The following is a 56,552-nucleotide window of genomic DNA, read 5'->3' as shown; positions in this document are numbered from 1 at the left end:
GTTCGGCGCCATCGCGATGCTGCCCATGTACCTGCAGCTGGTCAAGGGCCTGACCCCCACCGAGGCCGGCCTCATGATGATCACCTTCACCGTGGGCATCCTCACCGGCTCCATCACAGCGGGCCGGACCATCTCGGCCTCGGGCACCTACCGGATCTTCCCGATCCTTGGCACCGCTACGCTGACGGTGGCCGCCGTCGTCATGGGCCTCTCCCTCGGCGTGGACACCCCACTGTGGGTCCCCGGCGCCATCGCCGTGTTCTTTGGCCTGGGACTCGGCTTCTGCATGCAGCCGCTGACGCTGGCCATGCAGGTCTCCGTGCCCTCGAAGGACATGGGCGTGGGCACTTCCTCCGCCGCGTTCTTCCGTTCCATGGGCGGCGCTGTTGGCACTGCCGTGTTCATCTCGATGCTTTTCAGCCTCGCGGCGGACAAGATCGCCACGGGCATGAAGGACGCCGCGCAGAATGCTGATTACCTCAAGGTGCTCAAGGATCCGGCCGTGGCCGCCGACCCGGCCAACGCTCAGCTCTACGACTTCTTCAAGAACGGCGCCAGCAACGACTCGCTGAACGACACCAGCTGGCTGCACACGGCCAACCCGACGCTCACCCGTCCCATCGTCGAGGGCTTCGCGCAGTCGATCGACGCCGTCATGCTCACGGCCGCCGTGCTCACCGGCATCGCCTTCCTGATCACGTTCGCCCTGCCGAACAAGAAGCTCACGGACCCGAAGGCGGTTGCCCGGGAGGGCGCCGTGGCCGCCGCCCACTAGGCGATCCCGAGGTCTGGAACACGACGACGGCCGGCAGTCTTTCTGGACTGCCGGCCGTCGTCGTCTGTCCTCAGCCGCAGCAGCGGCAAAGTGTATGTTTCGTCTCACTTTCCGGTGGTTGTGACAGGGGGCACGCCGGGTCGGGTGCAAGACTGGGTAGTTGCGGCGAAGGCCGTGGACCGCGAACTGCCAAGGGAGCCGTATGACCACCACCCATGACCAGACCGCCGCCAAGATCCCAAAAAGGGTCATTTGGCTGGCCGTAGCGGGCGCCGTCGGCGGCTTCCTCTTCGGCTTTGACTCCTCCGTCGTCAACGGCGCCGTCGACGCAATCAAGGACGAGTTCGCCCTCAGCGAGGCTGTGACCGGCTTCGCCGTCGCCGTGGCCCTCCTCGGCTGCGCGGCAGGGGCCTACCTGGCCGGCAAGATCGCCGACCGCTACGGCCGGATCCCGGCCATGAAGCTGGGCGCGCTGCTGTTCCTCGTCAGCGCCATCGGCACCGGGTTCGCGTTCGGCGTCTGGGACCTGATCTTCTGGCGCCTGGTGGGCGGGCTCGGCATCGGCCTGGCCTCGGTGATCGCGCCGGCCTACATTTCCGAAATTTCCCCCCGCCACGTCCGGGGCCGCCTGGCCTCGCTGCAGCAGCTGGCGATCACCACCGGCATCTTCGCCGCCCTGCTCTCCGACGCCGTGTTCGCGACGTCGGCCGGCGGCGCGGACCAGGCCCTGTGGCTTGGTTTGGAAGCCTGGCGCTGGATGTTCATGGCCGCCGCCGTCCCCGCGGTCGTCTACGGCTGGATCGCCTTCACCCTGCCCGAATCGCCGCGGTTCCTGGTGTTCCAGGGCAAGGACGAGGAGGCCCTCAGGGTCTTCAATTCGATCGCCCCGGACGATGACTCGGACCGGCACCTGCGCGACATCAAGAAGGCCATCGACGAGGACAAGCTCGCCGGCCAGAAGGGATCCCTGCGCGGCAAGGCCCTGGGCCTGCAGCCGGTGGTCTGGATCGGTATCATCCTGTCCGTGCTGCAGCAGTTCGTCGGCATCAACGTGATCTTCTACTACTCCACCACGCTGTGGAAGGCAGTGGGCTTCCAGGAAAAGGATTCGCTCACCATCTCCGTGGCCACCGCCGTCACCAACATCCTGGTCACGCTCGTGGCAATCGCCCTGGTGGACCGGATCGGTCGCCGTCCGATCATGCTGGCCGGCTCCATCGGCATGGCCCTCTCGCTGGGCACCATGGCGCTGGCCTTCGGCTCGGCCACCGGGTCCGGCGACGCGATCTCGCTGCCGGGTGCGTGGGGGCCAGCGGCGCTGGTCGCCGCCAACGTCTTCGTCATCAGCTTCGGCGCCTCCTGGGGCCCGCTGGTGTGGGTACTGCTGGGGGAGATCTTCCCGTCCCGGATCCGCGCCCGGGCCCTGGGCCTGGCCGCGGCCGCGCAGTGGATCGCCAACTTCGCCATCACCCTGAGCTTCCCGGTCATGGCCGCGGCCTCCCTGCCGCTGACGTACGCCATGTACGCGCTGTTCGCGGCGGCGTCTTTCTTCTTCGTCATGTTCAAGGTCCCGGAGACCAACGGCATGTCCCTGGAGCAGGCCGAAACCCTGTTCGTACCCAAGGGATCCGCAAAGGAAGCCGCCAAGGAATCCGCGAAAGAGTCCGCCAGGGCCTGAGCCGGCGCTTCTGTGAGGCCCGCCGCGCCTTCAGCGTTCCGACAAAGAACGCCCATGCTTCCTCGGAAGCATGGGCGTTCTTTGTGACCTCAGCGGGTTCTGCACAACACCGGGCGTTGCTACACCACGTGCGGCTCGTGCGCCGCCAGGTAGCGGCGTCCGCCGAAGACGACGGCAATGGCGGCCACCATGGCCAGCGCGCCGGCGAAGAAGGGCACCTGCGGACCGAAGTGCTCGCCCAGCTGCGCCGCGGCAAACGGTGCCAGGGCGCCGCCCATCCAGCGCACGAAGTTGTAGCCGGCCGAGGCCACCGGCCGCGGCGAGTCGGACACGCCCATGGCCAACTCCGTGTAGATGGTGTTGTTGATGCCCAGGAGCGCCCCGGAAATGACCACGAGGACGACGACGGCCGGCACCGAGTGCCCGGCGGCCAGGCCCAGTCCCACAAGGTCGAGCATCAGCAGGACCAGGGTGCCGGTGAGGACCTGGACCGCTMCGAAGCGGTTCTGCAGCACGGGGGCGGCAAACACTGAGAAGACCGCGACGGCCACACCCCAGCCGAAGAACACCCCGCCGATCCCGTAGGCGTCCATGCCGAGGATGAACGGCGTGAAGGCGAGGACGGTGAAGAAGCCGTAGTTGTAGAACAGGCCGCTGGCCGCAGTCGTCCGCAGCCCCTTGTGTCCGAGGGCCAGCAGCGGATCCCGGAGCCGGACTTTCCGCTCGGGCAGCGGCGTCTTGGGCAGCAGGGCAATCAGCGCGATGAATGCGGAGGCCATCAGCACAGCCGTGCCGAAGAACGGGGCGCGCCACTGCCAGCCGCCCAGCAGTGCGCCCAGGAGCGGGCCGAGGGAAATGCCCAGGCCGAGCGCGGCCTCGTAAAGGATGATCGCCGTGCCGGCGCCGCCACTTGCGACGCCGACAATCACGGCCAGCGCCGTGGCCACGAACAGGGCGTTGCCCAGCCCCCAGCCGGCGCGGAAGCCGATGAGCTCAGCCACGCTGCCCGACGTGCCGGACAGGGAGGCGAACACGACGATGACCGCCAGCCCGATCAGGAGCGTCCGCTTCCCGCCGATCCGGGAGGAGACGTAGCCGGTGATCAGCATGGCGACTGCGGTCACCAGGAAATAGCTTGTGAAGAGCAGCGACACCTGGCTCGGCGAGGCGTCCAGGTTCTTGGCGATCGCCGGCAGGATGGGGTCCACCAGCCCGATCCCCATGAAGGCGAACACTGCCGCGAGGGCCGTGGCCCACACCGCCTTGGGCTGTTTGAGCAGTGAGGCCTTCTCGGCCTCGAGGGTTACTTCCGCTGCCGGCAGGGTGTCGGCGGGCTGGCCGTGCATGGGGGCACTCCTAAGGGATTGGAATTGTTGGGTGAAGATCAGGCCAGGAGCGTCGCGTTGATCCTGCCGATGACCGGGAGGGCGGCCGCGAGGGCGGCGCGGTCTTCGCCCGAAAGGGACGAGAGGACGCCGGCCATGACGGTGTTGCGGCGCTCGTTGGCGGATGCGACGGCGGCGAGGCCGGCGTCCGTGAGGGTGACCCGGACGGCGCGGGAATCGTCGGGGTCCGGCTCGCGCCGGGCGAGGCCGGCGCGTTCGAGCTTGATGATCTGCTCGGTGGCACTGGGCACCTTGACGCCGAGGTTCCGGGCGATTTCGCCCACCCGCACACCGCCTGCGGCGGTCCCGGCGTCCAACAGCATCTTGAGCATGCTGAGCTGGGCGGCGCTGAGTTCGCCGTCGGCGTCCAGCCGGCGGACGAGGTAGATACTGTGGCGGAGGGCCTCGCGGAAGTCCTCGGCGAGAGCGAGGAGGCCGGGGTCAGCCGGTTGACTGGCGTTCATAGTTAGGTAGCCTAACAGTTAGGCAACCTAATGGTCAACATCCGTCCCTCCCTCACTTTTCGCGTCAAAAACACAGACCCTCCCTCACCAGAAGTGAGGGAGGGTCCGTGTATCGGACAATCATCTGAGGGAGCGTCGCCCAAAAACCCGCGCGATCTGAGGGAGCGTCGTTGGGCTGGAGCGGCTAGACGACCGCTTTGGCCTCCTCGATGAGGGAGGACACGGCGGCAAAGAGCGGGTGGTCCGCCGGCAGGCCAGTGATCTTCTCCGTGGCCTCGTCCGGCGTGGACGCGGAGAGGATTTTCGCCAGCTCCACGGCCTCGGCGTCGGCCGGATCACTGAAGCGCAGGGCCGCGGCGATGGCCCCGAGAAGCGCCTCGGGGACAATTCCGCGTTCGGCCAGCTCGGCAGCGGGACCGATGAAGCGCTCATGCCGGCTGAGTTTGCGCAGCGGGGCACGGCCCACCCGGGTGACGGTGTCCGGCAGGTGCGGGTTCGAGAAGCGGCCCAGGATTTTTTCCACGTACGCCTCCTGCTCGGCCCGGTTGAAGCCGTGCTTGGCCACCAGCAGCTCCTTGGTTTCGTCCAGGACGGCGCGCACATCGGCCGCGACGTCCTGGTCGGCCATGGCCTCGGAAATCTTGCCCAGGCCGGCCTCGAATCCGAAGTAGGCCGCCGCCGCATGCCCCGTGTTGACGGTGAACAGCTTCCGCTCGATATACGGTTCCAGATCGTCAACGAACGTCGCGCCCGGGACCACCGGCTCGTTCCCGGCGAACGGGGTACGGTCGATCACCCACTCATAGAACGTCTCCACCGTGACGTCCAGGCCCTGCCCGGCCTCCTGGTTCGGCACAATCCGGTCCACCGCCGTGTTGGCAAACACGGCGGCCGCGGCCAGGGCGCCCGCGGCCGGATCCCACTGGGCAACGACCTCGGACTTCAGGATGTCCGTCGCGTTGATCGCGTTCTCGCACGCCATCACCTGCAGCGGCGCCAGCCCGGCGGCACGGGCAGCAATCCCCTTGGCGATCACGGGCGCCACGAACTTCAGGATGTGCGGCCCCACGGCGGTGGTGACGATGTCCGCCGTCGCGATTTCCGCGACGACGTCGGCCTCCTGGGTGCCGGAGTTCAGCGCCCGGAAGTTGTTGACGGTACGGACTGCGGGGTTCTCTCCCACTTCGTGGACCTCGTAGCTGTCCGCGGCGGCCAGCTCGGTGATGAGGGCGTCCGCGACGTCGGCGAACACCACCTCGTACCCTGCGTCGTGCAGCAGCAGGCCCACGAAGCCGCGCCCGATGTTTCCGGCTCCGAAATGAACAGCCTTCACTAGGAGTTGACCTTTCCGAACAGGGCCAGCACTTCGTCAACCGTGGTGGCCGCCTCGAGCTGGGCCACCTGGGCCTTGTTGGTGAAGACCTTGGCGATTGAGGACAGGATGTGCAGGTGTTCGTTGTTGACGCCGGCCACACCGACGACGAACTTCACTTCCTTGCCGTTCCAGTCGATGCCGTTCGGGTAGCGGATAACGGAGACCGCCGACTTCATGATGTGGTCCTTCGCGGCATTGGTGCCGTGCGGGATGGCCAGGAAGCTGCCCATGTACGTGGAGACCGATTCCTCGCGTTCGTGCATGGCGTCCACGTAGCCGGAGTCGACGGCGCCGCGGTCCAGCAGAAGCTGCCCGGCCTCGTCGATCGCGGCGTCCCGCGTGGTCGCATGGCCGTTGAGGACGACGCTTTCGGCCACCAGGATGCCGGCGGGACCCTCCTCGGCTTCTGCCTCGGCGGCCGCGGGGGCGGTGCCGGCGGCGGCCGCGGCAGGGGCCGCGTCCGTGGTGCCGGCTTCCGTGTTGCTGGCCTCGACCAGTTCCACGATCTCGTCGTACCGCGGGCTGTTCATGAAGTTGTCCACAGAGACATGTACGGCGCTGGCGGTCGCGGGCTTGGCCCGTTCGGTCAGGTCCTGGTGGGTGATGACGACGTCGTACGTGTCGGTCAGGTTGGCGATCGCGGAGTTGGTGACCTTGACGTCCGTGAATCCGGCGGCCTTGATCTTGTTGCGGAGCACCGAGGCGCCCATCGCGCTGGAGCCCATGCCGGCGTCGCAGGCAAAGACGATGTTCTTGATCGGGGTGGCGAGGACGGCGACGCCGCTGGCGCCCACGCCCTCACCGATCAGGGCTGCGGACACCGAGCTCTTCTTGCCCTTCAGGGCCTCCATCCGGTGGGTGGCCTGATCGAGGTCGTCTTCGGCGGGCGCCTTGCTGGCTTTCAGGACCACCGAGGCGATCAGGAAGGACACGGTGGTGGCAAAGAGGACGGAGAGCGTCACGCCGACGTAGCTGTCGCGTGCCGTGGAGGCGTAGACCGCGATGATGCTGCCCGGGGCTGCCGGGGACCGGAGTCCGGCACCGGTGACCACGAGCGTAAAGATGCCGGTCATGCCGCCGCCGATTGCGGCGAAGATCGTCATCGGCTTCATCAGGACGTACGGGAAGTAGATCTCATGGATACCGCCGACGAACTGGATCACGGCTGCGCCCGGCGCGGACGCCTTGGCCAGGCCCTTGCCGAAGAAGGAAAAGGCGAGCAGGATGCCGAAGCCCGGACCGGGGTTGGCTTCAAGCAGGAACAGGATGGACTTGCCCTGCTCGAGCGCCTGCTGCGTGCCCAGCGGGGTGAGGATGCCGTGGTTAACGGCGTTGTTGAGGAACAGGACCTTTGCGGGCTCGATGAAGATGCTAGTGAAGGGCAGCAGGCCGTTGGTGACCAGGAATTCGACCACGGCGCTGGCGCCATTGCTGAAGGCCTTCACGATCGGGCCGACCACCAGCATGCCGACGACCGCCATGGCGGCGGCAACGATGCCTGCCGAGAAGTTGTCGATCAGCATTTCGAAGCCGGGCTTGACGCGGCCTTCCCAGATCTTGTCCAGCTTCATCATGATCCAGGCAGTGAGCGGGCCAAGGATCATGGCGCCGATGAACATGGGGATGTCGGTACCGACGATGACGCCCATGGTGGCCACCGCGCCCACCACGCCGCCGCGCACGCCGTAGACCATCCGGCCGCCGGTGTAGCCGATCAGCAGCGGGAGCATGTACGTGATCATGGGCCCGACAAGCTTGCCGAGCTCCGCATTGGGGAAGAAGCCGGCCGGGATGAAAAGCGCCGTGATGAAGCCCCAGGCGATGAAGGCGCCGATGTTGGGCATGATCATTCCGGACAGGAACGTCCCGAATTTCTGGACGTGTACGCGCATGCTGGTGCGTGGTTTCGCAACTGTCTCTGTTGCCATGTGAGTTCCTAACCGTCGTTCCCGCTGCATTGCAGGATGGTCCGATAATTTCGCCGAGCTAGCTGGTGGAGCTGTTGGAGATCCGGTGGAGCCATTCGAGGAAGAGTTTGAGTTCCGAGCTGGAGAGCTGGTCCGAGTGGGACGCCTGGAGGGCTGCGTTCAATGCGATGGCCGCCACAACCACTGAGGACTTTCCGCTGTCCACAGAACCGTTGTCCCGGGCCTGCTCGGTGGAAACCGCAAAGATCATGGCGTCGCGGGTCATGGCGGAGAGCTCGAGGTTCCGCTCCGGCACCTTTTCCGCGATCAGCATGAGGGTCATGCCCACATTGGCCGCCAGGATGGACCTGGCCGCCTCCTTGGGCGGGACGTTGAGCTGGCCGGAGACAGCCGCCTTGTTCAGCATTTCCTCCATGAGGGCCTCGGCATCGGCGACGATGGCCGGGCGGCTCTCAGGGCGGATATTGCCGAACATGACGAGGTACAGTTCCGGCTGTTTCAGCCCGAACTGGACATGGTTGTCCCACATCCTCCGGATGTCCTCCAGAGGCTGGCCAGAGGGCGCGAAGTCCCGTTCGCCCGCGACATATTCGTCGAAACCTGCTGCGACGACGGCGTCGAACAGCCCTTCTTTGTCACCAAAGTGGTGGTAGAGGGTCGGTGCCGTGACACCGGCCAGCTGCGTGATCTGGCGGGTCGAGACTGCGGATCCGCCGGAGTTGGCCAGCAGCTCGGCGGCCGCACGCAGCAGCCGGGCTTTGGGTGGTAGCTGGCCATCGATACTCATAACCGCTACCCTAGCACCTATAGCAACGCTATATGAACTGCATCACATACAATTTTTTCAGGTGCCGTGACCCGCCCGCTGCCGTAGCCGTCAGCCGCAGGCGCAAATGATCAGCAGGGTCGCTGCGGCACCTGGTTTACCGGCTTAGTGGCCACTGGCCTACGACAGAATATGAGGACCTTCAGTGCAGAACTTCCCAGGAGTAGGCGTTAGCCCCGGCCGCATCATCGGCACCGTCCGGCAGATGCCCAAACCGATCAGCGAACCGCCCGCCGGAGAGCAGCTTCCCGCCGGCGTCACGGCGGAGGACGCGACTGCGGCGCTGAAAGCCGCGGCGAAATCCGTCCACGACGAACTGAAGGCCCGCTCCGAGACCGTCTCGGGCGACGGCAAGGCCGTCCTCGAGGCCACGGCCCTCATGGCCACTGACACCATGCTGCTCAAATCCGCAACCAAACTGATCGGCCGCGGCACCTCCGGGCAGCGGGCAATCTGGGAAGCCGGCGCCTCGGTCTCGGAAATGCTGCACAACCTGGGCGGCTACATGGCCGAGCGCGCCACGGACGTCCTGGATGTCCGCTCCCGGATCGTGGCGGAACTGCGCGGAGTCCCCGCGCCGGGCATTCCCGTGTCCGCCACCCCGTTCATCCTCATCGCCGAGGACCTGGCCCCGGCCGATACCGCCACCCTGGATCCGGAAAAGGTCCTGGCCCTCGTCACCGCCGGCGGCGGACCGCAGTCCCACACCGCGATCATCGCCCGGTCACTGGGTCTGCCCGCCGTGGTCGCCGCAGTCGGGGTCGACGAACTCGCCGACGGCACCGAGGTGTACGTGGACGGCGCGGCCGGGCTCATCACCGCGAACCCGGACGAGTCCCAGCGCGCGGCCGCAGCTCACTGGGCCGCCACCGCCTCGCTGCTCGCCGCCTTTGACGGGACCGGCACGACGGCGGACGGCCACCTCGTGCCGCTCCTGGCCAACGTCGGCGGCGCCAAGGACGCCGTGGCCGCGGCAGGCCTGAACGCCCAGGGCGTGGGACTGTTCCGGACCGAGTTCTGCTTCCTGGAGCGGGACACCGAACCGACCGTGGAGGAGCAGGCCGCCGCCTACCAGGGCGTCTTCGACGCCTTCCCGGGCAAGAAAGTGGTGCTTCGCACGCTCGACGCCGGCGCGGACAAGCCGCTGCCGTTCCTGACGGACGCCACCGAGCCCAACCCCGCCCTGGGCGTCCGCGGCTACCGGACCGATTTCACCACGCCGGGGGTCCTGGAGCGCCAGCTGCAGGCCATTGCCCTGGCGGAGAAAGCATCCGAGGCCGATGTCTGGGTGATGGCCCCGATGATTTCCACCGCTGAGGAAGCGGCCCGCTTTGCCTCGCTGTGCAGTGCGGCAGGGATCAAGACGCCCGGCGTCATGGTGGAGGTCCCGTCGGCGGCGCTGACGGCCGAGGCCATCCTCCGCGAGGTTGGCTTCGCCAGCCTGGGCACCAATGACCTCACCCAGTACGCCATGGCAGCCGACCGCCAGCTCGGCCCGCTGGCCGCCCTGAACACCCCCTGGCAGCCGGCCGTACTGCGGCTCGTGGGCCTGACCGTGGAAGGTTCCGCGGCCGAGGGCCACAACAAGCCGGTGGGCGTGTGCGGTGAGGCCGCGGCGGACCCTGCCCTCGCCGTCGTCCTCACGGGGCTGGGCGTCACCACGCTGTCCATGACGGCGCGTTCCATCGCGGCCGTCGCCGCCGTGCTGAAGACCGTCACCCTGGCTGAAGCGCGGGAGCTGGCCAAGCTGGCCTTGTCCGCGCCGAGCGCTACGGAGGCCCGGGCCTGGGTGCGGGCAAAACTGCCGGTACTGGAGGACCTTGGGCTGTAGCGGCTGCCGCTAGGATGCACTCATGGCACTGATAGCCCCCCGGGTGACGGCCGGCCTCCCGGCCGAGGATGCGCAGAACCTCAGGTACGCCCTCGACGGCAGCCACGACATTACGGTGTTCGTGGACGGCACCGTCCACCGGCTGCCGCCCGCGGCGCGGGACGCCGTCGTCGATCTGCTGGGCCGCTTCAGCCGCGGCGAGGCCGTGACGGTCAGCAGCGTCGAGGAAATGCTGACGACGTCCCGGGCCGCGGAGCTTGCGGGAATCTCGCACACATATCTGCGGAACATGACCGACCGCGGCGAGATCCCGGTGGAGTACCGCGGAACGCACCGCCGGATCCGGCTGGCCGACATCATGGCGTGGCTCGAAACGCAGAAGAAGAATGGTGCGGGCGCCGGGACGCCGGCCGGCCAGGATGACGAGGCTGCCGGTGCTTCATGAAGCAGTGATAAGGATCAAGCAACGATCCCTGTCCGGCGCGGAAGCACTGATATCCCGCGGGATAAGCTTGGAATGTGGGTAAATTCAGAGGGTGGCACATCGTGGCAGGGATCGCCGCTATGCTGCTCGCTGGCATCTTCGGAACCGCGATGGGCCTGAACAACACCGCCACGTATTTGGCCAGCGGCGTCGCTTTCGTAGCGGTGTCGCTCTGGGTGGACAGCCGGATTTCCCGCCGCCGCAGTGCCGCCGGCATCGCCGGCCCCGGCCAGGACGCTGGCCACGATGCGAAGCCGGCCCTCGACGCCGACCCCTCCAAGCGCGAGGGCTAAGCGCGCCGCTAGATTCTGGGCCGGCCAGCCCAGCGCCGCGCCTTGAGCCCGGCATGCAGTTCCAGCCGCACCATTCCCTTCAACGGGTCCACGCCCAGCAGCTGGCGGATCCGGCCGAGCCGGTTGTAGATGCTGCTCCGGTGCAGGTGCAGTTTGGCCGCGACCTCCTGGACCGAGCCGTCGTTGTCGTAGAACAGCTCCAGCACGGGCAGCAGCTCGTGGTTGCGGTCATGGTCCTCGAGGAGGCGGAAATACACGGAACCCGCGTCTGCCCAGGCTCCCGCGCCGCCGCCCGCCGAGGCCAGGAGCTGGTAGACGCCGGTGGCCCGGCAGTCGACGAGCTCGCCCAGCTGGGGATCCACCGCCGCGGCCTGGGCCGCCTGCCGTGACTGCCGGTAGGCCTCGGCCAGTTCCCGCGGCTTGGCGAATCCCTCGGACGTGCCAAGGATGATCCGCCGGACCGTGCGCCCGGAGCGTTTGGCGAGTTCGAGCTGGTAGTGGACCAGCACCTGGGCGTGGTCGGCGCGTCCCGTGGATTCCTTGAAGAGCACCACCGCATGGGTCTCCGTGCCGGCGCTGAACAGTGCGGCGTCTACCCCGATGGTCGCCTGCAGCGCCGCGGAGCGGTGAATAAGCGTGTCGGCGATGGGATCCGAGCCCCCGGCCCAGCCATCCGCGTCCAGGACGGTCACCAGCTGCCATGGCCCCTTGCCTTGGACCTCTTTCCAGCCCGCGACGGCCGCCGCCGCGTTGGCCTCCCCGGCGCACGCGGCAAGGAACTCCTGCTCGCGCCGGCGCCGGAACTCGGACTCCGCCGTGTTGGAATCCAGCAGCAGGGAGGACAGCTGCTCCAGCTCCGGCGCCACGTCCGGCAGCTGGCCCAGGACGGTCGCGGCACTGGGCTCCTCGGCGTCGAGCTGGACCCACAGGTACCCCACCCGGAAGCCCCGCACCAGCAGCGGCACGCACACGCGCCCGAGCATGCCGAGGTCCGCGTTGGCCGGCACGACGACCGGCCGGACCGCCGTCGCGATCCCGTGGGAGAGCTGCCACGCGATGACATCCACGGGGACACGCTTGCTGAGCAGGAAGTTCACCCGGACGCGGTCCGCGTGGGATTGGTTGGAGCTGTAGGCGAGGAGCAGACCGTCAAGGTCCTCGAGGGAGAGGCCGCGGCCCAGTCGCTGCGCCACCTGCTCCACGAGCTGCTCCACGTCCTGCTGCTGCATCCTGCCAGACTACTGCCCCCGCCCGCCGCACTGCGAATGCATCCGGGACGGACACGAGCCGACACCTGACGTCCGCGCCCTCGACAAATGTCTATTCCCGGTTTTGAAAAACCCCGGAATGACGCGGCGGGCGCCCACCGCCCGGTGTCGGCACCTGTCGCGTGCCTCACAGCGGGATTTATTCTGGAAGTACGAATCCCCCGCTCATCCAGGCCCACCAGGCCACCAGCTACTGGAGCTAACAAATGATCATCGGCGTACCCAAAGAGATCAAGAACAACGAGTTCCGCGTCGCCATCACGGCGGCCGGCGTCCATGAATTCCGGACCCACGGCCACGAGGTCCTCGTCGAGCGCGGCGCGGGCCTGGGCTCCGGCATCACGGATGAGGAATACGCGATCGCCGGCGCCGAGATCGTCGCCGAAGCCGACGACGTCTGGGGCCGCGCGGACATGGTGCTGAAGGTCAAGGAACCGGTCAAGGCCGAATACCACCGCTTCCGCAAGGACCTGATCCTCTTCACCTACCTGCACCTGGCCGCCGAACCGGAACTGACCCAGGCCCTGATCAACTCCGGCGTCACCGCCATCGCCTACGAGACCGTCCAGGAGGGCAGGTCCCTGCCGCTGCTGGCACCGATGTCCGAGGTTGCCGGCCGGCTGTCCGTACAGGTCGGCGCCACCTCCCTGATGGCCCCGGCAGGCGGCAAGGGTGTGCTGCTCGGCGGCGTCCCGGGCGTCCGTCCGGCCAAGGTCGTTGTCCTCGGAGCCGGTGTTGCCGGCACGAACGCCGCCGCCATGGCCCTGGGCCTGGGTGCCGACGTCACCATCCTGGACATCAACATCAACCGCCTGCGCGAACTGGACGCCCAGTACCAGGGCCGCCTGAAGACAGTCGCGTCCAACTCCTACGAGATCGAGAAGTCCGTGGTCGACGCCGACCTCGTGATCGGTTCGGTCCTGATCCCCGGCGCCAAGGCCCCGAAGCTCGTCACCAACGAGCTCGTGTCCCGGATGAAGCCCGGCTCCGTGCTGGTGGACATCGCCGTGGACCAGGGCGGCTGCTTCGAGGACACGCACCCCACCACGCACCAGGAACCGACGTACAAGGTCCACAACACGATCTTCTACTGCGTCGCCAACATGCCCGGCGCCGTGCCGAACACCTCCACGTACGCGCTGACCAACGTCACCCTGCGCTACGCCGTCTCGCTGGCGAACCTGGGCGTCAAGGCTGCGTTTGAGCGCGACGCCGCCCTGGCCGCCGGCCTGAACATCGCCGGCGGCAAGGTTGCCCACCGCTCGGTCTCCGAGGCGCACAACCTGCCCCTCGTCGCCGACTGGCACGAGCTGGTCTCCGCGTAGCCGGCACCGTGTAACCAACACATCTCCGCGTAGCGGCACTTCATCGGCTGCTCCGTAACCGCCCTTTTGGACCCCCAGAACGGCAGTTACGGAGCAGTCGATGGCTGTTTAGGCCCGCACCGTGCCGAGAACCTAGGCCAGGGACCGGGCCTGCTCGATCAGCTGCAGCACCTGGAGCGGTCCGGCGGGGTCGACGGGGACTGGCAGCGCCGAGCCGGCGCCGCCGTCGGCGATCTTGGCGGCCAGGATCCGGTAGAACTCCGGATAGGCGCCGCGCTCGGTGGGCAGCCGGTCCAGGTGCCCGTCGCGCCCCAGCAGCCCGGCCCAGTCCGGATCTTCCACGCCGTAGTCGGCATCCAGCGGGCTTCCGCCGGCCAGGATGTACGGCTCCTGCGGGTCCACGCCGTGCTTGGTGAAACCGCCCTCGCTGCCCAGGATGCGGTAGCGCGGGCCCTGCTGGGCGCACAGCATGTTCATCCACAGGTGGCTGGTCACCCCGGAACTGTGCCGCAGGACCACGAAGACGTCGTCGTCCGCCTTGGCTCCGGGCCGCCGGGCCGCCAGTTCAGCGTGAATGAGCGTGGCCGGCCCAAAAAGCTGCACGGCCTGGTCCAGCAGGTGGGTGCCGAGGTCAAACAGCACCCCGCCGCCGTCGTCCGCCGTTGCGGCCGCCTTCCATGCTTTGGGGACGTCGGGCGACCACCGCTCGAAGCGGGACTCAAAGCGGCTCACGGTGCCGAAGGCTCCGGTGTCCATGAGCGCTTTAGCGGTGAGGAAGTCGCCGTCCCAGCGCCGGTTCTGGAACACCGTGAGCACCCGGCCCAGCCGCCCGGCCAGGTCGATGAGCTCCTGCCCCTCGGCGCTGCTGACAGCGAAGGGCTTGTCGACGACGACGTCGAGGCCGGCTTCCAGCGCCGCTTTCGCGAGTGGGTAGTGGGTGGCGGGCGGCGTGCCGAGCACCAGCAGGTCCAGTTCGCCGGCGAGCTCGAGGAGATCGGCCGGGGTGTCGACGATCCTGGCCGCCGGATAGCTGTGTGCGGCGGCAGATCTCCTGCCGGCGTCGGAGGTGGCAATGGCATCGAGCGAATAGGCCGGGTTTGCGGCGATGAACGGGGCGTGGAAGACGCTGCCCGAAAGGCCGAAACCGGCGACGGCGGTGCGGATGGGCCGGGTTGAATCGTTGCTCATGGTGCCAAGGCTACCGGCTGGGCATGCACCGGGCTCCTGTCCGGCAGGGCCTAAACGAACGAGGCCGGTGCCGCCCGGATGGTTCCGGGGGCACCGGCCTCGGCCGTGCTGCTTGTTAGTGCGTGGTGCTTGTCAGAGCTAGCTCTTCTGCCAGCCGACGACGCTCCAGTCCGGGGTCTGGAACAGGGCTGCACCGTAGTTGGCCAGGCCGGTGCGGGCGAAGTAGATCTGCGGGCCGTTCATGATGACGCCCATCGAGAAGTACTTCTCCATGTGCTTCTTCTCGACGTCCATGGCGGCCTTGTTGCGCTGGGCGTCATCCTGGATGGACGCGAGGTCCTTGATGGCCTTGTCCAGTTCGGCGTCGCCGAGTTCGTTCTCGTTGGTCTTGGAATCGTAGAACTGCTTCACGCCGGAGGTGGCGTCGGCGCCAACCGTGTAGCCGCTGATGGTGAGCTGGAAGTCGCGGCTGCCAACCACCTTGCCGAAGTCGGCGTCACCGCGCTGGTCGATGCCAACGTCCATGCCGGCCGCCTGAAGCTGCTTCTGCAGCGTCTGCACGGTGGCGAGGCCGGTGGGGTCGTCACCGAAGTTGGTGATCTTGAACGACGCCGGGACGCCGTCCTTTTCCATGATGCCCTTGGCGTTGGCCTTGTAGCCGGCCTCGGTCAGGACCTTCTTGGCCGCGTCGGCGCCGGTTTCCTTGACCGGGTAGTTGTCCTGGTAGTACTTCGAGAACGGCATCAGCATCATCGAGCCCGAGCTGTTCTCTTCCCAGTTCAGTCCGCCAAAGCGGACGGCGCGGATGGCGGGACGGTCCACGGCGGTGAAGATTGCCTTGCGGACTGCGACGTCGGTAAGCGGGGCCTTGAGGGCGTTGAGGTTCAGGCCGCCGGCGAAGAGGCGCTGACCGCGGCGGACCTCGGAGTTCTTCGTGCCTTCAAGCTGCTTGTACTTCGTCAGCGTGCGGCCGTCGGCCATGTCGATCTCGCCGTTCTTGAAGGCGGCGATCTCGGCGCTGGCCTCCAGCTGGCGGAAGATCACCTTGTCCAGGACCGGCTTCTCGCCCCACCACTTGTCATTCGGCACGAGGGAGACAGTCTTCGCGGCGGAGTCAAACTTGTCGACCTTGAACGGGCCTGCCATCCACTCGGGGTGCAGTTCGCCCGTGAAGCCGGTGTTGAAGATTTCGGGAGTGTTCACGGTCTGCGGGATGAAGCCGCCGAACATGTCGCTGAGCGGGTACACCGGCTGTGTGGTGGTGACAACGACTTCCTTGTCGCTGCTTCCCGCCTTGACGGAGTCGATGAACTCGTAGGCGCCGGAGCTGACGATGTCGATGTCCTTGCTCTGGCCATTGAGCATCTTCCACGTGTTCTCGAACGTGGCGGCGTTGATCGGGGTGCCGTCGTTGTAGGCGGCCTTCGGGTTGATCTTGATGGTGACGGTCTGCTTGCCGTCTTTGACCTCGCTCTTGAAGTCTTCGCAGAAGTTCTTGTTGAGGCTGGCGGTGCCGTCGAAGTCCAGCTTCCAGCAGCCCACGTAGCCGGCCTCGTCGATCGGGTAGTGCAGTTCAGTGTTGTCCGCTGAGTTGCCCGCGTTGGAGAAGCCGTTGAAGTCCGGTCCGATGTTGCCCAGGGGCAGCGTTACGGTACCGCCCTGCTGCAGGTCGGCGGCCTTCTTGGCGTTGACGCTGACCAGCTTGCTCAGGTCGCCGGAGGCATCCTGTGCCTTGGCGCTCTGGGCGGTGGTTGAGGCGCCACCGCTGCCGCAAGCGGTCAGCGCGAGGGCCGCCACGACGGCGGTGAGGCCGCCGATCCTGGTCCGATTTTTCATGTGATCCCCTTCATTTTTTCATGCGAGTGTGATGCGTGGGTTCTCGGGTGGTGTGTGCTGGTCCGGTGATTCAGTGGTTTTCGTGGACAACCAGCATGTCCGCGTCCAGTTCGCCGTCCGGGTAGAAGCAGGCGAACTGCTGGTCGGTGGCGGACGCTTCGAGGGCCGGCTCCAGGGTCAGGCACTTCTCCTGCCTGGCCGGCGGGAGGGCCGCGAACACGGGACAGCGGGTGGCGAAGTTGCAGCCGGCCGGCGCTTCCAGCGGCGAGGGCAGGTCGCCCTGGAGGATGATCCGCTCGCGGGTGCGCTCCAGCTCCGGATCCGGTACCGGGATCGCGGAGAGCAGGGCACGGGTATAGGGGTGGCGGGGGTTGTCGAAGACGGCGTCGACGTCGCCGATCTCCACGATTTTGCCCAGGTACATGACGGCAACGCGGTTGGAGATGTGCCGGACCACGGAGAGGTCATGGGCCACCATGAGGTAGCTGAGGCCGAGTTCGGCACGGAGCTTGTCCAGGAGGTTGATGACGCCGGCCTGCACCGATACGTCGAGGGCGGAGACGGGCTCATCCAGGACCACCAGCCGGGGGTTGACCGCGAGGGCGCGGGCAATGCCGATGCGCTGTCGCTGGCCGCCGGAGAACTGGTTGGGGAACCGGTTGACGTGGTCCGCCTGCAGGCCCACCAGCTCCATGAGCTCCATGATCCGCTTCCGGATGGCAGCCTTGGGCATGCCCAGGTTTTCCATCGGCTCGGCCAGGACCTCGTAGACGGTGAAGCGCGGATCCAGTGCCCCGGTGGGATCCTGGAACACCATCTGCAGTTCCTTGCGCATGGCGCTCGTGGCCTTGGCGTCCGCGGCCTGCTTGTTGCTCAGCCCGCCGATCACCACCTCGCCGTCCTGGTCCTTGTGGAATTCCATGATTTCCAGCAGGGTGGTGGTCTTTCCGCAGCCCGACTCCCCCACGATCGAGAAGCACTCGCCCTCGCGGATATCGAAGCTCAGCCCGTCCACGGCCTTCACCGTGCCGATCCTGCGCTTGATCAGGGCGCCCTTCATCAGCGGAAAGTGCTTCCTGACGTCGCGGAGTTCCAGGACAGTCTTGCGTTCGTGCCGGGGAAGGCTGTCAAAGCGGGATACCGGCACGTCCGGGACGGCGAAGACCGTGTGGACATCGACGTCGGCGAGGGCCTCGCTCTTGATGCACGCGGCGCTGTGCCCGGTGCCGGGCGCCACCGCCCGGAGGTCCGGTTCGCCGTCGAGGCAGGCCTCGCTGGCCAGCGGGCACCGCGGCGCGAATGAACAGCCGGTGGGCGGCTGGGTGAGGTTCGGGGGGATGCCGTCGATCGGCACCAGCGACGATTTTTCCGCGACGTCCACGCGCGGGACCGCACCGAGCAGGCCCATCGTGTAGGGCATCCGCGGGCTGTAGTAGATGTCATCGACGCTGCCGGTCTCCACCGGCCTGCCCGCGTACATCACCATGATGTCGTCCGCCATGCCGGCGACCACGCCGAGGTCGTGCGTGATCATGACGACGGCGGCGCCGGTCTCCTCCTGGGCGGCGTGGAGCACCTCGAGGACCTGCGCCTGGATGGTGACGTCCAGCGCCGTCGTCGGCTCATCGGCGATCAGAACCCGCGGGTTGTTGGCGATCGCGATGGCGATCATGACGCGCTGGCGCATGCCGCCGGARAAYTCGTGCGGAAAGGCCTTGAGCCGGTCCTTCGGACTGGGGATGCCGACCAACCCCAGGAGTTCGACGGCGCGTGCCTCCTTGGCCTGCTTGCTCATGGTCGGGTTGTGGACGGTCAGGGCCTCGATGATCTGGGTGCCGACCGTGTAGACCGGGGTCAGGGAGGACAGCGGGTCCTGGAACACCATGGCGAGGTCGCTGCCGCGGTGGCGGCACATGGCCTTGTCGCTGAGCCCCAGGAGCTCCTTGCCCTGCAGCCGGACGGAACCGGTGATTTCCGCCGTCGGGGGCAGCAGGCCCATGATCGCCATGGACGTGACCGATTTGCCGGAGCCGGACTCGCCCACGATGCCCAGCGTCTTGCCGGGCATCACGTCGAAGTCGACGCCGCGGACCGCGTGCACCACGCCGTTTTCCGTGTTGAAGCGGACGTTGAGGTCCCGGACGGAGAGGACCGCGCTGGCGGGGGCGTGCAGCCCGGCGGCGTGGAGGCGCTCGTCGGTGCCTTGGGCGGTGTCCCGTGCGGTGGTGTTGCTGGTCATTTGATCTTCTTCTGTTTCTTGCCGGTGGCGCTGCCGGTGGCGCTGCCGGTGGCGTTGCTCCTCTTGGCGCGGCCAACGGAGCTGGAGCTGGGGTCGAACGCGTCGCGGAGGCCGTCGTTCATCATGGCGAGCGAGCCGGTCAGCAGGAACATTACGATCAGGGGCGCCCAGAACATCCACGGAAAGGTGGAAACCTGGGAGGTCGACTGGCCGATCAGGACGCCCAGGCTCACGTCGGGGACCTTGATGCCGATGCCGATGAAGGAGAACGCGACCTCGGCGAGGATGGCGCCGGTGACGCCGCGGGTGACTTCCAGGACCAGCAGGGAGCCGATGTTCGGCACGAGGTGGCGCCAGACGATCCGGTGCGGCGGGATGCCCATGTACTGGGAGGCTTTGACGAAGTCACGCTGCATGAGGGAAAGCGACAGGGACCTGATGAGGCGTGCGGTCCCCATCCAGCTGAAGACCAGCAGCACGATGATGAGCAGCAGCCAGCTTGGGACGGTGTTCTTCAGGCCGTTGGCGCCGCCGCTCGTGGCCACCGCGACTACCAGCAGGGCGGGCATCATGATCAGGGCTTCGAGGATGAACAGCATGACCTTGTCCACCTTGCGGCCGAAGAACGCCATGGTGCAGCCGTAGACGGCGGCGATCAGCACCGAGACGAGGCCGACGACGACGCCGATCAGGATGGAGACCCTGGTGCCTTCGACGGTCAGGGCGTAGAGGTCGATCCCGGCCTGGGAGGTGCCCAGCGGGTGCTCCGCGGAGGGCGGCATGCCGATGTTGAAGGGGTCGATGGTCTCCTTGTCCCAGTTGCCGAAGAAGCCGCCGATGAAGGAGAAGAGGGTCAGGGCCAGGAAGATGGCGAGGCCGGCGACGGCTGTCCGGTTGCGCAGGAAGCGCCGCAGGATGATGCGCGACTTGCCGATCACGACCTCGTCGTCGCCGAACTTTCCTTCGTCCAGGACGGCGGCCGGGTCAATCGTGTTGAGGTTGGTCATGATTACTGCACCCGCACTCTCGGGTCTACGAGCGTGGTGGCGAAGTCGGCGAGGATCGCTCCGACCGCGAAGATGACGGAGCCGTAGGCGAGGGTCGCGGTGGCCGCGTTGACGTCCTGCAGGGCGATCGAGTCAATGGACCAGGACCCGACGCCGTGCCAGGCGAAGATTTTCTCGGCGAAGAAGCCGCCGGCGAAGATGGCCGGGATGGTGAACGCAATGCTCTGCGCCACGGGGATGAAGGACACCCGCAGGGCGTGCCGGCTGATGGCCTGGTTGCGGGTCAGGCCCTTGGCCCGCGCCGTCCTGACGAAGTCGGCGTTGACGTTGTCCAGCAGATACTGGCGCTGGGCGATCTGGTACGCGCCCCAGCCCACAATTGTGATGGCGAACGTGGGCACGGCGTAGTGGGCGAGCATGTCGACGAACTGGGCCCAGCCGTCGCCGTCCAGGCCCGGGGTGGAGATGCCGGTGACAAAGAAGACCCGCTCCCCGACCGACTCGTTGATGTTGATGGCGCCCAACTGCACCAGGAAGTAGGCGATCGGTGCGGGGACGATGTACATGAGGTAGCTGTACGAGGTGATGGCCCGGTCCGAGGCCTTGTACTGGCGGGCTGCGGTGAAGACGCCGAGGGCGACGCCGATCACGAGGGTCAGGATGATCGAGGCCAGGAAGAGCCGGGTTGAGATCCAGACCCGGTCGCCGAACTCGGCGTTGATGAAGGCGCCGTTGGGGCTCCGTCCCCAGTCCCAGCGGGTGAGAATGCCGGTGAGCCAGTCGACGTAGCGCTCCCACGGGTTGAGGGTGGGATCGAGCCCCTTGAGCCGGAAGGAATTGACCACCTGCTCGGGCGTGGGCCGCGGAATCCGCTCCTGCTCCAGCAGCGCCGGCTGCAGCGTGCTCACAGCCAGGAGATAGCCGGCGCTGGTGGTCAGGAAGATCATGAAGACATACGTGAGCGCACGTTTGGCGAGATATCGAAGCATGGAGCGGCTAGTTCTGGATCGCCGTTGCCTGAGCAGATCCGCGCGTCACGGCTGCGGCCGCACGGGCGGGCCCGACTGTGCCAGGGACAAGATTATTCACAACGTCGATCCTTCCGTCGTCCCCATCCGGCAGCGGGTTCCGCGGCCGGTTCGGGAGTATGGGCCAGCTGGTTTCCGGCCGCCCGCATGCCTTGCGGCTGAGCCCTTGTGGGCTATGTTGCGGGTCACATTCCAGAGGAAGCTATCACATTAGCCGGGCTCCGCCGGGCTCTCACGGGCCGCGACACGGCTGCTTCACTACAGATCGTTATGAATAACTCCGTGGAATGGATTTGGCCCACGGAACCGGCTGCGCCGCTAGTGGCCGCACACTACGCGCGTGACAAGCTCCCGCCAGGAGTCCGCAAGGCGCTCCGGCGCAATCCCGTGCACGCCGACGGAATGGAGCAGCAGTTCCGGCTCCAGCGACGCCCCGAGGGCCGACGCCATGACCCACGGGTCCGCCGTCACGCCGGCTTCGCGCAGCAGCATCTCGAGATGACGGCGCCAGAGCACGGCCGGCGGGACATCGAACCTGTTGTAGACCGAGGCGTCGGCGGCCCGCGCCAGCTCCCCGAATTCCAGGATCCAGTCAATGCGGGCGGCGCCCACGGCGATCAGCCGCTCCAGGGGCGGCGCGCCGGGACCTACCGGGGGCGGACCAAACATGAACCGGCCCTGAAATTCGGCCTCGGCGTCGCTAAGGAGCGCCATCATCAGCCCGGCACGGCTGCCGAACCGCCGGAAGACCGTCCCTTTTCCAACTCCGGCGCGCTGCGCCAGCCGGTCCATGGTGAGGGCGTCGACGCTGGATTCCTCAACGATTTCCCGGGCGGCGCAGAGCAGGAGCTCCCTGTTGCGCATCGCGTCGCTGCGCGCTGATTCTGCGGCGGGCGCGGCGGGGCGCCCTGCCCCGGACTGGGCACCGGGACGGATCGGGATGAGGCTCACACCGCTGATTCTAGCGCCCCGGAAAGTGGCTCTGGAATATAACCGGACCGCAGTCCGTTTAGCATGGGTGAAGGCCCCCAAAGCCTCACGATCCACCAGCCGCCGGAATCACCCCGCGGCGTGATGCACAGGAGTACACATGTCCAAGAAGACCATCCTCACTCTCGTCGGCAGCCTTCGCGCCGGCTCCACCAACCTGCAGCTGGCCGAGGCCATCGCGCTCAACGCCCCGGAACAGGTGGACGTGGTCATTCACGAGAGCCTGGGCAACATCCCCTTCTACAACGAGGACATCGACGTCGAAGGCCAGGTGCCCGCGGCCGCCGCCGCCCTGCGGGCCGCCGCCAACGAGGCCGACACCATCCTGCTGGTCACGCCGGAGCATAACGGCACCGTCCCGGCATCGCTGAAGAACGCCATCGACTGGCTGTCCCGCCCCTTCGGCGCAGGCGCCCTCTCCGGCAAGCCCACCGCGGTTGTCGGAACCGCCTTTGGCCAGTTCGGCGGCGTATGGGCCCAGGACGAGGCCCGCAAGGCCGTCGGCATCGCCGGCGCCCAGGTCCTCGAAAACGTCAAGCTGGCAGTCCCGGGCTCGATGGTCCGCTTCGCCGAGGTCCATCCCAAGGACGACGCCGAAGTTGTCGAGCAGATCAAGGGCGTGTTCGACGCACTGGCCGAGGCTCCCGCTGCGGAAGCGGCGTAAGCTACCGCACCCCGCACTCCGCGCCAGATACCTCCCGGGCCCCCGGCAGCCGTGTGCTGCCGGGGGCCCCGGGCCGCCCGGAGCATCCCGTCGCTTTCAGCCCTGGCATTCTCTGGAAACAATCGTTTCCCCCAAGACAACACGGGTAGTATCCTTGGGTTTGTGACCCACGAAACACTTGATGCCGCCGCAGCAGTACTTCCGGCCGAGGCCATTGACGCAATCGAACGTGCGGCTACGTCCGCCCACCGCCACGAGATCCTGTTCTCGGAGCGCGCAGCAAATATCAAGCAGTCGGCGGTCCGGGATGTCTTCGACATCTCGATGCGCCCCGGCCTCGTCTCCCTCGCCGGGGGCAGCCCCTACCTGCAGTCCCTGCCGCTGGAACGCCTGGGCCAGACCGCCGCGAAGATCATAGCCGAGCAGGGGATGACCGCCCTGCAGTACGGCGGCGGCCAAGGCACTGAAGAGCTCCGCATCCAGATCTGCGAGGTCATGGCGGCAGAGGGGATCCTGGACGCCGACCCCGCGAACATCGTCATCACGGCCGGCTCGCAGTCCGCGCAGGATGTGGCCACCAAGGTTTTCTGCAATCCGGGCGACGTGGTCCTCGTCGAGGACCCCACCTATGTCGGGGCCCTCAACACCTTCGAGGCCTACCAGGTGGAGGTCGAAACGGTGCCGATGGACGGTGACGGCATCATCCCTGATCTGCTGGAGGCAAAGATCGCGGCCCTCCAGACCGCGGGCAAGAACGTCAAGTTCCTCTATACCATTCCCAGCTTCAACAACCCGTCCGGCATCACCCTGTCCGCGGAACGCCGGCAATCCGTGGTGGATATATGCCGTCGCGCGAATATTCTGGTGCTGGAGGACAACCCTTACGGCCTGCTCCGCTTCGACGGCAAGCCGCTCATCCCCCTCCGGGCGGCCAACCCGGATGACGTCATCTACATGGGGTCCTTTTCCAAGATCTTCGCCCCGGGCCTGCGGATCGGCTGGGCCCTGGTCCCGGCCCACCTGCAGCGCAGGTACTACCTGGCGTCGGAGGCCGTCACCCTGTGCCCGCCGACGCTGAACCAGATGCTGGTGTCGGCCTATCTGCGCGACTACGACTGGCGCGGCCAGATCGAGACGTATCGGGGGCTGTACCAGGAACGTTGCGAGGCAATGCTGGCCGCCTTGGCCGAATACATGCCGGAGGGACTGACCTGGACGCGCCCCGAAGGCGGCTTCTTCGTGTGGGTTACGCTGCCCGACGGCGTGGATACTTACCCGCTGCTGAGGAAGGCCATCGACGCCGGCGTCGTCTTCATTCCGGGAGCGGCCTTTACAAACTCGGACGACCCGTCGAACAAGATCCGGCTGGCGTTCAGCGCGGTGCCGCCCGAATCGATCCGCGAGGGTGTGCGTCGGCTCGCGCCGGTCCTGCGGGAAGCCTTGGCCGCCCTGTAGCGTGAACACCGGCAGGATCCACGCGGGGCCTCGACTGGGGCGCGCTGGGGCCAGCTGATCGGCCAGGCACACTAAGCAGCATTACTCGTTGAAAGAGGAGCGGTCCATGACCGGAATAATCGTTGTCGGCGTCGACGGCAGTGAAACTGCACTGCGGGCGGCGCACACCGCGCGCGACCTCGCAGTTTCCGTGGGGGCGACACTTCATGTGGTCAGCGCCTTTGACAGCGACAAGACACAGGTCTTCGGCAGCGGCAGTGACCAGTGGATCGTTTCCGACGCCGGCAACGCGGAAACGGTGGCGCGCTCGGTCGCGGAAGGCCTGCGCCGCCCGGACATCACCGTCACGTACGCCGCCGCGCGGGGCAAGCCGGCCGAGGCCCTGATTCGGGAAGCCGAACGGACCAGTGCCTTGATGATCGTGGTCGGAAACCGGCGCATGAGCGGAATCGGCCGGGTCTTGGGGAGCGTTGCGAACAGCGTGGCCCACAACGCCCCCTGTGACGTCTACATCGCCAAAACCGACGCCGACTGAGGCGCTACTGCTTCTTCGGTGCCGCTGCCGGCACGCCGGCTTGGCCGGTGTCTGAGCCTGCAGACCCAAGCATCCGCCGCAGGATTTTTCCTGAGGCGGATTTCGGCACGGCCTCGATGAACTCGACCTGTCGGACTTTCTTGAACGGCGCCACCCGGCCCGCCACGAAGTCCATGACGCCCGCCACGTCCAAGGCATCGCCGTCCGCGCCCGGCTGGCGGACCACGAACGCCTTGGGCACTTCCTGGCCGTCGGCGTCGAGGGAGCCGACCACCGCGGAATCGGCGATGCCGGGGTGGGTGAGGAGCAGCGCCTCCAGTTCCGCCGGGGCGATCTGGTAGCCGTTGTACTTGATCAGTTCCTTGAGCCGGTCCACGACCGTCACCACCCCGTCCGCCCGCACCGTGGCGATGTCCCCGGTGCGCAGGAAGCCGTCCGCGTCCAGGGTGTCCGCGGTTTCCTGCGGCCGGTTGAGGTAGCCGAGCATCACGTTCGGCCCGCGGCACAACAGGTGCCCCGGCGCGCTGGTCCCTTCCGCGGGAACCGTGATCTCCTCCCCCGTGGCCGGGTCCACGAGGCGGCACTGCATGTTCGGCACCGTGTACCCCACGGAACTGACGGGGACCCTGAGCCCATCGCGACTTTGGCGCGGAATGAGGTGCGATACCGGGCTCATCTCGGTCATGCCGTAGCCCTGCAGGACCTGGCAGCCGAGGCGTTCGGCCAGGCGCTTGCCAAGTTCGCCGTCCAGCGGCGCCGCGCCGGAAAGGGTGGTGTGCACCGAGCCGAGGTCGTACTCGGCAACGAGCGGGTGCTTGGACAGCGCCACGGCCACGGGAGGCGCGATGAACAGGTAGCTGCACCGGTGGTCTTGGATGATCCGCAGGAACTCGGGCAGGTCGAACCGGGGCATGGTCACAAGCCTGGCCCGCTGGCGCAGCGCGAGGTTCAGCAGCACGGTCAGCCCGTAGATGTGAAAAAACGGGAGCAGCGCCAGGACCCGGTCTTCGGGGCCGACGTCGAGCAGACCCCTGGCCTGTTCCACGTTGGCGACGAGGTTTCGGTGGCTGAGCATGACCCCCTTCGGCCGGCCGGTGGTGCCGGAAGAGTAGGGCAGCACGGCCACATGCGTGGCGGGATCGAACGAGACGCGGGGTGCCGGTGCGCCCATGGCGAGCAAGTCGGCCAGCGAGGGGTGGCCGTCGGCGCCGTCGAGCACCACGAGCCGTGAGGCAGGGATCCCGGTCCTTTCGGCGGCCTCACGGGCGGCCGGAAGCAGCGCCGATACGGTGAAGAGCCAGTCCGCGCCGGCGTCGGTGAGCTGGGTGGCGATCTCGTCCGCCGTGTACTGGGCGTTGATGGTGGTGACCGTTGCGCCTGCCCGGAGCAGGCCGTGGAAGACGGTGGCAAAGGCGGGGACGTTGGGACACAGGATGGCGGCCACGCCGTGCACGCCCAGGCCCTGGGCGGCGACGGCACCGGCGAGGGCGTCGATCTGCCCGCGCAGCGCCCGGTAGGTGGTCTCCGCACCGCTGGCGCCATCGACGACGGCGACCCGGTCCAGGTCCTCCTCTGCCAGAGCGCCGAAGAGGTAGTCGTAAATGCCGAGGTTGGGAACATCGACGTCGGGGTACGGGCTTGAAAACACGCAACATCTCCTTTGATCCGCTTCCGCCCGGGCTGTCGGCGGCTGGTGCCACTCTAGTGCCGGGCGTAGCCGCGGGACAGGAGGACGCGGACTTGGCTGTGTCCGGTCGTGGTCGTGTTCGGACTTGATGAGGATCACCCTCTGTCGTGGGCAGCCTCACCGCCCAGCGGGCCGCCCGGCGCGGACCGGCTCAGTAAAATGGGAGGTGCCCTGCGATGGTGCGGACGTCCGAGAACCCACCTACCAAGGGAGCCCCATGATCACTCTTCAGCGCCGCCAGCTGGTTGGCCACGACATCCTTCTGGCCCGGCACGGCAACCACATCAGCGCCATGCGCGTGGACCGCGGCGCCGGTCGCGTTGTCGCATTCCTGGACGACGGATCGACGGACAGCGCACCCAACCTGATTGCCCCGGGACTGCGCATGCCCGACACCGTGCGCAGCGTGTTGCGGGAGGACTGGAAGTTCCTGACGGGAATCAGCGCGTGCTGCGCGGGRCTCGCGGGTCTGATGTTTGCCGCCTCGGTCGCCGTCGCCGGCATGAGCGGCGATCCCGCGCTGGTCCAGATCCTGACCGCATACTCCGGAAACTGAGCGGCCCGGGCCACGCTGCCCGCCACTGAGAAACCCCAACACTGACAAACCCCGCCGCTGAAAAGGTTCAGCGGCGGGGTTTTGCGGTTTCATGGCCGGTTTCGCCGGCTAGTCCAGCAGCAAGGCCGGCTCTTCCAGGATGGCGGCGACATCGGCCATGAAGCGGGCCGAAAGGTCGCCGTCCACCACGCGGTGGTCGAAGGAGCCGCCGAGGGTGGTGATCCAGCGCGGAATAACTTCGCCGTCCAGGACCCAGGGCTTTTGCTTGATGGTGCCGAACGCCACGATCGCGACCTCGCCCGGGTTGATGATCGGCGTTCCGGTGTCGATCCCGAGGGCGCCGATGTTGGTCACGGTGAGCGTGCCGCCGCGCATCTGGGCAGGCTGGGTCTTGCCGGCCCGCGCCGTCGTGGCGAGCTCGTTCAGGGCAAGGGCCAACTGCTTGAGCGAGAGGTCCTGGGCGTTCTTGATGTTCGGCACCATCAGCCCGCGGGGCGTGGCGGCCGCGATGCCCAGGTTCATGAAGTGCTTGACGTGGATCTCCGCGGAATCGCTGCCGTCCGGGTTGTCCACCCACGTTGCGTTGACACTCGGGTTTCGCGCCGCCGCCCAAATGACCGCCTTGGCCAGGATCAGCAGCGGGGAGACCTTGATGCCTTCGAAGTCGCGGGAGGCCTTGAGGCGCTTGACGAATTCCATGGTGCGGCTGGCATCGACGTCGACAAAGATGCTGACGTGCGGCGCGGCAAACGCGGATTCGACCATGGCCTTCGCGGTGGCTTTGCGGACTCCCTTGACCGGGATCCGCTCGATCCGCTGGTCCTGCGGGCGGCCGGACTTGCCCCAGAACGAGTCCGCCTTGTCCACCTCGGCGTCCCGCTGGGCCTGGTAGCTCACCAGGTCCTCGCGGGTCACTTCACCGCGGGCGCCGGTAGGCACGACGTCGGCCAGGTTGATCCCGAGGTCCCGGGCGATCTTGCGGACCGGCGGCTTGGCCAGCACCTTGCCGACCAGGCCGCTGATGGCACCGCCGAAGGTGGGGCGCGCCTCGACGGAGCCGGCGGGGCCTGTGGCCGCGTCGGCAGGACTGCTGGCCGCGTCCGGGTTGATCCATATGTCGTGGGCCTCCACCCCCGCCCGCTCCACCATCGGGGCGGCAGCGCCGGTGGCTGGCGCCGCGGACGGGGCTTCGTGGCCGGCGGCCGCAGGAGCGGAAATCCGCCGCCGGCGCTTGACGGCGTCTGCCTTGGGACCGGAGCCCACCAGCGGACCGCCGGCCGGGCGCCCGGCTTGTTCGCCGGCGTCGGAGTCATCAGCCGGAAACGTGCCGTACATGGGCGCGGCGGCAGCCTGTTCCTGGCCGGCAGCCTGCTCCTGTGCCACAGGCGCCGGGGCGGGTGCCGCGGCGGCAGGCGCCGGGGCGTCGACAGCGTCGCTCACGCTGATGATCGGCGTGCCGACATCCACCGTGACTCCCTCGGGCACCAGCAGTTCCGTGACGGTTCCGGCGAACGGTGAGGGCAGTTCCACCAGGGATTTGGCCGTCTCGATCTCGCACAGGACGTCGTTGACGGCCACGGTATCGCCGGCCTTGACCTTCCAGGCGACGATTTCGGCCTCCGTCAGCCCTTCGCCGACGTCGGGAAGGTTGAACTTGTTGAGCGTCATGGGTCCTCGTCAGTACGCCAGGGCGCGGTCGAGCGCCTCAAGGATGCGGTCGATGTCCGGCAGGTAGTCTTCTTCGACCTTGGCCACGGGATAGGGCATGTGGAATCCCCCGACGCGAATGACGGGGGCCTCCAGTGAATGGAACGCCCGCTCGCTGATCCGCGCGGCGATTTCGCCGCCGATGCCGCCGAACGTCGGGGCCTCATGGGCCACGACCAGCCGGCCGGTTTTCCGGACCGAGGCCGTGACGGTGTCGAAGTCGATCGGCGAGATCGAACGGAGATCGATCACCTCGACGCTGTGGCCGTCCTCGGCGGCGGCCTCGGCGGCGGCGAGGGCCACGGGCACCAGCGGGCCGTAGACGACGACGGTCGCGTCGGTGCCCTCGCGGAGCACATGCGCCTTGAAGGGGTCCGCGGACGCGCCCGGGGTCTCGGTGTCGACCTCACCCTTGAGCCAGTAGCGGCGCTTGGGCTCGAAGACGATCACGGGATCCTGGCAGTCGACGGCCTGCTGGATCATCCAGTAGGCATCGTGCGGATTGGAGGGGGTGATGATGCGCAACCCGGCGGTGTGGGCGAACAGTGCCTCCGGCGATTCGGAATGGTGTTCAATGGAGCCGATGCCGCCGCCATACGGGATCCGGATGACGACGGGAACGGTCAGGTTGCCGTTGCTGCGGGAGTGCATCTTGGCCAGCTGGGTGGTGATCTGGTTGAACCCCGGGAACACGAAACCGTCGAACTGGATCTCGCAGACCGGCTGGTAGCCGCGCAGGGAGAGGCCGATCGCGGTCCCGATAATGCCGGATTCGGCCAGCGGGGTATCCACCACGCGGTCGGCGCCGAATTCGGCGATCAGCCCGTCGGTGACCCGGTAGACGCCGCCAAGGGCCCCGATGTCCTCGCCCATCAGCAGCGAGCGGGGGTTGTTGTTCAACGTGGCCCGCAGGCCCTCATTGATGGCTTTCGCAATGGTCATGGTGGTCATCAGCGGGCCGCCCTGTCTGTCTGGACTGTATCTGCCTCATCGGCGGACGCCTCTTCGGCGGACGCCTCATCGGCGAACCCCGCGCTGTATTCCTCGAACCAAGCCAGTTCCTCGGCCACCAGCGGGTGGGCCTCCACATAGGTGTTGGCGAAGGCGGTCCGGATGTCCGGGGTTTCGAGGTCGTGGGTGGTCTTGCGGACATAGGCGGCGAGCTCGTCGCCGTCGGCCTTGACCTGCTCGAAGAAGCTGTCATCCGCGAGGCCCTGGGCCCGGAGATACTTCTCCAGCCGCGCCAGCGGGTCCTTGGCACGCCACAGGCTTTCTTCGGCGGATTCGCGGTATTTGGTGGGGTCATCGGCCGTGGTGTGCGCCCCGACCCGGTAGGTGAACGCCTCGATGAGTACAGGACCATGGCCCTCGCGGGCCCGCTCCAGCGCCCATTCCGTGACGGCGTGGACGGCGATCACGTCATTGCCGTCCACCCTGATGCCGGGGAAGCCGTAGCCTTTGGCGCGGTTGGCGAGCGGGATGCGGGTCTGCACGGAGCTTGGCACGGAGATGGCCCAGTGGTTGTTCTGGCAGAAGAAGACCACGGGCGCCTGGTAGGAAGCGGCGAACACCATGGATTCATGGACGTCCCCTTCGGAGCTGGCGCCGTCGCCGAAGTACACCATGACGGCGGCGTTCGGCTCCACGGCCTGTCCCGCTTCCACGCTGGCGACGGCGTTGGCGGCCGCCAGTTTCTGGTCCCGCTGGATGCCCATGGCGTACCCGACGGCGTGCGGGGTCTGGGCGGCCAGGACCAGCGTGTAGAGGTGGAAGTTCGTGTCCTTCGGGTTCCAGCCGCCGTTGGAGACGCCCCGGAACTGGCGCAGCAGCTCGGCCAGGTCCACGTTCCGCGTCAGGGCCACGCCGTGCTCGCGGTAGGTGGGGAAGATGTAGTCCTGCGGCTGGCTCGCCCGTCCGGAGCCGATCTGGGCGGCTTCCTGCCCTGTGAGCGGGACCCACAGGGCCAGCTGGCCCTGCCGCTGCAGGGCGGTGGCTTCCACGTCGAAGCGGCGGATCTTGGCCATATCCGCGTAGAAGCCGCGCAGGGTGTCCGGGTCCAGCTTCTCGGCGTATTTTGAGAAAACCGGGTCCGAGCCCAGGGTGCCGTCCGGGTCCAGCAACTGCACCATCGGCTCGGCCGGGGCACCCAGTTGGGCCTCGGCCTCCGCTTCGAGCTGGTCATCCATCCCGGTTCCGTCGAACTCGGTAGAGGGCAGATGTGTGGCGCCCATACCGTCTCCTTGCTTGCCGCATCCGAATGCGCCGCAATCGCTGGGATATATGCCGGACCAGGAATACATTCCAGGTCCGGCATATATTTTGGCTTACTGGTCCTTACTTTATCCGCACGGGGCGGCCTGAGCGCGCAGTGTTAAGCGCTAGGAACGCCGCGGCGGTTTTGTATAGATCGCACAGAGCTCCAGGAAACGGGTGTTGGCTTCCGTTTCGCCGATGCTGACGCGGACGCCCTCGTTGCCGAAGGCCCGTACGGACAGCGCCCGTTCCGCCGCCAGGGCGGCAAATTCCGCGCTGTTTTCGCCCAGATTGAGCCAGACAAAGTTGCCCTGGGCCTCCGGGACGAACCACCCGAGCTCACGCAGTCCCGCCGTGACCCGGTCCCGTTCGTCCACCAGGCTTTGTACCCTTTCTACAACATCGGCGAAGTGCTCGAGCGACGTGACGGCCGCCGTTTCCGCGATCTGGGACACGGCGAAGGGGGTAGCACTGACGCGCAGGTGCTGCGTCAGTTCGGGCCGGGAGACGCTGTAGCCCACGCGGAGTCCGGCGAGGCCGTGCGCTTTTGAGAAGGTCCGCAGGACGACGACGTTGGGGTACTTGCGGTACATGGCGATGCCGTCCACGGCGTCGCCGGCGCGCACGAATTCCTGGTAGGCCTCGTCAATGACCACCACGACGTCGGCCGGAACGGCGTGGATGAAGCGCTCCGTTTCCTCGGCCGTCAGGATGGGTCCGGTGGGGTTGTTGGGCGTGCACAGCAGGATCATCCGGGTCCGCGCAGTCACCGCGGCGGCCATGGCGTCCAGGTCATGCCGCCCGTCGGATGTCAGCGGGATCCGGACGCTCTCGGCGCCGGCCAGTCCGACGCAGATTGGGTAGGCCTCGAACGAGCGCCAGGCGTAGATGACCTCGTCGGCCTTGCCGTCGTCGTTCTGGCCGGCGAAGGTGGTCAGCAGCTGGTTCAGGGCGCCCAGGCTGCCGGCGCCCGTGACGATGTCCTCGGCGGGCACATCCAGGAAGCGGGCGAGCGCTTCACGCAGCCTGCTGCTGAGGGGATCGGGGTAGCGGTTGAAATCGGTCTGCGCCGCGATGGCCTGCTGCACTGCAGGGATCGGGGGCAACGGGTTCTCGTTGGAGGACAGCTTGTAGCTGGTCAGGCCTTCCACGGGGACGGGGGGTTTCCCGGCCGCGTAGCGGGGGAGGAGGTCTACCACCGGACGGGGCCTGATGTCCCCGGCCGGATTCTCTGATGAAGTCATGCCAACTAGCCTACTTCGGGTCGCTGCCGCAGTTGCGGGAGCTGATTGCTGTCAGTAGGGGATAGCCGTTGCTGACATGGGGAATATGGTCCCTGCCGTCGCCGCCGGGCGTATGACAGCATGGGGCCATGCGCTCAATCATCGTACGAGTCATCATCAACGGGCTGGCCCTTGCAATCGCCTGCTGGATCCTCACCGGGCTGGATATTTCCACCCAGAGTGACGGCACCATCAGCATCATCTTGGGCTACCTGTTCATCGGCCTGATCTTCGGTCTGGTCAATGCCTTCGTCAAGCCCATTGTCAGCCTCCTCTCGCTGCCGATCACTATCCTCACCCTGGGCCTGTTCACCGTGGTCATCAACGCCGCGATGCTCTACCTGACCTCCTGGATCAGCAGCTACACCACTGTGCACTTCACCATCGACTCGTTCTTCTGGACCGCCGTGTTTGCCGCCATCATCATCAGCCTGGTGTCCCTCGTGGCGAGCTTCCTTCCCGCCCTCGATCGTTAGGGGCGCCCGGGCTGCGCTGCGGCCCCGGAGGGGTTGCGGGGGTTGCCCGCGGTGCCGGCCGGGCCTCGCGCCGGAGCGAGAACCGGGTCACCGTCGCCGCCCCGCCGGTCCCCACCACTGCGGCCAGCGCGGCCGTGGAGTCCTTCAGCGTGTTGTCCCGGCTCGCCGAGACGAGTGCGGCCCCGTCGGCGTAATTCTCCAGCCGGTGCCCGGGACCCAGGCCGAAGTCCTGTGGTGGCGGCACCGCCAGCGGGTTGGTGAGGGTCACGGTCACCCGGTCCCTGGTGTCCGGGTTCGCCAGTCCGTCCGCCCCCGGCACCCAGTCCTGCTCATGTTCCAGGTGCAGGCTGCGGATCCCCGGCGCGGGGCTGATCCCGCCCACCGGGGAGCCCGCGGTCAGCACGAACTTGAGGTCATACTCGGCCAGGACAGCGCGGTCCTTGCTGAGATTCATCGCGTGGATCCCGCCCTGGCTGTAGCCGACGGCCACGAGCTGATCGCCGGCCTCGGCCCCGGCCTGCCGCAGCGCCTCCCTGATGGCCTGCGCCGTCGACGCCGAGTCATAGCCCAGGGCCTCGGCGATTCCGGCGGGGTCGAAGGGGTTGGTGCCTTCCGGCAGGGCGCCCTGCTGGGTTCCGGGGATGATCACCACCCACGCGGGCCGGGATCCGCCGTCGACCTCGATAACCTCGATCCGGCCGCCTTGCTCTCCCACTGCCCCGGCCCGCCGCAGCAGCCCGGCCGGTGAGAGGTCGACGTCGGCCGTAAACGTCTCCCGGCCCAGGATGCTGACGGGGCGCGGCTTGAGGAACACGAGCCCCGGCGCTTCCGAGGCGTCCCGCACCAGGCGGCGGATGTCAGTGGGCCCGGCCAGGGCGCTGGCTACGGCGGCCAGGGGCCAGGGCAGGCCAAGCAGCACGGCGAGATTCCGGGGTGCCATGGCGACCCAGCCTTCAACAGTGCCGCGCACCCCGGGCAGGGCGAAGGGCTCCGGTGCTGCGCCGTACTCGGAGCCGTGCAGTCCCATCCGCAGCAGCAGGGCATTCCGGGCTTCGGCATATTCGTATTCGCGGTGACTGGCGCGGACGTCGTCGCCGATCCGCTGAAGCTGGGACCGGACGCGTCCGACGTCCCGGCCGGCCTCCCCCACGGCGATGATGGCGTTGCTGCCGCTGGTGTAGGAGTCGGACTGATAGGGAAAGAGTGCGCGCCGGACGGTGTCGGCCTCCACCTCAACCATTTGCAGCTGCCGGACCAGCCCGTCCAGTGCCGCGGCACCCGCCAGCAGCTCCTCAAACTGGAAGCTCACCCCGCCGATTCCGCCCCGGATGAGCAGGCTGCCGTCGCGCGGCGGCGCGGAAACCCCGGGGCTGCCGCCGGAGCCCGCCGGACTCGACTCGGCCATCAGGGTCCCATCCGGTCCGCGGGCTGCGCCACGTTCCGGGCGTGCCGGAGCACCACGGCAACAGCATCGAGCAGCGCGTCCCGGCTCCGGTGCAGCGCGGCCGCGTGCAGGGACAAGGCCACACGGTAGGCGCGGCCGGCCGGTGACTGCCACGACTGCAGCTCGAGGCGGGCGAGGGCGGCGAGCACCGCATCAGCCTCATCGGCGCACCGCGCAACGCGCGCAGCGAACTGCTGGACTTCATAACTGCGCGACGCGCACTCCAGGGCGTCGGCGGCCGTCACGCCAAGAACCGCCATGTTCTGCACCGCCACACTGCCCCCAGGTCCCGGTGGCATCCCGCTACTGACCGGCCTCATCCCAGCCTCATCCCGGTGATCTGCCTCATCCAGCTGCCCATGAACCGACGCTAGCGGGCTGGCCCGTGCCCGCTGAAGAGAGCCGCCCGGCTATGTGGACAACGTCCCGGACCGCCAGGACCTGCCAGCCGGCCATGTCATCCGGCCATGTCATCCGGCAATGTCACAAGGACGGGGGCGCTTAAGGCCCGGCGGCACTTCGTGAAAGAATCGCCATATGCCTGAAACTGCCGCCACAGCTGATACCCGCACGCCGTCCGGACGCCTGGCCCTCGCCGCGTCCGACCACCAGATCGCGCTCGGCCCGCTGGATGGCCGCTACCAGTCCGCCGTCGCGCCGCTGGTCGACTACCTTTCCGAGGCCGCCCTGAACCGCGACCGCGTGGCTGTTGAGGTCGAGTGGCTGATCCACCTGACCGGCAACAGCGTCCTGCCCGGCGCCGGGCCGCTCACGGCGGAACAACAGGAGCAACTGCGTGCAATCGTCACGGAGTTCGACGCCGCCTCCGTCGCCGAACTGGCCGAGATCGAGGCCGTTACGGTCCACGACGTCAAGGCCGTGGAGTACTACATCGGCCGCCGCCTGCCCGGCATCGGAATCGACCGGCTGACCGCCATGGTGCACTTCGGCTGCACCTCGGAAGACATCAACAACCTCTCCTACGCCCTGGGCATCAAGGGGGCCGTGGAGGATGTGTGGCTGCCTGCGGCCCGCGCCCTCGTCGCCCAGATCAGCGCCATGGCCGGGGACAACCGCGCCGTGCCGATGCTCTCCCGCACCCACGGCCAGCCCGCCACGCCCACCACGCTGGGCAAGGAACTGGCCGTCATCGCGCACCGGCTCAACCGGCAGCTGGACCGGATCGCCCGCACCGAATATCTCGGCAAGATCAACGGCGCCACCGGCACCTACGCCGCACACGTCGCCTCCGTCCCGGGCGCCGACTGGGAGCAGGTCGCCAAGGGCTTCGTCGAAGGCCTCGGCCTGACCTGGAACCCGCTGACCACCCAGATCGAAAGCCACGACTGGCAGGCCGAACTCTATGCCGACGTCGCGCGTTTCAACCGCATCCTGCACAACGTCTGCACCGACATCTGGAGCTACATCTCGATCGGGTACTTCGTGCAGATCCCGGTGGCAGGCGCCACGGGCTCCTCAACCATGCCGCACAAGGTGAACCCGATCCGTTTCGAAAACGCCGAGGCCAACCTTGAGATCTCCTCTGGCCTGCTGGACGTCCTCGGCTCCACCCTGGTCACCTCCCGCTGGCAGCGCGATCTCACCGACTCCTCCTCGCAGCGCAACATCGGTGTGGCGTTCGGCCACTCGCTGCTCGCCGTCTCGAACGTTGCCAAGGGCCTGGACCGGCTCAAGGTTGCCGAGGACGTGCTGGCCGCGGACCTTGACACCAACTGGGAAGTCCTGGGCGAGGCCATCCAGATGGTTATGCGCGCCGAGGCCATCGCCGGCGTCGACGGCATGGAAAACCCGTACGAACGGCTCAAGGACCTGACCCGCGGACAGCGCGTGGATGCCGCCCGGATGCAGGAATTCGTCCAGAGCCTCGGCTTGTCCGCCGACGCTGAAGCCCGCCTGCTGGCGCTGACCCCGGGCAAGTACACGGGCATCGCGGACCAGCTGGTGGACCACCTCAAATGAGGCTTCTGCTCATCCGGCACGGCCAGACGCCCGGCAATGTGCTGGGCCAGCTGGACACTGCGCACCCGGGGCCCGGGCTGACCGAACTCGGCGAGCGTCAGGCCGAGACGTTGTCCCGCGCCTTGGCGAACGAGCGGATCCTTGCCCTGTACGCCTCCACCCTGGTTCGGACGCAGATCACAGCGGCACCGCTCGCCCGGGTGCACGGGCTGGAAACCGAGGTGCTGGAGGGCCTTCACGAGATCGAGGCCGGGTCGCTGGAAAAGCGCACGGACCACGAATCGCACAAGCGGTACATCGGCATCATTTCTTCGTGGGCGGACGGCGAGCTGGACCGCCGGATGCCTGCCGGTCCCAGCGGCCGGGACTTCTTTGAGCGCTACGACGCCGCCATCGCCAAAATAGCGGCACGGACAAATGGGGCGGGGGGCTCAGGATCCGTGGCCGTGGTCAGCCACGGCGCAGCCATCCGGGTCTGGGCCGGCCTGCGGGCGGACAACATCGAACCGGACTTTGCCATCAGRCACGTGCTGGACAACACCGGAATCGTGGCGCTGGAAGGCGATCCCGCCAACGGCTGGGAACTCATCCACTGGGACGACAGTCCCGTGGGCGGACTGGCACTGGCGGATCCGACGGCGGAGGATCCCACCGGCCGTCCGGCATAGCGGGCCCGTCCGTCCCCGGCGGGCGTACAGGCCGTCCCGGCGGGACGTACCGGGTCTGGACTCCTCACGGGAACGCGGCGATGATGAAAACAGGCGTGGGGACAGGATGGTCGGCCGCGGCATGCGGTTGAGCCCGCGCAGTGGAGGCGCAGGGGCATGTCACGCAAATCGGTACACCGGGGGCATGCGCCCGGCCGCGTTTTCCCCGGCTTCGATGAACAGTTCCTCGCGGCGTACTACGAGCACGCTGCGCCGGAGGACCTCCAAGGCTACAGTCCCGAAAACCTGGAGCAGCGCTCCAGGCACCATGCGGAACTAGCGGACGGCCGTCCGGCGGGCACGGCGGCCGTCGACATCCTGAACGAAAGCGACGCCAGCGTCCTGCTGGTGGTTGCCGACGCCATCCCGCACCTGATCCATTCGCTTACTGCGGAGCTGGCCCGCCAAAACGAGTCCATCCGGTTACTGGTGCATCCCAATTTTCTGGTGCGGCGGGATCCGCGGACTGATCGGTTGGTGGAGGTACGGCATGGGTCCTCGCAGTCCGGACCGACGGGCCCAATTGCTGGCGTCCCGGGCGCCGCGGCGACCGGCACGGTCCAGGACCCGCCGGGGTGGAGATCCGAAACGTGGGTGGCGGCAGAGATAGGCCGCCTGCCGGGGTCACGGGCCATCGCGGAGCTCACCGCCAACGTGCGGCGTGTCCTGGCGGACGTCCAGTTGGTCGCTGATGACACCCCAGCCATCCACGCCCGTCTCGCCCGCACCATCAACTCCCTGGACCTGCTGCCCGCCGGCACGGTTCCGACTCCGGAGCAGCTCGGTGAGCTCCTGGGCTGGCTGGACCGCGGCAACTTCATGTTTCTGGGATACAGCGAATATGAATACTCGACGGCGGAGGGCCCGGATGTTGTGTCGTTGCTGCCCGGCGCGGGGCTGGGCCTGCTCAGGGACGGGCGGCCGGAGGCCCGCCAGCCTGTTACGGGGCTGCCCCATTCGCAGGTCCTCACCATCTCCATTTCGGATCTGAGATCATCCGTCCCCCGTCCGGCTTACTTGGATGAAATCCTCGTCCGGACCTTCGGTAGCGCCGGGAAGGCCACGGGAGAAGTCAGGTTTGTGGGCCTTTTCGCCCCGGGCGCCACGGGCCGGTCCGTGCGACGCATCCCGCTCATCCGGGACAAGGTACGCGCCATCCAGGAGCGCTTCGGCTTCACCGAGGCCTCCCACCCTGGCAAGCAGCTCCTCACCGTCCTCGAGTCCTTCCCCCTGGACGAGCTGTTCCACCGGGACCTGGATGAACTTTCCGGGCTTGCCCGGGAGATTCTGCGCCTGCAGGCCCACCACCAGACACGGGTGTTCCTGCGCGCTGACAGCTACGGGCGCTTCATGACCGCGCTGGTGTTCCTCCCCCGGGCCAGGTACAGCACGGCCGTCCGCCTCCGGATTGAACACGAGCTTAAACAGGCTTTCGGGTCCTCCTCGCTCGAGTTCGAAGTCAGGCTTAGTGAATCCCCGATGGCCCGCGTGTTCTTCCGGATACTGTTGCCCGCCGGCGGGATGCCCGACGTCGATCCCGCTGAAGTGGAGCGGAGCGTTGTCAGCGCAACGCGGACGTGGGCCCAGGGCTTGGACGAAGCGCTCCGTGACAGGTTGCCGTCGGCGGAGGCCAGCCGGTTGTCGGCGCTGTGGTCCGCCGCCTTCCCGGCCAGCTACCGGGCTGATTTCGAGGTCGAGGACGCGGTCGAGGACATCACTACGTTTGAGCGGTTCGATCTCGACGGCACGGGCGGGCGACCGCTGAACGATCCCCAGCTGGCCGTTTATGTCCGCCCCGATGCCTCCCCGACGCTGGCCGAAGACGCCCGGATCCGGCTTTACCTGACCACCGCCCACAGCCTGACGCGGATCCTGCCGTTCTTCCACAACCTCGGACTGGAGGTGCTGAACCAACGGCCCTTCGATGTGGTGCGCGGGAGGGACCGGGCCTTGTTCCTCTATGACCTTGGCGTCCGCTACCCGGCCGGCGTGGATCCGTCCCGCACCAGCGGGCTGCTGGGGGATGCCTTCGGAGCTGCCATGCGTGGGGACTCAGAATCGGACCGCTTTGACGGCCTCGTCCTCCGGGAGGGCATCGAATGGCGCCAGGCGGCAATCCTGCGCAGCTATGCCAAGTACCTGCAGCAATTGGGCACAACGACCTCCTACGGCTTCATGGCCGATACCCTGCTGGTCAATGTCCGGGCAACCCACGCGCTCCTGGCACTGTTCAGGGCCAAGTTCGATCCCGAGCTGGAGGTGGCACGCCGGTTGGGGGACACCGACGCGGCCCGGAGGGATCTGCTGGCCGCGATCGACGACATTCCCGTCCTCGACGCCGACCGGCTGCTGCGCACCTTCATGAACCTGGTGGAATCCACGCTCCGCACTAACTACTTCCAGGCGAAGCCCCACCTGAGCTTCAAACTGAACCCTTCCGCGATCGCTGGCGCCCCGCTTCCCCGTCCCAAATACGAAATCTGGGTGTACTCGCCCCGCGTGGAAGGCGTCCACCTGCGCTTCGGGGCACTGGCCAGGGGCGGGCTGCGCTGGTCCGACCGGAGCGAGGATTTCCGCACTGAGGTCCTTGGTTTGGTCAAGGCGCAGAACGTGAAGAACTCGGTGATAGTGCCAACCGGCGCCAAGGGCGGCTTCTATCCCAAACAGTTGCCGGACCCGGCCATGGACCGCGACGCCTGGCTGACGGAGGGCCTGGAATGCTACCGGACCTTCGTCCGCGGGCTGCTGGACATCACCGACAACCTGGTCACCACCGCCCACGGCGAAACAGTGGTGCCTCCGGCGCGACTGGTGCGGCACGACGTCGACGACTATTACCTCGTGGTGGCGGCGGACAAGGGAACAGCGTCATTTTCCGACGCTGCGAACGCGGTGGCCGCGGAGTACGGCTTCTGGCTGGGCGATGCCTTCGCGTCCGGCGGGACCGTGGGCTATGACCATAAGCAGATGGGCATCACGGCCCGCGGGGCCTGGGAATCGGTGAAACAGCATTTCCGCGAACTCGGGATGGACTGCCAGGTGGAGGACTTCACAGTTGCCGGCATCGGCGATATGGGCGGCGACGTCTTTGGGAACGGAATGCTCCTCTCCCGCCACATCCGGCTGGTGGCGGCTTTCGATCACCGCCACATCTTTCTTGACCCGGCGCCGGATCCGGGGGCCTCGTTCGAGGAACGGCGGCGGCTCTTTGCCCTCCCCCGCTCATCTTGGGCGGACTACGATCCAGCACTGATCAGCGAGGGCGGTGGTGTCCACTCCCGCCGGGCCAAGTCCATCAGCATCACGGACCAGGTCAGGAGCTCTCTGGGCCTGGAACCGGGACCCGTGTCCCTGCCGCCGCACGCTCTGCTTCAGGCCATCCTCCGGGCGCCCGTGGACCTGCTGTACAACGGCGGCATCGGAACTTACATCAAGGCGTCATCAGAGGCCAGCACCGGGGTTGGCGACAAGGCGAACGACCCCGTCAGGGTCAACGGCAATGAAGTGCGGGCGAAGATCATCGCCGAGGGCGGGAACCTCGGAATCACGCAGCTCGGGCGGATCGAGGCCGCCCTGTCCGGCGTCCTGCTCAATACCGACGCCATCGATAATTCAGCCGGCGTGGACTGCTCGGATCATGAAGTAAACATCAAGATCTTCGTGGACCGGATGATCGCGGCGGGAAAGATGTCGTCGCCGGAACGCGCCGGCTTCCTGCATTCCCTCACCGACGAGGTGGCCCGCCTTGTGCTGGCCAATAACGCGGACCAGAATGTCCTGCTCTTCAACGACCGGCACCTGGTGCGGGAATGGAGCCCGGGCTTCGAACGGACCATGGACTGGCTCGAGAACGCCACGGACCTTGACCGCAAGCTGGAGGGCCTGCCAAGCAACGAACAACTCAGGGAACGGCTGCGGTCAGGTGAGGGGCTGACCGCGCCGGAACTGTCGGTGCTGGCCGCCTACGCAAAGATCGAACTGGCAGCGGAGCTCAACGCCAGTGACCTTGCCGATGACCCGTGGTTCCGGCGCGTGCTCCGCGGCTACTTTCCACGCCAGCTGTCCGAACGCTTTGAAGCAGAGCTGGCGGACCACCCGCTGCGCCGCCAGATCGTGTGCACAGTGGTGGCCAACGACATGATCAATCTCGGCGGAATCACCTTCGCCTTCCGTGCCACCGAGGAAACCACTGCCACCGCCGCCGCTGTTGCCAGGGCCTTTGTGGTGGCGCGCGAGGCCTACGACCTGCCGTGGATCGTCACCCGGCTGGCCGCACTCCCCGCCGGATATCCCACCGAACACGTCGCCGAGGCGACGCTGCACATGCGCCGGATCCTCGACCGGGCCACGCGATGGTACGTGACGCACGACCATCGCGACCAGCCCGTTGCCGCGGCCTTGGACAGGATCATGCCCACCCTGGAACTGCTGCGGACCCAAACATTGGACTACCTCCGCGGCTCCGACCTGGACCGCGCGGAAGACAGACTCGCGCACTGGGCCGCCGTGGGGATGCCCCGGGAGCTGGGCCTGCGCGCCTCGGACCTGTTGGAGAGTTTCGGGTTGCTGGACATCTCCCTAATCTCCGAACAGGTGCGCGAACCCATCCCCACTATTGCTGACCTGTACTACGCGGTGTTCCAGCGCATCGGCGCCGCGAACCTGCTGCTCAGCATCACCGACCTGCCCCGGCAGAGCCGCTGGGAGTCTCTCGCGCGGGCAGCCCTGCGCGACGATGTGTATTCCGCCGTAGCCGACATGACCGTGTCGGTAATGGCGACAACCCAGGGCCTGAATGCCACCGACGCCGGCACGTCCGATGCCGTGGAGCGCATCGTGGCCTGGGAACGCGGGCACCAGGAGCAGCTGGCACGGATCAAGGACACCTTCGCGGAAGTGACCAAACCGGGCCAAGTGGATATCGCCTCGATCTCCGTGGCGCTGAAACTCCTGCGGACACTGGTGCGCCGCTAGGCTGTGGCCGTCGCCACGTCGACCCGGAAAGTCGAGCCGGAAGCCGCAACTGCACTGCCATCCATCCACAGTTCTCGCGACGCTTACCGGCAGGAAACACAGCCGAAACCGCTGGTGCCTASCCTTGGACTGCATAACACTTCGGCGAATCGAGGCAGTGATGCAGACCAACCCGCGGCTCAACATCCGTCAGGTCACTTGGGCAAACCCCGTCGGAGCGGACCTGAGGGCAGCCCAACAGGCGGAACTCGAGGCCCGCTTCGGCCGGCCCGACCACGAACCCGGGCCGCCGCCGTCGGAAGCTGACACGGCGGTGTTCCTGGTGGCGCACGACAAGGCCTCGGGCCAGCCGGTGGGCTGCGGCGGCCTTCGCATGCTGGACGCCACCACCGCTGAAATCAAACGCCTCTACGTACTGCCCTACACCCGTGGCTCAGGAGTGGCGAGCTCCATCCTCGCGGCCCTCGAAGCCCACGCCCACGCGCTGGGAATCACCACCCTGACGGCGGAGGCCGGCTCGGTGCAGACCGACGGGCGGCAGTTCTACGAGAACTGCGGCTTCGTGTCCGTGCCGAACTTCGGGCCTTATGTCGGCCTGGTGCACTCGTACTGCTACGCGAAGCCGATCGATTCGCACAGCGCCGCGCACACCGCCATGGCGTGAGGCCGCGCGCCGCCCCGGGCCGGCTGCGTCACACAACGCCGCCGGTCACGGAGTCGGCTAACCTCGCACTATGGAATCGGCCGACATCACCTTCCGCACCCGCAAATGGGTGCGGCCCGAGGACCTCAACGCCAACGGCACCCTGTTCGGCGGGAGCCTGCTGAAGTGGATCGACGAGGAGGCGGCCATCTACGCCATCCTGCAGCTGGGCAACGGCCGGGCCGTCACCAAGTACATCTCCGAAATCAACTTCGTCAGCTCCGCGGTCCAGGGCGACCTGATCGAGATGGGTCTGACCGCGACCCGTTTCGGCCGGACGTCGCTGACGATGCGGGCCGAAGTCCGGAACATGATCACGCGCCGCAGCATCCTCACCATTGATGAGATCGTCTTCGTGAACCTGAGCCCGTCCGGGAAGCCGGAGCCGCACGGCTATACCGAGATCACCTACGACCGGGACCGGATTCCGACGCACCATCTGACCGAGACCCTGGACCAGGACTAGCCAGGCCCAGCAGCGCGTCCCGCACAGGCTGGCCCCGCTCCGCCAGGGCCAGCCGCATCACGGCCGACGACGCCCACCGCAACGCCTGCGTGCGGAGGTGGCGCGCCCGGTTGTAGGCGCTCAGCGCCTCGTCCACGGGCCGGTTATTGAGCAGCGCCGCGAGGGTCACGGCGTCGACCAGCGCCTCGCAGGCACCCCGGCCGAGGTTGGGTGTCATCGCGTGGGCGGCATCCCCTAGCAGTGCCACCCGGGAGCGGACATAGCGACCAAGCGGCGGCGTCGTCCAGATCCGCTGCACCAGGGTCGTTTCCGGTACCGCATCGGCCAGGACGTCGCGGATGCCCGGGGCGTAGCCTCCGTAGCGGGCGCGGGTCTCCGCCAGGACCGCGGCGACGTCGAGGCTTCCCTGTCCCGCCCCGGTGCGGAACGCCGCGTACCAGTTGGTCCCGGCCGCCGCGGGACCAATCCCGAAGAGCTGCCCGCGGCCCCAGTATTCGCCCGTGAGCCCACGCCACAGCGATCCGGGAACCACGCCGCGGACCGCGACGTAGCGGGTGGGCCGGGCACCGGAGCGGGCACCCCAGCAGCTGCGGCKCACCGCGCTGTGGACACCGTCGGCGCCCACCACGAGGCCGGCAGGACCAGGACGGACGACGTCGAGGCGGCCGGACACCCGGCGCACGCTGCCCGGGACTGCACCGTCGAGGAGCCGGATGAGATCAACCCGGGAGACGCCGATCAGCCCCGTCGCCTGCGCTGATGTCCAGGCCCTGCCGGAGGCCGCCCGGACGGTCATGCCGTCGATCACCGGGCTGGCCTCCCTGACGGCGTCCAGGATGCCCAAATCGCCCAGGGCGCGCTGGGCCGCGGGCCACATGGCCAAGGATGTCCCCACGGTCGGGAGCCCGTACCGCTGTTCGGTGACGGTGACCTCGAAACGCGCGGGATCCAGTCGGGCTGCAAGAGCCAGCCCGGCGATGCCGCCGCCGATGATGGAAACAGCCTGCGGGCGGGGCCGATCATGCGGTTGTTCGGTCAGGTCCAGAAGTCGTCTGCCTTGGCCGTGTCCTCGAAGAACTCCCGTCCTTCCGCGATCTGTCCGTCGCGGACCACGAACGTGATGACGGTCGGCATGTCCAGGGTTTTGCCGTTGGCTTCCCCGTGGGTTTGCTGGATCGCGACCGTATGGTTTTCCCCGCCGACGATGTCCTCGACGTTGGCTTGGAAGTGACCTTGGGTGCGCGCTCCCAGTTCACCGAAGTACGCCAGGATCGCGTCGCGGCCCTGTTTGGTTCCGGATAGCACGCCGCTTCCGGCAACGTGCCAGACTGCGTCCTCCGCGAACAGGTCGCTGAGGGTCGCCATATCCCCTGCGTTGAAGGCCGTGTAACCCCGCCGGACCAGTTCAACATTCTCTGCGGTTCCCATGATCGGACACCTCTCCATCGTCCTTGTCGGGTCATGCTGGGACGGTTATAGGCTAGTCCTGGCCCCTAGGCCTGTCGATGGAAATATCAACCCCCTGCCGGGATTCCGGCCGGTGCTCTAGCGGGCGCCCGGCCAGCCGGTGTAGGCCTCCGCGAGGTAGGCGCTGCCGTGGCGGGAGGACACCACGGACTGGAGCTCGCCAAGCTGGCGGGCGCGGGAGAAATCATCGGCGCCGGCAGGGGTGTGCAGCATGGAAGTCATCCAGTAGGAGAACTGCTGGGCCTTCCACACCCTGTTCAGGGCGCGGTCGCTGTAGGCGTCCAGGAGCGCGGTGGAGCCGCTGGCATAGAAGCTGTCGAATCCCTCGAAGAGGACCTTGACGTCATGCAGCGCCAGGTTCAGGCCCTTGGCCCCGGTGGGCGGCACCGTGTGCGCGGCGTCCCCGGCGAGGAACAGGTTGCCGTGCCGCATGGGGGCGTGGACGAAGCTGCGGAATTTCAGGACCGTCTTGTCGATCACGGGCCCTTCCTTGACCTCGAAGCCGTTGCCGTTGACGCGGCTGCGGAAGGCGTCCCAGATGCGGTCCTCATCCCAGTTGTTGACGTCCTCGTTGGGGTCGCACTGGAAGTACATCCGCTGGACCGTCTCCGTGCGCTGGCTGATCAGGGCGAAGCCGTTCTCCGAGTTGGCGTAGATCAGCTCGGCGGAGCTGCGCGGCGCCTCGGCCAGGATGCCGAACCAGGCGAAGGGGTACTCGTGGAAGTACCATTTGCGGTGCGCCTCGGGAATCTGGAACCGGCAGTGGCTGCGCGAGCCGTCCGCGCCGGCGATGAAGTCGGCCTGGACCTCGTAGTCGACGCCGTCCGCATCGGTAAACCAGACCTTGGGCTTGGCTTCGATGTCGTGGATGGTGGTGTCCGTGACGCCGTAGCGGACATCGCCGCCGTCGGCCTTCCTGCGTGCGGCGAGGTCCAGGAACACGTCCGTCTGCGGGTACAGCCACACCGATTCCCCGACGAGGTCCTGGAAGTCGATCCGGTGGCTTTCGCCGTTGAACCGCAGTTCGATTCCGTCATGCCGGTCGCCGTCACGCAGTACGCGGTCGGAGACACCGCTGTCGACGAGCATGTTGACCGAGCCGTGCTCAAGGATGCCGGCACGGACCGTCTCGGAGATCTCCTGGTGGCTGCGGATCTCCAGGACGGTGGATTCGATGCCGGCCTTGGCCAGCAGGTGGGACAGCATGAGTCCGGCCGGGCCGGCACCGATGATGGCTACCTGGGTGGTGATGACTTTTCGCTGTGCCATGTGCGTCTCGCTTCGTTGCGGGGTCCGGGCGGTCGGAGCCGGGGCCGTTTTCGTCTTCCGGCTAACAGTGTGCTCCCCCGGGGGTGATGCGCGTTACATGGATTCCGCTGAATGGAATACGGGATTCTCGCGGGGCTCTCCCAGCCGCCGCCCGATCCCCCGCGCCGCCGTCTGGAGGGCGGGAACAAGCGCCTGCAGGCGCGCCTCGCGAAGGGGAACAACGACGCCGAGGGCCGCCACGGTGTGCTTCCTGCGGTCCAGCACCGGAACCGCGATCCCCCACGTGTCAGGGTCCACGACGCCGGCCAGCTGGGCATAGCCCCGATGGGCGGCCTCGCCAAGGAGGGCGCGGAGATCCTCCAGGGGCAGCCGGCCGGTCGGATCACTGAATCCCTCGAGGTACTCGGCCTGGACGGGGCGGGGCTGGTTGGCCATGAGCACCAGCCCGGCGGAGGACACGTGCACGGGCATCCGGCCGGCCACCTGCGCCCGGTTGGCGACGGAGCCGCGGCGGGACAGCCGCTCCACAAAGAGCGCTTCCCGCCCGTCCAGCACGGCGAGGTTCACGTTTTGATGCAGCACCTGCTGGATGTCCTCCATGAACGGCAGGGCCGCCTGGCGGAGTTCGAGCGTGGGGGAATTGCGGTTGGCGAGCTCCCAGAGCCGCAGGCCCAGGCTGACGGAGCCGCCGGGGCCGACGTCGAGCAGGCCGTGCCCGGCCAACTGCCGGACGAGCCTGTGCGCGGTGGTCAGGGGGAGCTCGGCCCTCGCGGCAAGCTCCGAGAGCGGCAGCGCCGTGACGCCTTCAGGGAACGCGGCAATCAACCGCAGGACCCGGTCCACCACCGAGTCGCCGGAGTTCGAATTGGCCACCAAATCCCTTCCGTTGAATGGTTTTAAGTGTCCCATGCAACACGGCGCGGTGATACAACTCTCACAATGGAAAGAGGCCCCGCGAACACCGGCCAGGGCACGGAATCACCTAAACACTAGCGCTGAGGTAACAATGTCAACGTCGTCATTGGACAAGTCGTCGTCATCGGGAGAGAAATCACGGTGGCCCGTGTGGCTCTGCTGGCTGGCCATGGTGCTGGACGGCTTTGACCTGGTGGTGCTCGGCACGGTCATCCCGACCCTCATCAAGTCGCAGGAACTTGGCTTCGACGCCGTTGGGGCGACGTTCGCGGCAACCGTCTCCCTGGTCGGTGTGGGGCTCGGCGCGCTCTTCATCGCCCCGCTCTCGGACCGCTTTGGCCGGCGGAACCTGCTGGTGGCCTGCGTGGCGTGGTTCTCCCTCTTTACGATCGCCGTCGTCTTCGCACCCAACGTGGCGTGGTTCAGCGCGTTCCGGCTGCTGGCGGGGCTCGGCCTGGGCGCCTGCCTGCCCGCCGCCCTGGCGTACATGAACGACTACGCACCCGCCGGAACGGCCGGAAAGTCCACCACCCGGACCATGACCGGGTACCACGTCGGCGCCGTGGCCACCGCGTTCCTGGCCCTCATGGTCATTCCAAGCTGGCGGACCATGTTCGTGGCCGGCGGCCTGGCCGGCTTCGCCCTGGTCCCCTTCCTGTGGTTCAAGCTTCCGGAGACCCTCCCGCCGGTCCACCACATCCCTGCGGCCGCCAAGTCCCCGGCCGGCGCTTCCCCGGCCGGCAGCCAGGCCCGCGCGCAGGCCGCGGCCGCGCCCGCGGAAGAACGCGCCAGCTTCCGGGATCTGGGCCGCAAGCCCTACCCGCTGATTGCGGCCGGTGTGGCCGTGGCGTCCTTCATGGGGTTGCTGCTGGTCTACGGCCTGAACACCTGGCTGCCGCAGCTCATGGCCTCCGCCGGCTACAGCCTGAACGCCGGCCTCGCCTTGCTCCTGGTCCTGAACGTGGGCGCCGTGGTGGGCCTGCTGATCGCCGGGGTCCTGGCCGACCGGCACGGGACCAAGAAGATCGTCCTGCTCTGGTTTGGCCTCTCCGCCGTGTTCCTGGCCGCGCTCAGCATCCAGATCCAGAACGAAGTGGTGCTCTATGCCGCCGTCTTCGTCACCGGCGTCTTCGTCTTCAGCTCCCAGGTTCTGGTCTACGCCTGGGTCACCCAGCTCTTCCCCGTCCGCCTGCGCGGCACCGCTTTGGGCTTTGCCGCCGGCGTGGGCCGGCTGGGGGCAATTATGGGCCCGGCCGTCACCGGCGCGCTGGTGGCCGCCGGCATCGCCTACCCGTGGGGCTTCTATGTTTTCGCGGCCGCCGCGGTCCTGGCGGTCCTCGCCCTCGCCTTTGTTCCGCAAACCGTCCCGGCAGTGTCCCGCGCCGGCGCCAGCGTCGGGCACCCGTAGCCGTCAGGCGCTCCTAGGAGAAGCGCTCCGGGGTCCGCGCCTCGCGGCGGACCCTGAGTTTGCGCCACGCGCCGGGCGCCAGCACGACGGCGATGCCGACGGCGGCACCGATGATGGTCTCCACGATTCTGTCGCGGAGCAGGATGCCGGGCGGCACGGGTGCCACGAGAAGCGTGGAGATCAGCGCCAGCGGCGTGACGAAAACCTGGGCCAGCATGTACTGGCGCGCGATGAACATCTCGGCGCCGAACTGGCACGCGGCAATGACCAGCACCGTCTGCCAGGGCGTCGGCTGCAGGAGCAGGATGCCGGCGAGCAGCACCAGCCCCAGGGCTGTGCCCGCGATTCGCTGCAGGCCGCGGCTGACGCGGTGCCGGGTGGTGTGGCCCACCAGCGGAACGACGGCGGCCACCATCGCCCAGTAGTTGTGGCCAATGCCCAGCCATTCCCCGGCCAGGGTCCCCAGCGTTCCCGCCAGGCCTGCCGCCACGAGGTAACCCCAGCTTTCGTGCCACGCGGTGCGTTTCTCCCGCGGAGTGAGGGCCGCCGGTCTCGGATTTACCCACGGGGTCCGGTGGCTCCGGGCCACCCGCGAGGACAGGCCGAGCAGCAGGGAGAATGCCACCGTGAGGACCGCCACCAGCATGGCCTGCCACAGCGGCGGCTGGTTGGGGATTGACGCGATGGCCGCGAACGCGAAGATGTGGAACAGCGAACCGGCGGGGCGCAGGCGCCACCAGGCGACAACCAGGGAGCATCCCCACGCGATCACGGTCGTGGCCACCACCAGGACCCAGGTGGTGTCTGCCGCCGACAGCCCGGCCAGGGCGTCCACCCGCGCGGTGAGGGAGGCCAGGAACATCACCAGCAGCATCAGCCCGCCGCCCCGGACCTGCAGGGTCAGGCGCCTGGCGTGCGGCTCGTTGCGGCCGTAGATGCCGGTGAAGGCGCCGAAGGAAGCGAAGATTGCCAGGTCCAGGCGGTCCAGCAGCACCAGCGTGATCAGCGGAACAAAGACTCCCACGGCGCAGCGGAAGGCAACCTGGTGGTCCTTGTTGCCCGGCGCGATGGTGAACATCTCGGCGAACACTTTCATGGCGCCGGCCTTACAGCGAAAAAGCTCTTCATGGGCGGGTTCTCACGGGTCGGGATGCCTTTCGTTGCAGCCGGAGTGTTACGACGGCGGCGCTGGCATCCAAGGGGGAGTTTACGCCGGAACGGCGCGGCGGCGGCATCGGAATCCGTTGATCGGGATCGGCCGGCTGCACCGCGAAGTGGTAGCGTCTATCGGTTGAATCAAGCCCGCAACGCACACCGGAGGTTCCCCATGCTCAGAGGATTCAAGGATTTCATCCTGCGCGGCAACGTGATCGAACTATCCATTGCCGTCGTGGTCGGCACCGCCTTCACGGCCCTGGTCAGCGCGTTCACCGCAAACGTCGTCAACCCGATCCTGGCTGCCGCCGGCGGGGTCGAGACCCACGGCCTGGGCTTCTACGTCTGGCCTGGCAACGACAAGACCTTCATCAACATCGGCGCCGTGGTGACGGCCTTCCTGACCTTCCTCATCACCGCCGCGGTGGTGTACTTCATTTTCGTGGCCCCCATGAACCGGATCAACCGAATGGTCAAGAACCGGCTCAAGGCAGCCGAGCCCGAGGAGAAACCCATCCCGGCCGACACCGCGCTGCTGGCCGAGATCCGCGACCTGCTGGCCAATCTGGCCGGCCCGGACTCCGCCGCCACCCGTGCCCGCGTCGGGGATCACCCGGACGGGGAGTACCCGGATGGCAAGGCACACTCGTCCGAGCCGGCCGGAACCGCAATCCGAACTCACGTCTGACCCCTCCTTGCCTGGCCCTCTGGCGGGCGGCCGGACCGGAGTGCTTTGATGTAGGGGCCCCGCCGCGCGAACCTGGCTGCCAAGGAGGAACACCATGCCGGACCTTAAGTGGAACCACGAGCTGGTGGACCAACTGGACTGGCATTTTGCCAACCAGGCCCGGCCGCGGCTGGACGGGTTGAGTGACCACGAGTACTTTTGGGAGCCGGTACCGGGCTGGAATGTCCGCCGCAAAGACGCCTCAACACCCCCGGCCGCGCCGGGTTCGGGCGAATTCACCATAGATTTCAGCTACCCGGAGCCCGTTCCTGCTCCGGTGACAACCATTGCGTGGCGCCTGTGCCACATTCTGGTCGGCGTCCTCGGCGCACGCACGGCATCGCACTTTGGCGGCCCACCGGTGGACTACCAGAGCTTCGCCTACCCCGGCACCGCGGCCGGGGCGCTGGCCCAGCTGGACGCGTACTACGGCCGGTGGATCCACGGCGTGAAGGGCCTCCACGAATCGGGTTTGGCGGCACCCTGCGGGCCGGCCGAAGGCCCGTACGCCGATGCCCCCATGGCAGCACTGGTCCTGCACATCAACCGTGAGATGATCCACCACCTGGCCGAGGTCGCCCTGCTCCGCGACCTTTACGCCCACCGCCACCTGCTCCTGCGCGGCCCGGAGGGTGGACCGGGCTTGTAACAGCACGATCACCTGGCCTGGCCTGGCCCGGTCCCGGTCCCGGCGCGAAACCGTCACCCGGCGGCAACCCGGCCGAAACAGCCGGCCGGAATCATGGGAGCATGACGCGCAACGCTAAAGGCAAAAACCCTGCCAAAACCACCGGCAAAGCCCAGTCCCCGGCCACTTCCGAGTTGAGCTGCGAAGTGTGCGGCCAGATGCCCGAACCGACCAAGGCACGGCTGACCTTGGCCAATGTCGCCGTGATGCTCCCGATCGAACTGCTGGTGCACGCGGCGGTGGTGGAAACCCACCTGCCCTACGTTGCCAAGGTCCTGGTGCTGACCCTGACCGCGACCATCCTGGTGATCTGGGTGGCCGAACCCTCGGCGGCCCGGATGCTCAGGGGCTGGCTGCATGCCCCGGCCCTGCGGAACCGTAAACGGCTCGGCGCCGCACCCGCCCTGTGGCGGGCGCGGACCGTCCTGAAAGACAAGCCCGGGTCGCTGCAGAAACTGACGCAGGCCCTGGCCGCGCTGAACACGAACATCCTCAGCATTCATGTTCACCCCGTGGCCGGCGGTGTGCTGGACGAGTTTGTGCTCTCGGCCCCGGGCGAAGTCCGCGAAGCCGAGCTGCTCCGGGCGCTGCGGGCCGGCGGCGGAGCGGACCCGCACGTCTGGCCGACCACCGCCCTGGCCATGGCCGACGGGCAAACCGGCGCACTGAGCCTGGCCGCCCGGATCGCCGCCAGCCCGGAGGAGCTGCCGCTGGCGGTCGCGGAACTGCTGCGGGCACGGATCATCGCCGGCAACACCGAGGTCCCACCCCAGACGGGCGGTGACGGGACGGTCCTGAAGATCCCTACGGCATGGCACGGGCCCATCACGTTTTCCCGGCCCGGCGAGCCGTTTACGCCTGCCGAATCCGCCCGCGCACACCGTTTGGCCGAACTCGCGGAGATCCTGGCGCACCGGCCGGCGGCGCGTTAGCCGGCACGGCCGGCCGGTGGCCCGGCTGGCCGGTGAAATAGCCGGCCGATGGTTGGCGCAGGGTCAGATGCCTGTCATCCGGATGGTGAGGGCATCCTGCTCGACCGTGACCTTGAGGTGCTTGGCCTTGCCGAGGGGGTCGCCGTCGAGCTGGAATTCCTGCTCGTGGGCGAGTTCGATCTCGGCTGACTTTCCAGCGAAGTATTCCACCGACGCGTTCTTGGCGTTCCTCCGGCCGAAGACGCCGGCCAGCACATCCAGCCAGCCGAACCGGCCGATGGGGGCCAAAATCACGACGTCCAGGATGCCGTCGTCGATCTTGGCGTCGGGAAAGATCTCCACACCCCCCATGATCTTGCCGCAGTTACCCACCATCACGCTGCGGATGCGGCGCCGTACCGGGTGCTCGCCGTCCATGCTGATTTTCGCCCTGATGGGCTTGCCCGGCAGGTGCCGGATGCCCGCCTCAACGTACGCGAGCCAGCCCACGCGGTCCTTGAGTTCGTCGACGGTGTTGGCCATGATCGCAGCGTCGTAGCCAAGTCCGGCCATCACCAGGAAGGTGGATTCCGTCTCGGCGTGGTCCAGCGTGGCCTTCACTACGTCCACCTTGGTGTCCGTGCCGCTCAGGACGTCGTAGCTGGCCGCCACGGGGTCGGTGATGTCGATGCCGAGATTGCGGGCCAGCAGGTTCCCGGTCCCCAGGGGCACCAGGCCCATCGGCGTTCCGGTGCCTGCGAGGACTTCCGCCACGCAGCGGACCGTTCCGTCGCCGCCTGCGGCGATTACGACGTCGACTCCGGCCTCCAGCGCCTCGCGGGCCTGGCCCAGCCCGGTGTCCTCCTTCGTGGTTTCCAGCCACAGCGGCTCCGCCCAGCCCTGGGTCTCGCACAGGCGGAAGAAGGAGGCGCGGAAGCTGTCGCCGGGAGACTTCATGGGGTTGATAACCACGGCGGCGCGCCGGGACGCTGTATTGTCCCCGGTTTCCAGGGTCTCCGACGTCGCGGTGCTGTTCTCTGTCATGGCGTCCTTAGGGGCAATTCGGCGGAGGGTTCCCGAACTAAAATCCTAGCCGCAGTGCCCGCGTAACCTGCGCAGGGCCGGCGCGAATCGTGGACGTGCGCTCCGCAGGCTCACTAGACTGGACTTCGTGATGTGCCGGAGGCTGCGCTCCGGACGCCGAAAGCGGGGGCAGATGACTGAAACAGAGAATTACTCAGCGACGGCAGAATCATCCAGCGTCGATCCGCACGACTGGGGCCGGGCGATGGCACTGGCGCTCACGCGGCTGGCCGAGCAGATCGCGCCCGGAGGCAGCGAAGACATCCATGCCCTGTTGGTGGGCAGGGACCTGCATTTGAAAATCGGTGACGAACCCGGTGGCGTGACGATCACGGTTTCAACAGAGCCGATCCCGGATCCCGCTACCTGACGGTTATCTTCCCAGGACGTACCCCTTCCCAGACGTACCGTCTGAAACGCGTTTCACCGGCCCGAGGTCAGGTCCTCGGAGATAATTTCCGCCGTGGCCAGCGCCGCCTCACGCACGGCCTTGAGGTAGGAGTCCGGATCGGGCTGCGCGGATACCGTCTGGGCCTGCAGCGAGACGTTGATGGCCGCCACCACTTTCGGCCCGTCGTGGACGGGCGCCGCAATGGACATCAGGCCCAGCTCCAGCTCCTGGTTCAGCAGGCACCAGCCCTGGGCGCGAACAGTATCCAGCTCCGCCAAGAGGGCGGCCCGCGTTCCGATGGCTCCGGGAGTCAGGGGCCGGATCTCGGCTGCCGCGAGGTACTCTTCCAGCTTCGCCGGCGGGAGGGCCGCGAGCAGCACCCTGCCCATGGACGTGGCGTAGGCGGGGAAGCGGGTGCCCACCGTGATGCCGACCGTCATGATCCGCCGGGTGGACACCCGGGCGATGTAGGCGATGTCGGTGCCTTCGAGCACCGCGGCCGACGTCGACTCCCCCAGTTCGAGGGAGAGCTCTTCCAGGTGCGGCTGGGCGAGCTGCGGCAGGGAGAGTCCGGACAGGTAGGCGTAGCCGAGCTGCAGCACTTTGGCAGTCAGGGCGAAGATCTTGCCGTCCGTGCGGACATAGCCCAGCTCCGCGAGCGTGTGCAGGAACCGCCGGGCGGTGGCCCGGGTCAGCTCGGTCCGGGCCGCCACCTCGGTCAGCGTCATCTTGGGGTGTTCCGTGTCGAAGGCACGGATCACTGCGAGCCCGCGCGCCAGCGACTGCACGTACTGGTCGCTGGCCGCGGGCGCGCCGCCGCTCTTGGCTGGCTCAGTCATTTTCCGCCTCTCGGTCCCGCATCACTTTAGCGGTGCCCACAGCTTGTCCGGCCGCAGGCCTGTCAGCTTGGGTCCGCCGCCCGGAGCGGCATCGGGACCATGGCCTGGAGTTCCTCGAGCGTGCAGCCGAAGGTCTCCCGCACCTGGACGCCGTCGGGTCCGGTCAGGAAGACGGCCTTGTCGGTGTAGACGCGGGTCACGCAGCCGATCCCGGTGAGCGGGTACGTGCAGGTCTCCACGAGTTTGGACACGCCGTCGCGGGTCAGGAGCGTCATCATGACGAAGACGTCCTTGGCGCCGGTGGCGAGGTCCATGGCGCCGCCGACGGCGGGGATCGCGTCCGGGGCCCCGGTGTGCCAGTTGGCGAGGTCGCCGGTGGCGGAAACCTGGAAGGCGCCCAGGACGCAGATGTCCAGGTGTCCGCCGCGCATGATCGCGAAGGAGTCAGCGTGGTGGAAGTAGGACGCCCCCGGCAGTTCGGTCACGGGGATCTTCCCTGCGTTGATGAGGTCGCCGTCGATCTGGTCCCCGGTGGCCTCCGGGCCCATGCCGAGCATGCCGTTCTCGGTGTGGAGCGTAATGTTCTGCTCCGGCTCGAGGTAGTTCGAGACCAGGGTGGGCTGGCCGATGCCGAGGTTCACGAACGATCCGGGGACGATGTCGCGGGCCACGAGGCGGGCGAGATCGTCCCGGCCCAGCGGCTTGCCGGACGTCTGGAGATCAGCCTGGTTGCCGGTCCGCAGACTCTGGTCATTGGTTGGGATGCTCATCTCAGGCCACCTTCACAATGCTGTTGACGTAGATGCCGGGGGTCACGATGTTTTCCGGGTCCAGGCCGCCGGTCGGGACGATCCCGGACACCTGGGCGATGGTGTGTTTCGCGGCGGCGGCCATGATGGGGCCGAAGTTCCGCGCGGTTTTACGGTAGACCAGATTGCCCCTGCCGTCCGCCGTGAGGGCCTTGATCAGGGCGACGTCGGCGTGGATGGGGGTCTCGAACACCTGCCACTTGCCGTCCAGGAAGCGGGTTTCCTTGCCTTCGGCGAGCATGGTGCCGTAGCCGGTGGGCGTGAAGAAACCGCCGATCCCGGCGCCGGCGGCACGGATCCGCTCGGCGAGGTTTCCCTGCGGGACCAGTTCGAGCTCAACCTCGCCGGCGCGGTACTTGGCGTCGAAATGCCAGGAGTCGGACTGCCGCGGGAAGGAGCAGATCATCTTCTTCACCCGGCCTTCCTTGATCAGCAGGGCCAGGCCCTGATCGCCCTGGCCGGCGTTGTTGTTCACTACGGTCAGGCCGGTGGCGCCGCACTCCAGCAGCGCGTCGATGAGCTCGAACGGCTGCCCGGCGTTGCCGAAGCCGCCGATCATCACGGTGGAGCCGTCCTTGATGCCGGCGACGGCCTCGCCGACGGTGTCGATGAAATTCAGCATCTCTCTTTGCCCTGTCCTCTATGCCGCATCGCGGGAAGTTACGTTTTCGAGCACGACGGCGAGACCCTGGCCGACGCCGATGCAGATCGCGGCGACGCCCCAGCGCTGCCCGGAGGCCTGCAGGGACCGGGCCAGGGTGCCCAGGATCCGGCCGCCGGAGGCGCCGAGCGGGTGGCCCATGGCGATCGCGCCGCCGTGCCGGTTCACGATTGACGCGTCGATGCCCCAGGCGTTGATGCAGGCCAGGGACTGCGCGGCGAACGCCTCGTTCAGTTCGACGGCGCCGACCTGGTCCCAGCCGATGCCGGCCTTGGCGAGGGCCTTGTTCGCGGCCTCGACCGGGGCGTAGCCGAAGTACTGSGGATCGTTGGCGTGCGCGCCGCGCCCTGCGATCCGGGCCACAGGCTCCATACCCAGGAGCCCGGCGGCCTTTTCACTGCCCAGCCACGCCGCGGACGCGCCGTCAGAGAGCGGGGACGCGTTCCCGGCCGTGACGGTGCCGTTCCCGGTCCGGAACACGGTCTTGAGCCCGGCGAGCTTCTCCGCCGAGGACCCGGGACGGATGCCCTCGTCGCGGACCAGGTCCGTGCCCGGGACCGGGACGACGAGGTTGTCGTAGAACCCCTCGTCCCAGGCCGCGGCGGCGAGATTGTGGGAGCCGGCGGAGAACTCGTCCTGCGCCTGCCGGGTCACGCCGTACTTCTCCGCCAGCCGTTCGGTGGCCTCGCCCAGGGAGATGGTCCAGTCCGCCGGCATGGCCCGGTTCACCAGCCGCCAGCCCAGCGTGGTGGAGGCCAGGGTCAGGTCCCCGGCCGGGTAGGGCTTCTCGGTCTTGGGCAGCACCCACGGGGCCCGGGACATCGATTCGGCGCCGCCGATCAGCATCAGCTCGGCGTCGCCGGTGTTGATCTGGCGGGAGGCGATGATCGCCGCGTCCAGGGAGGAGCCGCAGAGCCGGTTGACCGTGGTGCCCGGGATGGAGACGGGCAGCCCGGCCAGCAGGGTGCCCATCCGGGCGACGTTGCGGTTCTCCTCGCCGGCGCCGTTCGCGTTGCCGAACACCACCTCATCGATCCGCTCGACGTCGAGGGCCGGGGCGCGCTTCACGGATTCCCGGATCACGTGCGCGGCAAGGTCATCCGGGCGGATCCCGGCGAGGCCGGAACCGAACTTCCCGAACGGCGTCCTCACAGCGTCATAGATAAATGCCTGATTCATGGGTTCTTGTCCGTTTCTGCTTCGTCCATGGCTGCGTCGTCCATGGAATGGAAAACCTGCTGGGCGGTCTTGAACGCGGTGTTGGCGGAGGGGACCCCGCAGTAGATGGCGGTCTGGAGCAGGATTTCCTTGATCTCGTCCCGGCTCAGGCCGTTGGTGATGGCGGCGCGGATGTGCATGGCCAGTTCTTCCCAGTGCCCGTGGGCCACCATGGCGGTCAGGGTGACGGCTGAGCGCATC

At 67.6% G+C, this 56,552-nt stretch carries 51 protein-coding genes (2 of these 51 only partly in view); 21 read left to right on the top strand and 30 right to left on the bottom strand.

Annotated elements, in window-relative coordinates; translation table 11 throughout:
- A protein-coding gene (locus AC1D1S_RS00770; RefSeq protein WP_243178059.1) for an MDR family MFS transporter crosses the window boundary here: on the top strand, positions 1–775 show its 3' portion. The gene continues 884 nt to the left of window position 1, outside the view; 775 of the gene's 1,659 nt are visible here — the last part of the coding sequence; its start codon lies beyond the left edge, outside the window; its stop codon occupies positions 773–775.
- 202 nt (positions 776–977) lie between these two features.
- Complete coding sequence (locus AC1D1S_RS00765; protein ID WP_243178060.1) at positions 978–2,453, top strand: sugar porter family MFS transporter; 1,476 nt, start codon at positions 978–980, stop codon at positions 2,451–2,453.
- 119 nt (positions 2,454–2,572) lie between these two features.
- On the opposite strand, the gene AC1D1S_RS00760 is transcribed toward AC1D1S_RS00765, so the two are convergent.
- The 5 genes from AC1D1S_RS00760 to AC1D1S_RS00740 form a co-directional block, all read right to left on the bottom strand.
- Complete coding sequence (locus AC1D1S_RS00760) at positions 2,573–3,799, bottom strand: MFS transporter (RefSeq protein ID WP_476993503.1); 1,227 nt, start codon at positions 3,797–3,799, stop codon at positions 2,573–2,575.
- A gap of 38 nt (positions 3,800–3,837) precedes the next feature.
- A complete protein-coding gene (locus AC1D1S_RS00755) occupies positions 3,838–4,302 on the bottom strand; it encodes a MarR family winged helix-turn-helix transcriptional regulator (RefSeq protein WP_476993502.1) in 465 nt (154 codons plus the stop codon).
- Positions 4,303–4,486: 184 nt separating this feature from the next.
- A complete protein-coding gene (locus AC1D1S_RS00750; RefSeq protein WP_476993501.1) occupies positions 4,487–5,635 on the bottom strand; it encodes a mannitol-1-phosphate 5-dehydrogenase in 1,149 nt (382 codons plus the stop codon).
- Positions 5,635–7,605 (bottom strand): PTS mannitol transporter subunit IICBA, encoded by a 1,971-nt coding sequence (locus AC1D1S_RS00745; protein WP_243178064.1) that lies wholly within the window; start codon positions 7,603–7,605, stop codon positions 5,635–5,637. Before AC1D1S_RS00745 ends, AC1D1S_RS00750 begins: the two co-directional genes overlap by 1 nt.
- Positions 7,606–7,663: 58 nt before the next feature.
- A complete protein-coding gene (locus AC1D1S_RS00740) occupies positions 7,664–8,392 on the bottom strand; it encodes a TetR/AcrR family transcriptional regulator (RefSeq protein WP_028277575.1) in 729 nt (242 codons plus the stop codon).
- 184 nt (positions 8,393–8,576) lie between these two features.
- Between AC1D1S_RS00740 and ptsP the strand changes: the two genes are divergently transcribed.
- The 3 genes from ptsP to AC1D1S_RS00725 all read left to right on the top strand — a co-directional run bounded on the left by ptsP (position 8,577) and on the right by AC1D1S_RS00725 (position 11,039).
- A complete protein-coding gene (gene ptsP / locus AC1D1S_RS00735; RefSeq protein ID WP_476946324.1) occupies positions 8,577–10,262 on the top strand; it encodes a phosphoenolpyruvate--protein phosphotransferase in 1,686 nt (561 codons plus the stop codon).
- A 22-nt stretch (positions 10,263–10,284) separates the two neighbouring features.
- On the top strand, positions 10,285–10,707 hold the full coding sequence (locus AC1D1S_RS00730) for a helix-turn-helix domain-containing protein (protein WP_243178066.1): 423 nt from the start codon (positions 10,285–10,287) through the stop codon (positions 10,705–10,707).
- Positions 10,708–10,781: 74 nt separating this feature from the next.
- Positions 10,782–11,039, top strand: coding sequence for a hypothetical protein (locus AC1D1S_RS00725; protein ID WP_476993500.1), 258 nt, complete (start codon positions 10,782–10,784; stop codon positions 11,037–11,039).
- A gap of 8 nt (positions 11,040–11,047) precedes the next feature.
- Here the strand turns inward: AC1D1S_RS00725 and AC1D1S_RS00720 are convergent, their stop codons facing one another.
- Positions 11,048–12,268, bottom strand: coding sequence for a PucR family transcriptional regulator (locus tag AC1D1S_RS00720; protein WP_459385886.1), 1,221 nt, complete (start codon positions 12,266–12,268; stop codon positions 11,048–11,050).
- Positions 12,269–12,513: 245 nt separating this feature from the next.
- Between AC1D1S_RS00720 and ald the strand changes: the two genes are divergently transcribed.
- A complete protein-coding gene (gene ald / locus AC1D1S_RS00715) occupies positions 12,514–13,632 on the top strand; it encodes an alanine dehydrogenase (RefSeq protein WP_243178068.1) in 1,119 nt (372 codons plus the stop codon).
- Between the two features lie 132 nt (positions 13,633–13,764).
- Here the strand turns inward: ald and AC1D1S_RS00710 are convergent, their stop codons facing one another.
- The 6 genes from AC1D1S_RS00710 to AC1D1S_RS00685 all read right to left on the bottom strand — a co-directional run bounded on the left by AC1D1S_RS00710 (position 13,765) and on the right by AC1D1S_RS00685 (position 21,881).
- On the bottom strand, positions 13,765–14,820 hold the full coding sequence (locus AC1D1S_RS00710) for a Gfo/Idh/MocA family protein (protein WP_476993499.1): 1,056 nt from the start codon (positions 14,818–14,820) through the stop codon (positions 13,765–13,767).
- A gap of 138 nt (positions 14,821–14,958) precedes the next feature.
- Positions 14,959–16,656 carry an ABC transporter family substrate-binding protein gene (locus AC1D1S_RS00705; RefSeq protein WP_476993498.1) on the bottom strand — a complete coding sequence of 566 codons (1,698 nt, stop codon included), beginning with the start codon at positions 16,654–16,656 and terminating at the stop codon, positions 14,959–14,961.
- A gap of 70 nt (positions 16,657–16,726) precedes the next feature.
- The gene (locus AC1D1S_RS00700; RefSeq protein ID WP_476993497.1) at positions 16,727–18,895 is read right to left on the bottom strand and encodes a dipeptide ABC transporter ATP-binding protein; all 2,169 of its coding nucleotides are present in this window, start codon (positions 18,893–18,895) and stop codon (positions 16,727–16,729) included.
- Positions 18,892–19,902, bottom strand: a complete 1,011-nt coding sequence (locus tag AC1D1S_RS00695) for an ABC transporter permease (RefSeq protein ID WP_476993496.1) — start codon at positions 19,900–19,902, stop codon at positions 18,892–18,894. The genes AC1D1S_RS00700 and AC1D1S_RS00695 overlap by 4 nt, the downstream gene beginning before the upstream one ends.
- A gap of 2 nt (positions 19,903–19,904) precedes the next feature.
- A complete protein-coding gene (locus AC1D1S_RS00690; protein WP_243178073.1) occupies positions 19,905–20,891 on the bottom strand; it encodes an ABC transporter permease in 987 nt (328 codons plus the stop codon).
- Positions 20,892–21,248: 357 nt separating this feature from the next.
- Complete coding sequence (locus tag AC1D1S_RS00685; RefSeq protein ID WP_476943119.1) at positions 21,249–21,881, bottom strand: TetR/AcrR family transcriptional regulator; 633 nt, start codon at positions 21,879–21,881, stop codon at positions 21,249–21,251.
- Positions 21,882–22,020: 139 nt separating this feature from the next.
- Between AC1D1S_RS00685 and AC1D1S_RS00680 the strand changes: the two genes are divergently transcribed.
- From AC1D1S_RS00680 to AC1D1S_RS00670, 3 genes are all read left to right on the top strand, one after another.
- Entirely contained in the window at positions 22,021–22,584 is a 564-nt protein-coding gene (locus AC1D1S_RS00680; RefSeq protein ID WP_018775397.1) for an NAD(P)H-dependent oxidoreductase, read from the top strand.
- 162 nt (positions 22,585–22,746) lie between these two features.
- Positions 22,747–24,039: an aminotransferase-like domain-containing protein gene (locus AC1D1S_RS00675; protein WP_028277584.1), complete on the top strand. Its 1,293-nt coding sequence runs from the start codon at positions 22,747–22,749 to the stop codon at positions 24,037–24,039.
- A 106-nt stretch (positions 24,040–24,145) separates the two neighbouring features.
- Positions 24,146–24,574 carry a universal stress protein gene (locus AC1D1S_RS00670; protein WP_223914942.1) on the top strand — a complete coding sequence of 143 codons (429 nt, stop codon included), beginning with the start codon at positions 24,146–24,148 and terminating at the stop codon, positions 24,572–24,574.
- Between the two features lie 4 nt (positions 24,575–24,578).
- Here AC1D1S_RS00670 and AC1D1S_RS00665 read toward each other — a convergent pair whose 3' ends face one another.
- Positions 24,579–26,222 carry an AMP-binding protein gene (locus AC1D1S_RS00665; protein WP_476993495.1) on the bottom strand — a complete coding sequence of 548 codons (1,644 nt, stop codon included), beginning with the start codon at positions 26,220–26,222 and terminating at the stop codon, positions 24,579–24,581.
- Positions 26,223–26,478: 256 nt separating this feature from the next.
- On the opposite strand from AC1D1S_RS00665, the gene AC1D1S_RS00660 reads away from it, so the two are divergent.
- Positions 26,479–26,817, top strand: coding sequence for a hypothetical protein (locus tag AC1D1S_RS00660; protein ID WP_476943117.1), 339 nt, complete (start codon positions 26,479–26,481; stop codon positions 26,815–26,817).
- A gap of 108 nt (positions 26,818–26,925) precedes the next feature.
- On the opposite strand, the gene AC1D1S_RS00655 is transcribed toward AC1D1S_RS00660, so the two are convergent.
- The 4 genes from AC1D1S_RS00655 to AC1D1S_RS00640 form a co-directional block, all read right to left on the bottom strand.
- Entirely contained in the window at positions 26,926–28,485 is a 1,560-nt protein-coding gene (locus tag AC1D1S_RS00655) for a dihydrolipoamide acetyltransferase family protein (RefSeq protein WP_476993494.1), read from the bottom strand.
- Positions 28,486–28,494: 9 nt separating this feature from the next.
- Entirely contained in the window at positions 28,495–29,475 is a 981-nt protein-coding gene (locus tag AC1D1S_RS00650; RefSeq protein WP_243178076.1) for an alpha-ketoacid dehydrogenase subunit beta, read from the bottom strand.
- Positions 29,475–30,755, bottom strand: a complete 1,281-nt coding sequence (gene pdhA / locus AC1D1S_RS00645; RefSeq protein WP_476993493.1) for a pyruvate dehydrogenase (acetyl-transferring) E1 component subunit alpha — start codon at positions 30,753–30,755, stop codon at positions 29,475–29,477. Before pdhA ends, AC1D1S_RS00650 begins: the two co-directional genes overlap by 1 nt.
- A gap of 147 nt (positions 30,756–30,902) precedes the next feature.
- A complete protein-coding gene (locus AC1D1S_RS00640; RefSeq protein ID WP_476993492.1) occupies positions 30,903–32,021 on the bottom strand; it encodes a histidinol-phosphate transaminase in 1,119 nt (372 codons plus the stop codon).
- A gap of 128 nt (positions 32,022–32,149) precedes the next feature.
- Here AC1D1S_RS00640 and AC1D1S_RS00635 point away from each other — a divergent pair, with 128 nt between their 5' ends.
- Positions 32,150–32,536, top strand: coding sequence for a phage holin family protein (locus AC1D1S_RS00635; RefSeq protein WP_028277592.1), 387 nt, complete (start codon positions 32,150–32,152; stop codon positions 32,534–32,536).
- On the opposite strand, the gene AC1D1S_RS00630 is transcribed toward AC1D1S_RS00635, so the two are convergent.
- Both AC1D1S_RS00630 and AC1D1S_RS00625 read right to left on the bottom strand, forming a co-directional pair.
- Positions 32,487–33,941: a hypothetical protein gene (locus AC1D1S_RS00630; protein WP_476993491.1), complete on the bottom strand. Its 1,455-nt coding sequence runs from the start codon at positions 33,939–33,941 to the stop codon at positions 32,487–32,489. The two genes, AC1D1S_RS00635 and AC1D1S_RS00630, sit on opposite strands and share 50 nt — an antisense overlap.
- A complete protein-coding gene (locus AC1D1S_RS00625) occupies positions 33,941–34,240 on the bottom strand; it encodes a hypothetical protein (protein WP_459385898.1) in 300 nt (99 codons plus the stop codon). Before AC1D1S_RS00625 ends, AC1D1S_RS00630 begins: the two co-directional genes overlap by 1 nt.
- Before the next feature lie 277 nt (positions 34,241–34,517).
- Between AC1D1S_RS00625 and purB the strand changes: the two genes are divergently transcribed.
- From purB to AC1D1S_RS00600, 5 genes are all read left to right on the top strand, one after another.
- Complete coding sequence (purB, locus tag AC1D1S_RS00620) at positions 34,518–35,960, top strand: adenylosuccinate lyase (RefSeq protein ID WP_476993490.1); 1,443 nt, start codon at positions 34,518–34,520, stop codon at positions 35,958–35,960.
- Positions 35,957–36,628, top strand: coding sequence for a histidine phosphatase family protein (locus AC1D1S_RS00615; protein ID WP_476946315.1), 672 nt, complete (start codon positions 35,957–35,959; stop codon positions 36,626–36,628). The genes purB and AC1D1S_RS00615 overlap by 4 nt, the downstream gene beginning before the upstream one ends.
- A gap of 156 nt (positions 36,629–36,784) precedes the next feature.
- Positions 36,785–41,641 carry an NAD-glutamate dehydrogenase gene (locus AC1D1S_RS00610; protein WP_476946314.1) on the top strand — a complete coding sequence of 1,619 codons (4,857 nt, stop codon included), beginning with the start codon at positions 36,785–36,787 and terminating at the stop codon, positions 41,639–41,641.
- A gap of 160 nt (positions 41,642–41,801) precedes the next feature.
- Positions 41,802–42,305 (top strand): GNAT family N-acetyltransferase, encoded by a 504-nt coding sequence (locus AC1D1S_RS00605; protein ID WP_476993489.1) that lies wholly within the window; start codon positions 41,802–41,804, stop codon positions 42,303–42,305.
- Positions 42,306–42,375: 70 nt separating this feature from the next.
- Positions 42,376–42,810, top strand: coding sequence for an acyl-CoA thioesterase (locus AC1D1S_RS00600; protein WP_079555099.1), 435 nt, complete (start codon positions 42,376–42,378; stop codon positions 42,808–42,810).
- Here AC1D1S_RS00600 and AC1D1S_RS00595 read toward each other — a convergent pair.
- From AC1D1S_RS00595 to AC1D1S_RS00580, 4 genes are all read right to left on the bottom strand, one after another.
- Entirely contained in the window at positions 42,749–43,801 is a 1,053-nt protein-coding gene (locus tag AC1D1S_RS00595; protein ID WP_476993511.1) for an FAD-dependent monooxygenase, read from the bottom strand. The genes AC1D1S_RS00600 and AC1D1S_RS00595 overlap by 62 nt on opposite strands.
- 44 nt (positions 43,802–43,845) lie before the next feature.
- A complete protein-coding gene (locus tag AC1D1S_RS00590; protein WP_043436380.1) occupies positions 43,846–44,238 on the bottom strand; it encodes a nuclear transport factor 2 family protein in 393 nt (130 codons plus the stop codon).
- Positions 44,239–44,355: 117 nt separating this feature from the next.
- Positions 44,356–45,546 (bottom strand): 4-hydroxybenzoate 3-monooxygenase, encoded by a 1,191-nt coding sequence (locus AC1D1S_RS00585; RefSeq protein WP_476946313.1) that lies wholly within the window; start codon positions 45,544–45,546, stop codon positions 44,356–44,358.
- Positions 45,547–45,639: 93 nt separating this feature from the next.
- Positions 45,640–46,419, bottom strand: coding sequence for an IclR family transcriptional regulator (locus AC1D1S_RS00580; protein ID WP_243178085.1), 780 nt, complete (start codon positions 46,417–46,419; stop codon positions 45,640–45,642).
- 133 nt (positions 46,420–46,552) lie between these two features.
- On the opposite strand from AC1D1S_RS00580, the gene AC1D1S_RS00575 reads away from it, so the two are divergent.
- Complete coding sequence (locus AC1D1S_RS00575; protein ID WP_459385901.1) at positions 46,553–47,869, top strand: MFS transporter; 1,317 nt, start codon at positions 46,553–46,555, stop codon at positions 47,867–47,869.
- Positions 47,870–47,882: 13 nt separating this feature from the next.
- Here AC1D1S_RS00575 and AC1D1S_RS00570 read toward each other — a convergent pair whose 3' ends face one another.
- Entirely contained in the window at positions 47,883–48,965 is a 1,083-nt protein-coding gene (locus AC1D1S_RS00570) for an FUSC family protein (RefSeq protein WP_476993488.1), read from the bottom strand.
- A gap of 231 nt (positions 48,966–49,196) precedes the next feature.
- On the opposite strand from AC1D1S_RS00570, the gene mscL reads away from it, so the two are divergent.
- The 3 genes from mscL (at position 49,197) to AC1D1S_RS00555 (ending at position 51,371) form a co-directional block, all read left to right on the top strand.
- A complete protein-coding gene (gene mscL / locus AC1D1S_RS00565; protein ID WP_243178088.1) occupies positions 49,197–49,712 on the top strand; it encodes a large conductance mechanosensitive channel protein MscL in 516 nt (171 codons plus the stop codon).
- A gap of 94 nt (positions 49,713–49,806) precedes the next feature.
- Positions 49,807–50,400, top strand: coding sequence for a DinB family protein (locus AC1D1S_RS00560; RefSeq protein ID WP_476993487.1), 594 nt, complete (start codon positions 49,807–49,809; stop codon positions 50,398–50,400).
- A gap of 101 nt (positions 50,401–50,501) precedes the next feature.
- Positions 50,502–51,371 (top strand): ACT domain-containing protein, encoded by an 870-nt coding sequence (locus AC1D1S_RS00555; protein ID WP_476993486.1) that lies wholly within the window; start codon positions 50,502–50,504, stop codon positions 51,369–51,371.
- Between the two features lie 63 nt (positions 51,372–51,434).
- On the opposite strand, the gene AC1D1S_RS00550 is transcribed toward AC1D1S_RS00555, so the two are convergent.
- A complete protein-coding gene (locus tag AC1D1S_RS00550) occupies positions 51,435–52,394 on the bottom strand; it encodes a diacylglycerol/lipid kinase family protein (protein WP_043436382.1) in 960 nt (319 codons plus the stop codon).
- Between the two features lie 172 nt (positions 52,395–52,566).
- On the opposite strand from AC1D1S_RS00550, the gene AC1D1S_RS00545 reads away from it, so the two are divergent.
- Complete coding sequence (locus AC1D1S_RS00545; RefSeq protein WP_028277604.1) at positions 52,567–52,803, top strand: hypothetical protein; 237 nt, start codon at positions 52,567–52,569, stop codon at positions 52,801–52,803.
- 53 nt (positions 52,804–52,856) lie between these two features.
- Here AC1D1S_RS00545 and AC1D1S_RS00540 read toward each other — a convergent pair whose 3' ends face one another.
- The 5 genes from AC1D1S_RS00540 to pcaC form a co-directional block, all read right to left on the bottom strand.
- On the bottom strand, positions 52,857–53,663 hold the full coding sequence (locus AC1D1S_RS00540) for an IclR family transcriptional regulator domain-containing protein (RefSeq protein WP_028277605.1): 807 nt from the start codon (positions 53,661–53,663) through the stop codon (positions 52,857–52,859).
- A gap of 62 nt (positions 53,664–53,725) precedes the next feature.
- Positions 53,726–54,433: a 3-oxoacid CoA-transferase subunit B gene (locus AC1D1S_RS00535; protein WP_230007404.1), complete on the bottom strand. Its 708-nt coding sequence runs from the start codon at positions 54,431–54,433 to the stop codon at positions 53,726–53,728.
- A 1-nt stretch (position 54,434) separates the two neighbouring features.
- Positions 54,435–55,094: a 3-oxoacid CoA-transferase subunit A gene (locus AC1D1S_RS00530; RefSeq protein WP_229993600.1), complete on the bottom strand. Its 660-nt coding sequence runs from the start codon at positions 55,092–55,094 to the stop codon at positions 54,435–54,437.
- Between the two features lie 18 nt (positions 55,095–55,112).
- A complete protein-coding gene (locus tag AC1D1S_RS00525; protein WP_243178095.1) occupies positions 55,113–56,312 on the bottom strand; it encodes a thiolase family protein in 1,200 nt (399 codons plus the stop codon).
- Positions 56,309–56,552: the 3' portion of a 4-carboxymuconolactone decarboxylase gene (gene pcaC / locus AC1D1S_RS00520; protein WP_476993485.1), read on the bottom strand. The gene runs 242 nt beyond the window's last position; 244 of the gene's 486 nt are visible here — the last part of the coding sequence; its start codon lies beyond the right edge, outside the window; it ends in the stop codon at positions 56,309–56,311. The genes AC1D1S_RS00525 and pcaC overlap by 4 nt, the downstream gene beginning before the upstream one ends.

This window comes from Arthrobacter sp. P1_A5, assembly GCF_056406825.1.
The sequence above is the reverse complement of the archived record's forward strand: the minus strand, read 5'-3'. Positions and strand labels throughout refer to the sequence as shown.

Excerpts from the sequence above, each read along its gene's own strand:
- AC1D1S_RS00765 (WP_243178060.1), top strand. The coding sequence starts at position 978 with ATGACCACCACCCATGACCAGACCGCCGCCAAGATCCCAAAAAGGGTC.
- AC1D1S_RS00755 (WP_476993502.1), bottom strand. The coding sequence starts at position 4,302 with ATGAACGCCAGTCAACCGGCTGACCCCGGCCTCCTCGCTCTCGCCGAG.
- AC1D1S_RS00745 (WP_243178064.1), bottom strand. The coding sequence starts at position 7,605 with ATGGCAACAGAGACAGTTGCGAAACCACGCACCAGCATGCGCGTACAC.
- AC1D1S_RS00740 (WP_028277575.1), bottom strand. The coding sequence starts at position 8,392 with ATGAGTATCGATGGCCAGCTACCACCCAAAGCCCGGCTGCTGCGTGCG.
- AC1D1S_RS00730 (WP_243178066.1), top strand. The coding sequence starts at position 10,285 with ATGGCACTGATAGCCCCCCGGGTGACGGCCGGCCTCCCGGCCGAGGAT.
- AC1D1S_RS00720 (WP_459385886.1), bottom strand. The coding sequence starts at position 12,268 with ATGCAGCAGCAGGACGTGGAGCAGCTCGTGGAGCAGGTGGCGCAGCGA.
- ald (WP_243178068.1), top strand. The coding sequence starts at position 12,514 with ATGATCATCGGCGTACCCAAAGAGATCAAGAACAACGAGTTCCGCGTC.
- AC1D1S_RS00710 (WP_476993499.1), bottom strand. The coding sequence starts at position 14,820 with ATGAGCAACGATTCAACCCGGCCCATCCGCACCGCCGTCGCCGGTTTC.
- AC1D1S_RS00705 (WP_476993498.1), bottom strand. The coding sequence starts at position 16,656 with ATGAAAAATCGGACCAGGATCGGCGGCCTCACCGCCGTCGTGGCGGCC.
- AC1D1S_RS00695 (WP_476993496.1), bottom strand. The coding sequence starts at position 19,902 with ATGACCAACCTCAACACGATTGACCCGGCCGCCGTCCTGGACGAAGGA.
- AC1D1S_RS00690 (WP_243178073.1), bottom strand. The coding sequence starts at position 20,891 with ATGCTTCGATATCTCGCCAAACGTGCGCTCACGTATGTCTTCATGATC.
- AC1D1S_RS00680 (WP_018775397.1), top strand. The coding sequence starts at position 22,021 with ATGTCCAAGAAGACCATCCTCACTCTCGTCGGCAGCCTTCGCGCCGGC.
- AC1D1S_RS00670 (WP_223914942.1), top strand. The coding sequence starts at position 24,146 with ATGACCGGAATAATCGTTGTCGGCGTCGACGGCAGTGAAACTGCACTG.
- AC1D1S_RS00655 (WP_476993494.1), bottom strand. The coding sequence starts at position 28,485 with ATGACGCTCAACAAGTTCAACCTTCCCGACGTCGGCGAAGGGCTGACG.
- AC1D1S_RS00650 (WP_243178076.1), bottom strand. The coding sequence starts at position 29,475 with ATGACCACCATGACCATTGCGAAAGCCATCAATGAGGGCCTGCGGGCC.
- pdhA (WP_476993493.1), bottom strand. The coding sequence starts at position 30,755 with ATGGGCGCCACACATCTGCCCTCTACCGAGTTCGACGGAACCGGGATG.
- AC1D1S_RS00640 (WP_476993492.1), bottom strand. The coding sequence starts at position 32,021 with ATGACTTCATCAGAGAATCCGGCCGGGGACATCAGGCCCCGTCCGGTG.
- AC1D1S_RS00635 (WP_028277592.1), top strand. The coding sequence starts at position 32,150 with ATGCGCTCAATCATCGTACGAGTCATCATCAACGGGCTGGCCCTTGCA.
- AC1D1S_RS00630 (WP_476993491.1), bottom strand. The coding sequence starts at position 33,941 with ATGGCCGAGTCGAGTCCGGCGGGCTCCGGCGGCAGCCCCGGGGTTTCC.
- AC1D1S_RS00625 (WP_459385898.1), bottom strand. The coding sequence starts at position 34,240 with ATGGCGGTTCTTGGCGTGACGGCCGCCGACGCCCTGGAGTGCGCGTCG.
- purB (WP_476993490.1), top strand. The coding sequence starts at position 34,518 with ATGCCTGAAACTGCCGCCACAGCTGATACCCGCACGCCGTCCGGACGC.
- AC1D1S_RS00610 (WP_476946314.1), top strand. The coding sequence starts at position 36,785 with ATGTCACGCAAATCGGTACACCGGGGGCATGCGCCCGGCCGCGTTTTC.
- AC1D1S_RS00605 (WP_476993489.1), top strand. The coding sequence starts at position 41,802 with ATGCAGACCAACCCGCGGCTCAACATCCGTCAGGTCACTTGGGCAAAC.
- AC1D1S_RS00600 (WP_079555099.1), top strand. The coding sequence starts at position 42,376 with ATGGAATCGGCCGACATCACCTTCCGCACCCGCAAATGGGTGCGGCCC.
- AC1D1S_RS00590 (WP_043436380.1), bottom strand. The coding sequence starts at position 44,238 with ATGGGAACCGCAGAGAATGTTGAACTGGTCCGGCGGGGTTACACGGCC.
- AC1D1S_RS00585 (WP_476946313.1), bottom strand. The coding sequence starts at position 45,546 with ATGGCACAGCGAAAAGTCATCACCACCCAGGTAGCCATCATCGGTGCC.
- AC1D1S_RS00575 (WP_459385901.1), top strand. The coding sequence starts at position 46,553 with ATGTCAACGTCGTCATTGGACAAGTCGTCGTCATCGGGAGAGAAATCA.
- AC1D1S_RS00570 (WP_476993488.1), bottom strand. The coding sequence starts at position 48,965 with ATGAAAGTGTTCGCCGAGATGTTCACCATCGCGCCGGGCAACAAGGAC.
- mscL (WP_243178088.1), top strand. The coding sequence starts at position 49,197 with ATGCTCAGAGGATTCAAGGATTTCATCCTGCGCGGCAACGTGATCGAA.
- AC1D1S_RS00560 (WP_476993487.1), top strand. The coding sequence starts at position 49,807 with ATGCCGGACCTTAAGTGGAACCACGAGCTGGTGGACCAACTGGACTGG.
- AC1D1S_RS00555 (WP_476993486.1), top strand. The coding sequence starts at position 50,502 with ATGACGCGCAACGCTAAAGGCAAAAACCCTGCCAAAACCACCGGCAAA.
- AC1D1S_RS00550 (WP_043436382.1), bottom strand. The coding sequence starts at position 52,394 with ATGACAGAGAACAGCACCGCGACGTCGGAGACCCTGGAAACCGGGGAC.
- AC1D1S_RS00545 (WP_028277604.1), top strand. The coding sequence starts at position 52,567 with ATGACTGAAACAGAGAATTACTCAGCGACGGCAGAATCATCCAGCGTC.
- AC1D1S_RS00540 (WP_028277605.1), bottom strand. The coding sequence starts at position 53,663 with ATGACTGAGCCAGCCAAGAGCGGCGGCGCGCCCGCGGCCAGCGACCAG.
- AC1D1S_RS00535 (WP_230007404.1), bottom strand. The coding sequence starts at position 54,433 with ATGAGCATCCCAACCAATGACCAGAGTCTGCGGACCGGCAACCAGGCT.
- AC1D1S_RS00530 (WP_229993600.1), bottom strand. The coding sequence starts at position 55,094 with ATGCTGAATTTCATCGACACCGTCGGCGAGGCCGTCGCCGGCATCAAG.